Annotated in this window: 39 protein-coding genes and 1 rRNA gene (1 of these 40 running past the window's edge); 24 read left to right on the top strand and 16 right to left on the bottom strand. The window is 71.0% G+C overall.

Translation table 11 applies throughout. The features are described 5' to 3' along the window. From ACZ7L6_RS38635 to ACZ7L6_RS38600, 8 genes are all read left to right on the top strand, one after another. A protein-coding gene (locus tag ACZ7L6_RS38635) for an FHA domain-containing protein (RefSeq protein ID WP_471932474.1) crosses the window boundary here: on the top strand, positions 1-2,631 show its 3' portion. The gene continues 1,410 nt to the left of window position 1, outside the view; only the last 2,631 of its 4,041 coding nucleotides appear in the window; the start codon falls outside the window, past its left edge; the stop codon is at positions 2,629-2,631. Positions 2,632-2,907: 276 nt separating this feature from the next. Next, positions 2,908-4,287 (top strand): ABC transporter substrate-binding protein, encoded by a 1,380-nt coding sequence (locus tag ACZ7L6_RS38630; RefSeq protein ID WP_471932362.1) that lies wholly within the window; start codon positions 2,908-2,910, stop codon positions 4,285-4,287. A gap of 4 nt (positions 4,288-4,291) precedes the next feature. Beyond that, positions 4,292-5,638 carry a carbohydrate ABC transporter permease gene (locus tag ACZ7L6_RS38625; RefSeq protein ID WP_471932360.1) on the top strand — a complete coding sequence of 449 codons (1,347 nt, stop codon included), beginning with the start codon at positions 4,292-4,294 and terminating at the stop codon, positions 5,636-5,638. Between the two features lie 115 nt (positions 5,639-5,753). Further along, positions 5,754-6,668 carry a carbohydrate ABC transporter permease gene (locus tag ACZ7L6_RS38620; RefSeq protein ID WP_471932358.1) on the top strand — a complete coding sequence of 305 codons (915 nt, stop codon included), beginning with the start codon at positions 5,754-5,756 and terminating at the stop codon, positions 6,666-6,668. A 164-nt stretch (positions 6,669-6,832) separates the two neighbouring features. Beyond that, positions 6,833-9,094, top strand: coding sequence for a bifunctional glycosyltransferase/CDP-glycerol:glycerophosphate glycerophosphotransferase (locus ACZ7L6_RS38615; protein WP_471932356.1), 2,262 nt, complete (start codon positions 6,833-6,835; stop codon positions 9,092-9,094). Positions 9,095-9,275: 181 nt separating this feature from the next. Then, entirely contained in the window at positions 9,276-11,477 is a 2,202-nt protein-coding gene (locus tag ACZ7L6_RS38610) for a bifunctional glycosyltransferase/CDP-glycerol:glycerophosphate glycerophosphotransferase (protein ID WP_471932354.1), read from the top strand. Position 11,478: 1 nt separating this feature from the next. Continuing rightward, positions 11,479-13,713, top strand: coding sequence for a bifunctional glycosyltransferase/CDP-glycerol:glycerophosphate glycerophosphotransferase (locus tag ACZ7L6_RS38605; RefSeq protein WP_471932352.1), 2,235 nt, complete (start codon positions 11,479-11,481; stop codon positions 13,711-13,713). A gap of 50 nt (positions 13,714-13,763) precedes the next feature. Next, positions 13,764-15,431, top strand: a complete 1,668-nt coding sequence (locus ACZ7L6_RS38600; protein WP_471932350.1) for a hypothetical protein — start codon at positions 13,764-13,766, stop codon at positions 15,429-15,431. Between the two features lie 55 nt (positions 15,432-15,486). Here ACZ7L6_RS38600 and ACZ7L6_RS38595 read toward each other — a convergent pair whose 3' ends face one another. Further along, positions 15,487-15,900, bottom strand: coding sequence for an organic hydroperoxide resistance protein (locus ACZ7L6_RS38595; protein WP_471932348.1), 414 nt, complete (start codon positions 15,898-15,900; stop codon positions 15,487-15,489). A gap of 126 nt (positions 15,901-16,026) precedes the next feature. Here ACZ7L6_RS38595 and ACZ7L6_RS38590 point away from each other — a divergent pair, with 126 nt between their 5' ends. The 3 genes from ACZ7L6_RS38590 to galE all read left to right on the top strand — a co-directional run bounded on the left by ACZ7L6_RS38590 (position 16,027) and on the right by galE (position 19,484). Continuing rightward, positions 16,027-16,509 carry a MarR family winged helix-turn-helix transcriptional regulator gene (locus tag ACZ7L6_RS38590; protein ID WP_471932346.1) on the top strand — a complete coding sequence of 161 codons (483 nt, stop codon included), beginning with the start codon at positions 16,027-16,029 and terminating at the stop codon, positions 16,507-16,509. Between the two features lie 249 nt (positions 16,510-16,758). Beyond that, complete coding sequence (locus ACZ7L6_RS38585) at positions 16,759-18,414, top strand: glycosyltransferase family 2 protein (protein ID WP_471932344.1); 1,656 nt, start codon at positions 16,759-16,761, stop codon at positions 18,412-18,414. A gap of 86 nt (positions 18,415-18,500) precedes the next feature. Continuing rightward, positions 18,501-19,484, top strand: coding sequence for a UDP-glucose 4-epimerase GalE (gene galE, locus ACZ7L6_RS38580; RefSeq protein WP_471932342.1), 984 nt, complete (start codon positions 18,501-18,503; stop codon positions 19,482-19,484). A gap of 166 nt (positions 19,485-19,650) precedes the next feature. On the opposite strand, the gene ACZ7L6_RS38575 is transcribed toward galE, so the two are convergent. Next, positions 19,651-20,289: a TetR/AcrR family transcriptional regulator gene (locus tag ACZ7L6_RS38575; RefSeq protein WP_471932340.1), complete on the bottom strand. Its 639-nt coding sequence runs from the start codon at positions 20,287-20,289 to the stop codon at positions 19,651-19,653. A 181-nt stretch (positions 20,290-20,470) separates the two neighbouring features. Between ACZ7L6_RS38575 and ACZ7L6_RS38570 the strand changes: the two genes are divergently transcribed. From ACZ7L6_RS38570 to ACZ7L6_RS38555, 4 genes are all read left to right on the top strand, one after another. Then, positions 20,471-21,391 (top strand): ABC transporter permease, encoded by a 921-nt coding sequence (locus ACZ7L6_RS38570; protein WP_471932338.1) that lies wholly within the window; start codon positions 20,471-20,473, stop codon positions 21,389-21,391. Beyond that, positions 21,384-22,238 carry an ABC transporter ATP-binding protein gene (locus ACZ7L6_RS38565; RefSeq protein WP_471932336.1) on the top strand — a complete coding sequence of 285 codons (855 nt, stop codon included), beginning with the start codon at positions 21,384-21,386 and terminating at the stop codon, positions 22,236-22,238. The genes ACZ7L6_RS38570 and ACZ7L6_RS38565 overlap by 8 nt, the downstream gene beginning before the upstream one ends. Positions 22,239-22,359: 121 nt before the next feature. Further along, positions 22,360-24,579: a CDP-glycerol glycerophosphotransferase family protein gene (locus ACZ7L6_RS38560; protein ID WP_471932334.1), complete on the top strand. Its 2,220-nt coding sequence runs from the start codon at positions 22,360-22,362 to the stop codon at positions 24,577-24,579. Beyond that, a complete protein-coding gene (locus ACZ7L6_RS38555) occupies positions 24,576-26,282 on the top strand; it encodes a glycosyltransferase family 2 protein (RefSeq protein WP_471932332.1) in 1,707 nt (568 codons plus the stop codon). The genes ACZ7L6_RS38560 and ACZ7L6_RS38555 overlap by 4 nt, the downstream gene beginning before the upstream one ends. Before the next feature lie 190 nt (positions 26,283-26,472). On the opposite strand, the gene ACZ7L6_RS38550 is transcribed toward ACZ7L6_RS38555, so the two are convergent. The 3 genes from ACZ7L6_RS38550 to ACZ7L6_RS38540 all read right to left on the bottom strand — a co-directional run bounded on the left by ACZ7L6_RS38550 (position 26,473) and on the right by ACZ7L6_RS38540 (position 33,740). Further along, complete coding sequence (locus tag ACZ7L6_RS38550; RefSeq protein ID WP_471932472.1) at positions 26,473-27,999, bottom strand: hypothetical protein; 1,527 nt, start codon at positions 27,997-27,999, stop codon at positions 26,473-26,475. 111 nt (positions 28,000-28,110) lie between these two features. Continuing rightward, positions 28,111-33,042 (bottom strand): NAD-glutamate dehydrogenase, encoded by a 4,932-nt coding sequence (locus tag ACZ7L6_RS38545; RefSeq protein ID WP_471932330.1) that lies wholly within the window; start codon positions 33,040-33,042, stop codon positions 28,111-28,113. A gap of 569 nt (positions 33,043-33,611) precedes the next feature. Then, positions 33,612-33,740, bottom strand: a complete 129-nt coding sequence (locus ACZ7L6_RS38540) for a hypothetical protein (RefSeq protein ID WP_471932328.1) — start codon at positions 33,738-33,740, stop codon at positions 33,612-33,614. 250 nt (positions 33,741-33,990) lie between these two features. On the opposite strand from ACZ7L6_RS38540, the gene ACZ7L6_RS38535 reads away from it, so the two are divergent. Further along, positions 33,991-34,557, top strand: coding sequence for a DJ-1/PfpI family protein (locus ACZ7L6_RS38535; RefSeq protein ID WP_471932326.1), 567 nt, complete (start codon positions 33,991-33,993; stop codon positions 34,555-34,557). A gap of 192 nt (positions 34,558-34,749) precedes the next feature. Here the strand turns inward: ACZ7L6_RS38535 and ACZ7L6_RS38530 are convergent, their stop codons facing one another. Both ACZ7L6_RS38530 and ACZ7L6_RS38525 read right to left on the bottom strand, forming a co-directional pair. Beyond that, the gene (locus tag ACZ7L6_RS38530; RefSeq protein WP_471932324.1) at positions 34,750-35,415 is read right to left on the bottom strand and encodes an HAD family hydrolase; all 666 of its coding nucleotides are present in this window, start codon (positions 35,413-35,415) and stop codon (positions 34,750-34,752) included. Between the two features lie 87 nt (positions 35,416-35,502). Then, positions 35,503-36,018: a DUF6912 family protein gene (locus tag ACZ7L6_RS38525; RefSeq protein ID WP_471932322.1), complete on the bottom strand. Its 516-nt coding sequence runs from the start codon at positions 36,016-36,018 to the stop codon at positions 35,503-35,505. Positions 36,019-36,345: 327 nt separating this feature from the next. Between ACZ7L6_RS38525 and ACZ7L6_RS38520 the strand changes: the two genes are divergently transcribed. Continuing rightward, positions 36,346-37,098, top strand: coding sequence for an Rv3235 family protein (locus ACZ7L6_RS38520; RefSeq protein WP_471932320.1), 753 nt, complete (start codon positions 36,346-36,348; stop codon positions 37,096-37,098). A gap of 252 nt (positions 37,099-37,350) precedes the next feature. On the opposite strand, the gene secA is transcribed toward ACZ7L6_RS38520, so the two are convergent. Next, positions 37,351-40,170, bottom strand: a complete 2,820-nt coding sequence (gene secA / locus ACZ7L6_RS38515; RefSeq protein WP_471932318.1) for a preprotein translocase subunit SecA — start codon at positions 40,168-40,170, stop codon at positions 37,351-37,353. A gap of 285 nt (positions 40,171-40,455) precedes the next feature. Here secA and ACZ7L6_RS38510 point away from each other — a divergent pair, with 285 nt between their 5' ends. Next, on the top strand, positions 40,456-41,037 hold the full coding sequence (locus ACZ7L6_RS38510; RefSeq protein ID WP_471932316.1) for a GNAT family N-acetyltransferase: 582 nt from the start codon (positions 40,456-40,458) through the stop codon (positions 41,035-41,037). Between the two features lie 210 nt (positions 41,038-41,247). Beyond that, the gene (locus ACZ7L6_RS38505) at positions 41,248-42,420 is read left to right on the top strand and encodes a winged helix-turn-helix domain-containing protein (protein ID WP_471932314.1); all 1,173 of its coding nucleotides are present in this window, start codon (positions 41,248-41,250) and stop codon (positions 42,418-42,420) included. A 62-nt stretch (positions 42,421-42,482) separates the two neighbouring features. Here the strand turns inward: ACZ7L6_RS38505 and ACZ7L6_RS38500 are convergent, their stop codons facing one another. The 7 genes from ACZ7L6_RS38500 to mtnA form a co-directional block, all read right to left on the bottom strand. Beyond that, a complete protein-coding gene (locus ACZ7L6_RS38500) occupies positions 42,483-43,229 on the bottom strand; it encodes a response regulator (protein WP_471932312.1) in 747 nt (248 codons plus the stop codon). A 203-nt stretch (positions 43,230-43,432) separates the two neighbouring features. Next, positions 43,433-44,125: a ribosome hibernation-promoting factor, HPF/YfiA family gene (hpf, locus tag ACZ7L6_RS38495; protein WP_433054503.1), complete on the bottom strand. Its 693-nt coding sequence runs from the start codon at positions 44,123-44,125 to the stop codon at positions 43,433-43,435. Between the two features lie 315 nt (positions 44,126-44,440). Beyond that, positions 44,441-45,514 carry a ComF family protein gene (locus ACZ7L6_RS38490; RefSeq protein WP_471932310.1) on the bottom strand — a complete coding sequence of 358 codons (1,074 nt, stop codon included), beginning with the start codon at positions 45,512-45,514 and terminating at the stop codon, positions 44,441-44,443. Positions 45,515-45,763: 249 nt separating this feature from the next. Then, on the bottom strand, positions 45,764-47,605 hold the full coding sequence (locus tag ACZ7L6_RS38485; protein WP_471932308.1) for an LpqB family beta-propeller domain-containing protein: 1,842 nt from the start codon (positions 47,603-47,605) through the stop codon (positions 45,764-45,766). Further along, positions 47,595-49,670 carry an MtrAB system histidine kinase MtrB gene (gene mtrB, locus ACZ7L6_RS38480; RefSeq protein WP_471932306.1) on the bottom strand — a complete coding sequence of 692 codons (2,076 nt, stop codon included), beginning with the start codon at positions 49,668-49,670 and terminating at the stop codon, positions 47,595-47,597. The genes ACZ7L6_RS38485 and mtrB overlap by 11 nt, the downstream gene beginning before the upstream one ends. Before the next feature lies 1 nt (position 49,671). After that, the gene (mtrA, locus tag ACZ7L6_RS38475; RefSeq protein WP_272124745.1) at positions 49,672-50,361 is read right to left on the bottom strand and encodes a two-component system response regulator MtrA; all 690 of its coding nucleotides are present in this window, start codon (positions 50,359-50,361) and stop codon (positions 49,672-49,674) included. Positions 50,362-50,520: 159 nt separating this feature from the next. Beyond that, positions 50,521-51,675 carry an S-methyl-5-thioribose-1-phosphate isomerase gene (gene mtnA / locus ACZ7L6_RS38470; RefSeq protein WP_471932303.1) on the bottom strand — a complete coding sequence of 385 codons (1,155 nt, stop codon included), beginning with the start codon at positions 51,673-51,675 and terminating at the stop codon, positions 50,521-50,523. A gap of 140 nt (positions 51,676-51,815) precedes the next feature. Here mtnA and ACZ7L6_RS38465 point away from each other — a divergent pair, with 140 nt between their 5' ends. From ACZ7L6_RS38465 to ACZ7L6_RS38445, 5 genes are read left to right on the top strand one after another with little or no spacing between them, the layout of a single operon-like run. Next, positions 51,816-53,153: a DUF7847 domain-containing protein gene (locus ACZ7L6_RS38465; RefSeq protein WP_471932301.1), complete on the top strand. Its 1,338-nt coding sequence runs from the start codon at positions 51,816-51,818 to the stop codon at positions 53,151-53,153. 4 nt (positions 53,154-53,157) lie between these two features. Next, positions 53,158-53,967 carry a DUF4129 domain-containing protein gene (locus ACZ7L6_RS38460; protein WP_471932299.1) on the top strand — a complete coding sequence of 270 codons (810 nt, stop codon included), beginning with the start codon at positions 53,158-53,160 and terminating at the stop codon, positions 53,965-53,967. Next, positions 53,964-55,166, top strand: a complete 1,203-nt coding sequence (locus ACZ7L6_RS38455) for a DUF4350 domain-containing protein (RefSeq protein WP_471932297.1) — start codon at positions 53,964-53,966, stop codon at positions 55,164-55,166. Before ACZ7L6_RS38460 ends, ACZ7L6_RS38455 begins: the two co-directional genes overlap by 4 nt. Then, positions 55,166-56,155, top strand: coding sequence for an AAA family ATPase (locus ACZ7L6_RS38450; RefSeq protein ID WP_471932470.1), 990 nt, complete (start codon positions 55,166-55,168; stop codon positions 56,153-56,155). Before ACZ7L6_RS38455 ends, ACZ7L6_RS38450 begins: the two co-directional genes overlap by 1 nt. After that, positions 56,155-57,465, top strand: coding sequence for a DUF58 domain-containing protein (locus tag ACZ7L6_RS38445; protein WP_471932295.1), 1,311 nt, complete (start codon positions 56,155-56,157; stop codon positions 57,463-57,465). Before ACZ7L6_RS38450 ends, ACZ7L6_RS38445 begins: the two co-directional genes overlap by 1 nt. A 115-nt stretch (positions 57,466-57,580) precedes the next feature. Here ACZ7L6_RS38445 and rrf read toward each other — a convergent pair. Continuing rightward, positions 57,581-57,671, bottom strand: a 5S ribosomal RNA gene (gene rrf / locus ACZ7L6_RS38440); the annotation flags it as partial.

The following is a 57,671-nucleotide window of genomic DNA, read 5'->3' as shown; positions in this document are numbered from 1 at the left end:
CTGGCCGGTCCGCGCGAGCGGCTGGCCGGGCTGGCCCGCGCGGTGATCGCCCAGCTCGCCGCACTGCACTCGCCCGACGCGCTGGAAATCGTTCTGATCAGTACGGACCGCTCCCGTCCCCTGGAGGAGCGCACCGCCGAGTGGGCCTGGCTGGGCTGGCTTCCGCACATCCGCCCGGGGCACGGCCAGGACTGCCGCCTCCTGCTGGCCTACGACCGCGAACAGGCCACGGCCCGCGTGGACGAGCTGCTGCGGCGCCTGGAGGACGTGGCGAACGACGCGCGGGGCGGGGCTACCGGGGGCAGGTCTGTCGGTATGGGCCCCGCCGGGCCCGGGTCTGCGGCCGCGGCGAGCGATTCGGGGCATGGCTCGGCCGGCGCGGCGTCGGCTCTGGCCGCCCAGGGCTCGGCACCGTCGTCCGGCGGCCGGGGTGCGGCCCACCTCGAGCCTGTCGGCCCTGCCCAGACGCGGGGTGCCGTTCGGCGGCCCTCGTGGGCGCGGGACGACGATCCGGCCGACGGGACGGACGGTTTCACGGGGCCGTACAGCGTGGTCGTCGTGGACGGTGATCCCGGGGGCGCCGACGTGCGCGAGGCGATGGCGCGGCTGGCCCTGGAGGGGCCACGGGCCGGGATCCACGTCCTGTGCCTGGCCGAGACGGCCGCGGCGTCGCCCGCCTCGCCGGTGACGGAGACCTACGAGGCGGCGTGCATGGTGTCGCCGGTGTTCCGGGAGTGCGGCGCGGTCGCCCTGCTGAGCGGCGATGTGGCGACGGCGCTGCGGCTGATGCGGGTGGCGCGGGCCGGGGTGGTCACGAGAAACGGTGCCGGTACGGCAGCGGGGGCGGCCGCAGCGGCGAGTGCGGGGTCGGTCGGCGACGCGCGGGCCGGTCTTGGAGCGGCCGGACGATCGAGGGCGGCGGACTCAGCGCGAGCCGGGGGCGGAGCCGGAGCCGACGGGAGCGGAGCGGAGTCCCGCGCGCGCGTGGCGGACGGATCCCGGCGGGAGGAAGGCCTCTCCCCGCGCGCGACCAGCGGGTCCCGGCGGGAGCCGGAAGCATCCCGCACGGACGTCGGCGGCCGTGGCTCGGCGGCTCACGACACCGTTGGCCACAGCTCAGTAGCGGACGGCTCAGCCGGACACTCCCCGGTCGGCCACGGCTCAGCCGGACACTCCGCGGTCGACCAGGGCACAGCCGCGCACAGCCCCGCCGGCCACCGGCCCATCGCGCGCCCCCCGGCCGACCCCGACCCCAGCCCGGCCGGGCACAGCGCCGCCGGAAACGGCCCCTCCGCCGCCCCCGCGCACGGCCCCGTCGGCCACGGCACCGTGGCCACGGTGGACGCCGTCTCCCTGGCTTGGGCGGAGCGGTTCGCGCGGGCTCTGGCGCCGTTGCGGACCGAGGGGACGGGCGGGGAGCGGCACGCGCGGGTGTCGGCGCCGTTGCCTCAGGCGGCCCGGCTGCTCGACGAGTTGGGGCTGGCCCGGGCCACACCGGCGTCGCTGATGGCGCGGTGGGCCGACGCCGGAGACGACAAGGAGGCCCTCGGCGGGCGGGCGTGTGCCGTCCTCGGGGCCGGGCCGCGCGGGCCGGTCGGCGTGGACCTCGGCGCCGACGGACCGCATCTGCTGATCGAGGGGCCGCCCGGCAGTGGACGTACGGAGCTGCTGCGGGCCGTCGTCGCCTCGCTCGCCGCGGCCGAGCGACCGGACCGGCTGGGCGTGGTGCTGATCGACGGCCGGGACGGCACGGGCTCGGGCGGCGGTCACGGCGACGGGCTGCGGGTCTGTACGGACGTGCCGCATGTCACGACCCACCTCGCCGCCAACGACCCCGTGCGCATGCGGGAGTTCGCCCAGTCGCTGAGCGCCGAGCTGAAGCGGCGCGCGGAGCTGCTCGGGCGGTCCGACTTCACCGAGTGGCACACGGGCCGTGAGCTGTCGGGCCGGTTGGTCGCGCAGCGTGCGGCGGGGGCAGGGACGGGGGTCGGCGTCGGGACGGGGGCCGGGGGTGCCGGTACCGGTGCCGGTGATCTCACGGGCGATCTCGACACACCCCCCAGCTCCACGATCCGGCTGCGGCCGGGGGCGGCCCGTCGGCAGGCCGAGGCCGTGCCGCCGTTGCCGCGGCTCGTCGTGGTCGTGGACGACCTGGACGCGCTGGTCTCGCCCGCGCTGGGGTCACCGGGCCGGCCCGCGGCGGGCTCGGTGATACGCGCCCTGGAGGCGGTGGCGCGGGAGGGCGAGCGGCTCGGGGTGCATCTGGTGGCCGCCGCGGGGATCGGCGGCCGTACGGCGGAGTCGGAGCCGGCCCGCAGGGCGACCCTCCGGGTGACGCTGGACGCGGTGACGGTCGGGCCGGACGAGCCGGCGCCGGGGCGCGGGCGGCTGGCCTGGGCCGACGGGAGAACGGTGCCGTTCCAGGGCGGACGCGTCACGGGGCGTATTCCGCGGACGGCGACGCTGCGGCCCACGGTGGTGCCGTTGGAGTGGCACCGCATGGGCGATCCGCCCGCCCGGCGTCCGGTCCGCGAGCTGGGCAACGGGCCCACGGACCTGGCACTGCTGGCCAGCGCCCTGGAGAGGGCGGCGCGCGAGGTCGCGGCGACCAAGGTGCCCTCGCTCCTGTAGCGCCGGTCGGCGCATTCAGCCCGTCGTGGGGGTACCCCCGCTCGAGTGAATTCGAGAGTGGGGGAGATTGAGGACGAGGCCGTTCAGGCCGATAGCGGGGTCTGGGGGCGCCGCCCCCAGGGACGTTCGCACCCGCGCACCGCACCTGGTCACGAGGCGGTCACGATCCCCCGCTTGACAGCGGACGCGGTCTTGCCGCCCCCCATACCAGGGCGTAGACCAGATCGCACGGGACAGCGCTCGAACGTTCGACGAGGCACGAAGAACGGGGCAGTGATGCGCAGCACGAGCAGGAACCGGACAAGCAGGGCCGCCAGGACCGCAGCAGCCGTGTGCGCGGGAGCCCTCGCGCTCTCGCTCACCGCGTGCGGAGGCGGCGACGACAACGACAGCGGCAACGAACCGGGCGGAAACGACCAGGAGACCGCGAGCACCGTCACCCTTCCCAAGCTGAACGGCGAGACCCTGGAGGTCGCCGCCGTGTGGACCGGTGCCGAACAGGACAACTTCAAGAAAGTCCTCGCGGAGTTCGAGAAGCGCACGGGCGCCAAGGTGACCTTCGTCCCCGCTCAGGACCCCATCATCAACTTCCTCGGCTCGAAGGTCGCGGGCGGCCAGCCGCCGGACATCGCGATGCTCCCGCAGCCGGGCGCCATCAAGCAGGCCGTCGAGAAGAAGTGGGCCAAGCCCCTCGGCGCCGACGCGATCAAGGAGCTGCAGGAGAACTACTCCCAGGGCTGGCAGGACATCGGCAAGGTCGACGACAAGCAGTACGGCGTCTACTACAAGGCCGCCAACAAGTCCCTGATCTGGTACAACAACGCGGTCTTCGAGAACGCGGGGGCCACCGAGCCCAAGACGTGGGACGAGCTGCTCACCACCGCGCAGACGGTGTACGACTCGGGCGTCACCCCGTTCTCCGTGGGCGGTGCCGAGGGGTGGACCCTCACCGACTGGTTCGAGAACGTCTACCTCTCGCAGGCCGGTCCCGAGAAGTACGACCAGCTGGCGAAGCACGAGATCAAGTGGACGGACCCGTCCGTGAAGGACGCGCTCACCACGCTCGCCCAGGTCTGGGGCAAGAAGGACTATGTGGCGGGCGGTGCGAAGGGCGCGCTGCAGACGGACTTCCCGGCGTCCGTCACCCAGGTCTTCACGGGTGGTGACCAGCCGAAGGCCGCCATGGTCTACGAGGGTGACTTCGCGCAGGTCAACATCACCCAGGCCAAGGCGGAGGTCGGCACGGACGCGAAGGTGTTCCCGTTCCCGGCCGTCGGTGACACCGCGCCCGTCGTCTCCGGCGGCGACGCGGCCGTCATCCTGCAGGACTCCAAGGCGGCGCAGGCGCTGGCCACCTGGCTGGCCTCCCCGGACGCGGCGACGATCCAGGCGAAGCTGGGCGGTTACCTCTCGCCGAACAAGAACGTCGACAACTCGGCGTACCCGAACGACGTCCAGCGGAAGATCGCCAAGGCTCTCATCGACTCCGGCGACGACTTCCGCTTCGACATGTCCGACCAGGCCCCGCAGGCCTTCGGCGGCACGCCCGGCAAGGGCGAGTGGAAGGCTCTGCAGGACTTCCTGAAGAACCCGTCGGACATCGCGGGAACGCAGCGCAAGCTCGAAGCCGACGCGGCCGCGGCGTACGGAAACTGACGTCATGGCGTCGGCGGAAGCGGCAGGGGTCCCCGGGACCCCTGCCGCACCCAAGTCGCGCAAGAGTGTGACCGGCACGCGCTGGACGATGGCGGTGCTCTTCCTGCTGCCCGCTCTCGTGCTGCTCGGCGCGCTCGTGGTCTACCCGATCGGGTACTCGGTCGTCCGCAGTTTCTACGACCAGTCCGGCGACGGCTTCGCCGGATTCGACAACTACGAGGCCCTCTTCACCGACGAGGGCATCCGCACCGCCCTGAAGAACAACGTCATCTGGGTGGTGTTCGCTCCGACGATCGCCACCGTGCTCGGTCTGATCTTCGCGGTGCTGACCGAACGGGTGAGCTGGGGTACGGCGTTCAAGCTGGTCGTCTTCATGCCGATGGCGATCTCGATGCTGGCGGCGGGCATCATCTTCCGGCTCGTGTACGACCAGGACCCGGACAAGGGCGTCGCGAACGCGGTGTGGGTCGGCGTCCACGACACCTTCGCGCAGGCGTCCGCGTTCCCGAAGGCCCACCCGGGGCGCGAGTCGCCGCTGGAAGCGGCACCGGGCGGCGGTTTCATCACCAAGGCCACCGTCAGCGCCGGCACCCCGGTCACCCTGCCCCTCGTCGGCGTCGCCCCCGACCAGATGCCGGACGACGCCAAGAAGGCCGCGGCGGCGAAGGCCGAGCCGGGCAAGGTCACCGGCACCACCTGGCAGGACTTCACGCGCGGCAAGGGCGTCGGCACGCTCGGCGGCGTCGACCCGGCCGAGCTGGGATACGCCGGGATGAAGATCGAGGCGGTCAAGGACGGCAAGGTCGTGGCCTCCACGAAGGCGGCCGACGACGGCACGTTCACGCTGCCGGCCGCCGCGGACGGGGCGCAGCTCCGGCTCCCGCCCAGCAACTTCAAGGAGGCGTACAACGGGCTGGACTGGCTCGGCCCGTCCCTCGTCACGCCGTCCATCATCGGGTCGTACATCTGGATGTGGGCCGGTTTCGCGATGGTGCTCATCGCGGCCGGGCTCGCGGGCATCCCCCGCGATCTGCTGGAGGCGGCGCGGGTCGACGGCGCCAACGAGTGGCAGGTGTTCCGCAGGGTCACGGTGCCACTGCTGGCGCCCGTCCTCGCGGTCGTCGCCGTCACCCTGATGATCAACGTCCTGAAGATCTTCGACCTGGTCTTCATCATCGCCCCGGGCTCCTCCCAGGACGACGCGAACGTCCTCGCGCTGGAGCTGTACCGCAAGGGCTTCTCCGAGGACCAGCCGGGCATCGCGAGCGCGATCGCGGTGTTCCTGCTGCTCCTGGTGATTCCCGTGATGTGGTTCAACGTCCGTCGGCTCAGGCGAGAGGTCAGGCGATGAACGGGCACTTGATCGTCTGCTGGGGGGCCGGGGGCCGCGCGGCGGTAGCCGCAAATCCAGTAGAGCCCCCGGAAATGAGCAGTAACGTCCGTAGGCTGCGGCGGGAGGTGCGGCGATGACTACCGACGCCGGCAGGATCGGCAAGGCGGCGCCTCCGCCGCTCACCGTGGTCAAGGCCGAGCAGACCCTCGGCGGCCGGCTCGCCTCGTTCGTCAGCGGCGGGCTGGTGCGGGTGTTCCTCATCCTCGTCGGCCTGTTCTGGCTGGTGCCGACGATCGGCCTGCTGCTGTCGTCCCTCCGGCCGGCGGAGGAGATGGCCGCGAGCGGCTGGTGGGAGGTCTTCAGCAAGCCGTCCCAACTCACCTTCGAGAACTACGACAAGCTCCTGAGCAACAGCGACATCACCGACTCGATCCTCAACACCGTGCTGATCACGGTCCCGGCGACGGTCCTCGTCGTGGTGATCGGCTCGCTCGCGGGATACGCGTTCGCGTGGATGGAGTTCCCGGGCCGCGACTGGTGGTTCCTGGCCGTGGTCGGCCTGTTGGTCGTGCCCGTGCAGGTGGCGCTGATCCCGATCGCCGAACTCTTCGGAAACATCGGCATCTTCGGCTCCCTGACCGGCGTGATCCTCTTCCACGTCGGCTTCGGGCTGCCGTTCGCGGTGTTCCTGCTGCGGAACTTCTTCGCGGAGATCCCGAGGGAGCTGCTGGAGGCGGCCCGCCTGGACGGTGCCGGTGAACTGCGCCTGTTCTTCCGGGTCGTGATGCCGCTCGGCGGGCCGGCGATCGCCGCGCTCGGCATCTTCCAGTTCCTGTGGGTGTGGAACGACATGCTGGTCGCGCTGATCTTCACGGACGCCGACAGCCAGCCGATCACGGTCGCCCTGCAGACGCAGGTGCGGCAGTTCGGCAACAACATCGACGTCCTGGCGCCCGGCGCGTTCATCTCCATGGTGATCCCGCTGATCGTGTTCTTCGCGTTCCAGCGGCAGTTCGTGTCCGGCGTGATGGCGGGCGCGGTCAAGTAGGCGCGAGCGCACCACCCTTGAGGGGGCGGGCCGTCATCGGCCCGCCCCGTCGCGTTCATTCACCGTCCCCCGTATGCCGTACCGCGCCGTAACCAAGTCACTCCATTGGCCGTTCCCGGCAGGGCGACAGCCCCCATCGCCCAGGTCGACCCAGTGGATGTCCCTTGCCCAGGTTCAGTGTCATTGTCCCCGCGTACAAGGTTCAGGCGTACCTGCACGAGTGCCTGGAATCGGTGCTCTCACAGTCGTACCCCGATCTCGAACTGATCGCCGTCGACGACTGCTCGCCGGACGCGTGCGGCGCGATCATCGACGAGTTCGCGGCCCGCGACCCGCGGGTACGCCCGGTGCACCTCGCCGAGAACCAGGGGCTGGGGCCCGCGCGCAACGCGGGTATGGCCGAGGCGACCGGCGACTACCTGGTCTTCCTCGACAGCGACGACACCCTCACCCCGGACGCCCTGCACGCGATCGCCGGCCGGCTGAAGGAGACCGGCGAGCCGGACGTCCTGGTCTACGACTACGCGCGCACCTACTGGACCGGCGAGACGATCCGCAACCAGGCCGCCGCGCAGCTCAGCGAGCAGGGCCCGGCGCCGTTCCGGCTGGCGGACCGGCCGGGGCTGCTGCGGCTGCTGATGGTCGCCTGGAACAAGGCGTACCGGCGGGAGTTCGTCGAGGAGGCGGGCTTCGCCTTCCCGTCCGGCTACTACGAGGACACGCCCTGGACGTACCCGGTCCTGATGACGGCGGAGTCGATCGCGACCCTGGACCGGGTGTGCGTGCACTACCGGCAGCGGCGCCGGGGCGGCATCCTCGGCACGGTCAGCCCGCGGCACTTCGACATCTTCGAGCAGTACGACCGTGTCTTCGCGTACGTCGACCGCAACCCCGAACTCGCCCGCTGGCGGCCGTTGTTGTTCCGCCGGATGGTCGACCATCTGATCGTGGTCTTCGCCCGCCGCGACCGCCTCCCACGCCGTTGCCGCGCCGACTTCCTGCGCAAGGCGCGTACGTACTACCGCCGTTACCACTCCCCCGGCGCCCCCGTCCCGGGGCGCACGCGCCTCCACTACACGCTGGTCCGCTTCGGTCTGCACCGCACCTACCACGCCCTGCAGCGGACGGCGGCCCTGGTCCGCCGTACCGCCAAGCTCACCCACCGCCTGCTGAAGGGCGTGCGTTCCACCGCCCTGCGCCTGCACTACCGCCTCCAGCGCTGCCTCCCGGTGCGCTCGGACCGCGCCGTGTTCGCGGCCGACGGCGTCCGCGGCCACGGGTGCGGTCCGGGCGCCCTGGAGCAGGCCTTCCGCACGCACGCGCCCGGCATCCGTACGGCCTGGATCGCCGACGCCGATCAGCACGGCGCCGTCCCCACCGGCACCCGCCGCCTGCGCCCCGACACGGCCGCCTACTGGACGGCCCTCGCCCGTTCCAAGTACCTCGTCCACAACGCCGACTTCGACCGCCGCCTGGTCAAGCGCCCCGGCCAGGTCCTCGTCCAGACCCGGCAGGGCACCCCCCTCAAGCGCATGGGCCTGGATCTGCGGGAACGCCCGGCGGCCTCGGGGGACACGGACTTCGACGAGCTTCTCGACCACGTCGACCAGTGGGACTACGTCCTGTCGGCCAACCGCCACTCCACCCTGACCTGGGAGCGCGTCTTTCCGGGCGGCTACACGACCCTGGAGTACGGCAGCCCGCGCAACGACCGCTTCCAGCAGGCGACGTCGGCGGACGTGGCCCGGATCCGCGAGTCGCTCGGCATCCCCGAGGGCGCGGTCGCGATCCTATACGCCCCCACCCACCGCGACTACCGCCGCACCCAGCGCACCCCCCTCGACCTGCACCGCGTCCTGCGCCGCCTGGGCCCGGGCTACGTCGTCCTGGCCCGCGCCCACCCCCGGCACGGCGGCCCGCTCGCACCCACGGCGGGCCAGGTCGTAGACGTCAGCGACCACCCGAGCGTCGAGTCGCTGTGCCTGGCCTCGGACGCGCTGGTGACGGACTACTCGTCGATCATGTTCGACTACGCCAACCTGGACCGGCCGATCGTGATCCACGCCGACGACCGGGAGGCCTACGAGGCGGCCCGCGGCACCTACTTCGACCTGCGGTCCTTCCCGCCGGGCGCGGTGTCGCGCAGCGAGGACGAGCTGATCGACATCTTCACCACCGGCCACTGGCGCGGCTCGCGCTCCACCCAGCTGCGGTCGGCGTTCCGTGAGCGCTTCTGCCCGTACGACGACGGACGCGCCGCCGAGCGGGTCGTACGCCATGTCGTGCTGGGCGAGCGGGGCGTCCCGCCCGTCGTACCGCTCGACCAGCGCCACCCCGTCCCGTCACCGGCCGCGTCCCCCGCGCACACCCCGCGCACCACCGTGCCCCAACCCACGGGCCGCCTGACCGTCACCGAGAGCCGCTGAACGCCGTTCTCACGACAAGAGGAGTTCGCATGCCCTCCAGCCCGTCCCGGCCCACGCCGAGCCGACCGCACACCTGGCGCCCGGCCGGGCGGCCCGGCCGCAGAAGCGCCGGCTGAGGCCGCCCGGGCCTCCTGAAAGGGCCGCCGGAGCATCGACCGAAAGAACCGACAGAAAGGGCAGTATGCCCCGCTTCAGCATCATCGTTCCGTCCCATGGGGTCGCGGGCCGGCTGTCCCAGGCGCTGGACTCGGTCCTCGCCCAGTCGTTCGGCGACTTCGAGCTGATCCCGGTCTGCGACGCGCCCGACTCCCCGGCGGCGGACGTCGTCGCCGGGTACGCCGAGCGGGACTGCCGGGTGGCGCCCGTGCACTCGCCGCCGTCGGCGGGACTGGCCGGGGCGCGCAATGCGGGGATGCGGGCGGCGCTCGGAGCGTGGCTGCTGTTCCTGGACGGTGACGACGTGCTGGTGCCGGGCGCGCTGGCGGCGCTGGACGCCCGGCTGGGCGAGACCGGCGACGTGGACGTGCTGCACTTCGAGCACGAGCGGACCCCGTGGTGGGTGGGCGAGCCGACCAACCCGGCCGCACCGCTGCTGAAGCGGACTGCGGACGGGGTCTTCTCCCCCGACCGCGCGCCGGAGCTGACGGGGGTCCAGCTCCCGGCCTGGAGCGCGGCCTACCGCCGGGCCTTCCTCGCCGAACGGCATCTCGCCTTCCCCGACGGCCACTTCACCGATGTCGGCTTCGGCGGCCTGGTCATGGCACGTGTCGAGCGCCTGGCGGTGCTGCGCCAGGTCGTCGTACGGCACCTGCTGCGGCGGCAGGGCAGCCGGCTGGGCCTGCCGGGGGAGCATCACGTCGAGCTGCTGGACCAGGCCGAGCTGGTGCTGACGCGGGCGGCCGAGGAGGGGCTGTCCGGGGAGCGGTTCGCGGCGCTGTTCGAGCAGCTCTTCGCCGTCGTACTGAAGACGGCCGCCCATCCGCGCCGGCTGCCGCGCGGGCGGCGTGCCTTCTTCCGCCGGGCGAGCAGGCTCTACCGGCGGCACTGCCCCGCCGGGTTCCGGGTGCCGGGCGGCAGTCTGGGCGTGCAGCACCGGCTGCTGGCGAAGGGGGCGTACGCGGCGTTCCGGGCGCTGCGCTGGGCCAACCAGGCGGCGGCGCGGGTGGCGGCGGGCGTGCCGCGCCCGCAGGGGCTGCGCACCCGGCTGCGCTACCGGCGTCAGCTGCGGCGCCCGCTGGACCGGAACCTCGCCGTGTACTGCGCGTACTGGGGCCGCGGCTACGTCTGCAACCCGGCCGCGATCCACGCCAAGGCACGCGAACTCGCCCCGCACCTGCGCTCGGTGTTCCTCGTCGAGGCGGACCAGGCGCACACCGTGCCGAAGGACGTCGAGTACGCGGTCATCGGCAGCCGTAAGTACTGGGACGTGCTCGCCCGGGCCAAGTACCTGATCAACAACGCCAACTTCGCGGACGCCGTCGTCAAGCGCGAGGGCAGCGTGCATCTGTCGACCCAGCACGGCACCCCGCTGAAGAAGATGGGCGCCGACCAGTCGACGTACCCCGTGGTGGCCGCGGCGACCGGCAGCTTCGCCAAGCTGCTGGCCCGCGTCGACCGCTGGGACTACAACCTCACCTCCAACCGGCACTCCACGGAGATGTGGGAGAGCGCCTACCCGTCGGCGCACGAGCCCCTGGAGTACGGCTATCCGCGCAACGACGTGTACTACACGGCGACCGCCGACGACGTCGCCCGCGTCCGCCGCGAACTCGGCGTCCCAGAAGGCAAGAAGGCCCTCCTGTACGCGCCCACGCACCGCGACTACGCCACCGGCTTCGAGACGAGCCTCGACCTCGAGGCGCTGTGCGAGGAGATCGGCGACGAGTACGTCGTGCTGCTGCGCGCCCACTACTTCTACGACCAGGGCGGCGCGCGCCGCACCGGCCGGATCATCGACGTCACCGGGCACCTGTCCTCCGAGGACGTGTGCCTGGCCGCCGACGTGCTGATCACCGACTACTCGTCGATCATGTTCGACTACGCCAACCTGGACCGGCCGATCGTCGTGTACGCCGACGACTGGGACGTCTACCGGGAGCTGCGGGGCGTCTACTTCGACCTGATGGAGGCGCCGCCGGGCCGGGTGGCGCAGACGCCGGGGGAGCTGGCGGCCGTGTTCCGCGACGGCTCGTACGCGGACGAGGAGGCCGGAGCCCTGCGCGCCGCGTTCCGGGAGCGCTTCTGCCAGTTCGACGACGGGCGCGCCGCCGAGCGCGTCGTACGCCGGGTGCTGCTGGGCGAGCCGCCCGAGGCGATCCCGCCGGTGATCCCGCTGGCCGAGCGCATCCCCGCCCCCGCCGCGACGACCCTCGTGAGGAACTGACGTGCCCCGCTTCAGCATCATCGTCCCCGTCTTCAAGGTGCAGGGCTTCCTGCGGGAGTGCCTGGACTCGGTGCTCGGGCAGTCGTACCGGGACTTCGAGGTGATCGCCGTCGACGACCGCTCCCCCGACGGGTGCCCCGAGATCCTGGACGCCTACGCCGGCCGCGACGCCCGCGTGCGCGTGCTGCACCTTCCCGAGAACGTCGGCCTCGGCCGGGCCCGCAACGCCGGTCTGGAGGAGGCCACCGGCGACTACGTCCTCTTCCTCGACAGCGACGACTCCTACACGCCGGGTCTGCTGGCCGCGGTGGCGGCCCGCCTGGAGGCGGCCGAGGACCCGGACATCCTGGTCTTCGACCACGTCCGCACCCACTGGTGGGGCCGCGGCGGCCGCAGTTCGGCGGCGGACCTGCTGGCCGCGGCCGGCAGCGACACCTTCACCGTCCGCGAGAGCCCGGAGTACCTGCATCTGTTCCTGGTCGCCTGGAACAAGGCGTACCGGCGTGACTTCTTCCTCAAGCACGAACTGCGCTACGCCCCCGGCCTGTACGAGGACGCGCCCGTCACCTACCGCTCGATGGTGCTGGCCGACCGCATCGCCTGTCTGGAGCGGATCGGCGTCGAGTACCGGCAGCGCCGGCAGGGCGCGATCACCAAGACGCCGGGGCGTCGGCACTTCGACATCTTTCCGCAGTACGAGGGCCTGTTCGCGTTCCTGGAGGGGCGCCCGGACCTGGCGTGGGCGCGTCCGCTGCTGTTCGAACGGGCCCTGGATCACATGCTGTTCGTGCTCGCGCGCGAGGACCGGGTGACGCCGAAGGACCGCGGGGACTTCTACCGCGAGATCCGCTCCTTCCACGTCCGGCACGTCCCCGAGGGCTTCACCCCGCCCGACGGCCGGCGCGGCCAGGAGATGCGGCTGCTGGCGACGGCGCCGTATGCGTCGTACGCCGTGGCACGCGGTCTGCACGAGGTGCGCAGGATGGCGGGGAACGGCAAGCGGCGGGTGACGCGGGCGGCGTCGGAGCGGGCCGGACGGGTCTGGTACGGCGCCCGGTGCAAGCTGCCGCTCGATCCGCACCTGGCCGTCTACTCGGCGTTCTCGCACCGGGGCGTGCTGGGCGATCCGGCGGCGATCCACGCCAAGGCGCGCGAGATCGCCCCGCACCTCAAGGGCGTGTGGGTCGTCCAGGAGGACGCGGTGGACGCGCTGCCGCCCGGCATCGACTTCGTGCTGCCGGGCTCGCGGCGCTACCACGAGGTCATGGCGCGGGCCACGTACTGGGTGAACAACGTCAACTGGCCGGGCACCCTGGCCAAGCGCCCCGGCAGCGTCCACATCCACACCCACCAGGGCACCCCGCTCAAGTACATGGCGGCCGACCTGCTGACCAAGCCCGGCGCCCGGCACGGCTTCGACGTGCCGAAGATGCTGTGGCGGGCCGACCGCTGGGACTACAGCCTGGTGGCCAACCGGCACTCGGAGCTGGCGTGGGAGCGGGCCTATCCGTGCCACTTCACCTCGCTCAGGACGGGGAGCCCGCGCAATGACGTGCTGGTCGGCGCGGGTCCGGAGGCCGGTGAGGCCGCCCGGGCGCGGCTCGGCGTTCCCGCCGGGAACACCGTCGTGCTGTACGCGCCGACCCGCCGCGACTACCGGCGGGGCGGCCATGTCGACCGGATCGACCTCGCCCGGTTCGCCGAGGACCTGGGAACGGGCCACACGCTCGTCGTACGGCTGCACCCGTCGCTGGCGAAGGGCACGGCACGCGGGATGGGCCTGGCCGATCTGCACCGGCGGGGCGTGCTGATCGACGCGACGGACGAGCCGCACGTCGAGGACGTGATGCTCGCCGCCGATGTCCTGGTCACCGACTACTCCGCCCTGATGTTCGACTACGCCAACCTGGACCGGCCGATCGTGATCCACGCCGACGACTGGGGGGCGTACGCGGCGAGCCGGGGCGCCTACTTCGACATCACGGCCGACGCGCCCGGTCATGTGTCGCGCTCCTACCGGGAGTTGGCGTGGCTGTTCACGTCCGGGACGTGGCGGGACGAGGAGTCGGCGCGGTTGCGGGCGGGATTCCGGGAGCGGTTCTGCGAGTTCGACGACGGAATGGCCGCCGAGCGGGTCGTACGGACGCTGATGCTGGGCGAGCCGTTGTCGCAGCGTCCGGTCGGAGCGGAGCGGGTGCCGGCTCCGGCGGCACCGCGGGCTCACTCGATGAGGTGATGTGAGGCGAAGCCGTTGACCCGACCGGCCCGGCCGGGAACATACGGCAAATGCCTCAAACCCACACAACCTCCACGACCAGAACTGCGGGCGCCGCTGCCGGTGCCCTCATCCGGAGGACCGTGCGCGGCGCGAGTGCCCTGCGCGGCGGCCGCAGTTGGCGTCCGACGCCGTACCAGGTCTTCGGCTTCCTGTTCTACCTCGTCATGGTGCTGGCGTACTGGGCCGTGCCGCTGTGCTGCGACGCGGGCCAGCACGCGGCCGTCGTGGAACGCCTCAGAGCCGACCTGTTCCATCCACGCCATCCGATGGCGGACCTGCCGGGCGCGGGCAGCCCGTACTACTCGCCGTACGCGGTCGCGCAGGGCGCGTTCGCCCGGCTGACCGGGCTGGGCGGCTGGGAGGTGGTGCGGCTGGCCGGTCCACTGAACCTGCTCGTGCTGCTCACCGGCATCGGCCGCCTGGTGCGGGTGCTGACACCGCGGCCGTGGGCGCCGGTGCTCGCACTGGGTGCGATGACGCTGCTGTGGGGGACCGAGCGGGCCTGGTGGAGCGGGTATCTGAGCCTGATGTCGATGACGGGGAACCTCGGCTACCCGTCGGCGTTCGCGATCGGGCTCACCTTCTGGGCCTGGGCGCTGACCGGTGCGCGCGCACGGGGCGAGGGGCTCGTCCGGTACGTGGGACCGAGTGGGCTGCCCGGGTGGGTTGGGTACGCGGGGACCGGGGTGCTGTACGGGCTGATCCTGCTGATCCATCCGATCACCGCGGCGGGCGCGGTGCTGGGGGCGGTGGCGTTCGTGGCCGGGTGGCAGCGGGGGTGGCTGGAGCGGCGGGGTGCGGGGGGCGTGCGGTGGCGTGCCAGGGGCGTGCGATGGGGTGGCGTGGGCGTGCGGTGGGGAGTGGTCGCGCGGTGGGGAGCGGCGGCGGGTACGGCGGTGCTGGTCGCCGGGGCCTGGCCGTACTTCGATGTGTTCGCGCTGGCCGGGGACCGCAGCGTGGACGGGATCCACCGGCAGCTGTACGAGCACCTCGGCGGGCAGTTCTGGCTCGCGCTGCTCGGGCTGCCGGCGCTGTGGCTGCGGTGGCGGCGAGGTTCCTGGCGGGATCCGCTGGTGCTGCTGTTCACGCTCGACTGCCTGCTCGTGGCGTACGGCTGGATCAGCGGCCACTACACGTACGGCCGCATCCTCGGGCTCACCCTTGTGCCGCTGCAGTTCGCGCTCGCGGTGGAGCTGGCGGCGCCCCGGCCGTGGGGCAGGGCGCGCCGGGCGCTGGGTGGGGCCGCGGCCGCCGGGGCCTGCGTCGGGTTCCTCACCGTGCAGGGCGGGGCGGTGGTGCCGGGCGCACTGGATCCGGTCGGGCTGGAGCAGCCGTCGACCTGGCCGTCGTACGCGTGGGTGGCACGGCACGTCAAGAAGGGCGAAGTGATCATCTCCGACGGGCACTTCGCCCCGCGCTCCGTCCCCGGGTACGGGCCGAACCTCGCCGCGCCGATCTGGCCCGACCCCGCCCTGGACGAACGGGAACGGAAGCGCCGGCTCGCCGACGTCCGCGCCTACCTCTCCCCCACGTCGACCCGCGCCGAGCGCACGGCCGTCGCCCGGCGCTATCACGCGCGCTGGCTGCTGCTGACGCGGTGGAAGCGGGTTCCGGAGGAGGCGGTGGTGGTGGCGTGGAGCCGGCGGACGGGGGAGGTGCTGGCGCGGATCGGGTGACGGGCCGGCGGGTCCGGTGACGGCCGGTTCGGGTGACGGCCGATCCGGGGTGGGGTTACTCGATGACGAGGTCGACGTCGATGTTGCCGCGGGTGGCGTTGGAGTAGGGGCAGACCTGGTGGGCCTGCTCGACCAGCTTGCGGCCGGTCGCCTCGTCCAGGGCGTCGGGGAGCTCCACGCGCAGCGTCACCTTCAGGCCGAAGCCCTCGCCCTGCTTGCCTATGCCGACCTCGGCGGTGACGGCGGCTTCGGAGACGTCGACCTTGGCCGCACGGCCGACGAGGCCGAGCGCGCTGCCGAAGCAGGCGGCGTACCCGGCGGCGAACAGCTGCTCCGGGTTCGTGCCCTGGCCGTTGCCGCCCAGCGCCACCGGCATGGCCAGCGCGAGGTCGATCTGGCCGTCGTTGCTGACGGCGCGACCCTCGCGGCCGTGGGTGGCGGTGGCGACAGCGGTGTAGAGCGCGTCCATGGAAAACCATCCCTCTCGAGTCGAGTCACGTTCGGCGGCTCTGTTGGCGGCCGCCGGACGACCACAAGTAGAGCACACAATTCAATTGCACACAACTAAATGGTGGCCACGAGCTACCCTGGAGCCATGACGACCACGCCCACGGCCGACTGGCTCCGCCTCGACCAGCAGATCTGCTTCTCCCTGAACGCCGCCTCGCGCGCCTTCGGCGGTGTGTACCGGGTGGTCCTGAAGGACCTGGGGCTCACCTATCCGCAGTACCTGGTGATGCTGGTGCTGTGGGAGCAGGGCGACCTGCCCGTGAAGAAGCTGGGCGAGCACCTGCGCCTCGACTCCGGCACCCTGTCACCGCTGCTCAAGCGGCTGGAGGCGGCGGGCCTGGTACGCCGGGAGCGCAGCGCGCGCGACGAGCGCTCGGTGGAGGTGCGACTGACGGAGGAGGGCGCCGCGCTGCGCGAGCGGGCCCTGCAGGTGCCGCGCCGGATCGCCGCGGCGACGGGCTTCGAGGTGGAGGAGATCCGCGAGCTGCGGGCCCGGCTGGACCAGCTCACGGCGGCGCTGGATGCGGCGGCGGTGGAGGAAGCGGAGGCGGCTGGGCGCGGGGTGTAGGCGAGCCCGCGCCACCACAGGGCCGACTTTGTGCTATTAAACGACACATTCTATTTATTGATGCCTCATTACACCTGATGCGGCATTCCGGCAGCTTACGATCCGCGGTGAGGAACCACCCCGTCCGCCCCGAGAAGCAGCTGCCCGCGAGTGAACCGGACCTCGGCGCCCGCCATCTTCCGGAACGGGCCCCAAGTCCCGCTCAACGAGCGATCTCCGACCACTCCCAGGATTCCGGAACTCGGCCCCATGCACCCTCGCACCCCCCACACTGCGCGCGCCCCGCAGGCCGACGTCGGTGTCGGTGTCGTCGTCATCGGCTACAACGACGCCGCACACGTGACGTCCGCCGTCCGCTCGGCGCTGGCGCAGGGGCCCGTCGTCCGGGAGGTCATCGCCGTGGACGACTGCTCGACGGACGGCAGCATGGACCTCCTCAACCGCCTCGCCGCGACCGATCCGCGCGTGAAGACGGTCCGGCGCCGGGTCAACAGCGGCGGCTGCGGCAGCCCTCGCAACACCGGGCTCGACCGGGTGACGTCGCCGTACGTGATGTTCCTGGACAGCGACGACGTCCTGCCGCCGGGCGCGGTGGACACGCTGCTCGGGGCGGCGACGGGGGCGCGTGCGGAGGTGGCGGGCGGGCTGTGCGTGCGGCGGGAGTTGCCCGAGGGGCGCACAATGCCGTGGGAGGCACGCACGGTGCCGTGGGAGCCGTCGCTCTACACAGCGCACGCCGTGTTCGAGCGCCCCGCGCAGCGCCCGCGCCTGGTCCACGACACCCTCTGCGTCAACAAGCTCTACCGCACGGACTTCCTGCGCGACCACGGCATCCGTTTCCCCGAGGGCCGCTTCCCCTACGAGGACGTCGTCTTCACCGCGCGCGTGCTGGCCGCCGCCCCGCGCATCGCCCTCGTCCCGGACCGCGTGTACATCTGGCATGTGCGCCGCTCCGCCGACCGGCTGTCGATCTCCCTGGACCGTGCCGGCATCACCAACTGGCAGGCGCGCACGGAGGCGTGCCGGCTGGCGTACGAGATCCTGCTGGGCGCCGGGCAGAAGGAGCTGGCGCGGGCGGCGCGCGGCAAGTTCCTGGACCACGAACTGCGGATGTACACGCGCGAGTTGGGGTTGCGCGACGCGCCCTACCAGCGCGCATGGTGGGCGCACACCCGGGCGTACCTCGCCGAGTACGACGCCTCCGACTGGGCGCACAACCCCACCGCCCCCGGCCGCCTCATCGGCCGCGTCGTCCTGGCCTCCCCCGAGCCCCGGGACCTGTCCCGCCTGAGGGACCTCGCCTCCCGCCCCGCCCGCCTCCTCCCTCCCTACGCCCACACCCCTGACGGCACCCCCGTCTGGTCCCCCGACCTCCCCCAGGTCACCCTGGAGCCCCTGCTGACCCGCCCGGTCCGCCTCCTCCCTCTCGCCGTGGACGCGGAACTGCGCCCAAGCGCGCGTGCCGCCGTCCTCCGGCTGCGCCTGCATGAGCTGTACGGCAGGGTGGCGGAGGCTGGTCCGCAGGCGCTGGAGGTGGAGTGGCGGTGCCGGGAGACGGGGCGGGCGGCGGGTCCGCGTACGCCAGTGGCGCTCGTGCGCTCGGCCGACGGGGGCCCCTGGTCGGCCGAGACAACGGTCTGCTGGGCGAGGTTCCCGGCCGGCACATGGGATCTGCGCCTGCGCGTGTGCTTCCGGGGCGGCGCGTACCGCGAGGTCACGGCGCACGCCCTCACGGGCGCCGGCCTGCTGCGCCGTAGAGCCGTGGTCAGCGCCCGGCACGCCGTAGTACTCGTACACCCGTACATCACCCACTCCGGAGCGCTGGCACTACGCGTGGCCCCCGGGTTACGCGGGGTCATGTCAGTCGCCCGCGGCAGACTCCGCCGCCTGCTTCACTGGCACTGACACCGACCTCGGCCGCTGACGCGGCGACGCACCACCACAGGACCACTGACGAGGACTGACGAAGACTGACGAGGAGACGGCCGCACATGACCTGGCTGATCACCGGCGGCGCCGGTTACATCGGAGCGCACGTCGTACGGGCGATGACCGAGGCGGGCGAGCGCGCCGTGGTGTACGACGACCTGTCCACCGGCATCAAATCCCGCGTGCCGGACGGCGTCCCGCTGGTCGTCGGCTCGACCCTGGACGGCGAGCGCGTCGCCCGCGCCATCGCGGCCCACCGCATCACCGGTGTCGTCCATCTCGCGGCGAAGAAGCAGGTCGGCGAGTCGGTCGACCAGCCCCTGCACTACTACCGGGAGAACGTCGAGGGCCTGCGCGCCCTCCTGGAGGCCGTGACGACGGCGAGGAACGTGCGGTCCTTCGTCTTCTCGTCCTCGGCGGCGGTGTACGGCATGCCGGACGTCGACCTGGTCACGGAGGACACGCCGTGCGTACCGATGTCGCCGTACGGCGAGACGAAGCTGGCCGGCGAATGGCTGGTGCGGGCGACGGGCCACGCGACGGGCCTGTCCACGGCGTCGCTCCGCTACTTCAACGTGGCCGGCGCGGCCGCCCCGGAGCTCGCCGACACCGGTGTCTTCAACCTCATCCCCATGGTCTTCGAGAAGCTGACGGAGAACGCGGCCCCACGCATCTTCGGCGACGACTACCCGACTCCCGACGGCACCTGCATCCGCGACTACATCCACGTGGTCGACCTGGCCGAGGCCCACGTGACCGTGGCCCGCGCCCTGCACTCCTCCCCCGGCCTCGACCTCACGCTCAACATCGGCCGCGGCGAGGGCGTCTCCGTCCGCGAAATGATCGACATGATCAACGCCATCACCGGCTACGACCGCCCCCCGACCGTCACCCCCCGCCGCCCCGGCGACCCGCCCCGAGTCGTCGCCTCCGCCGACCGCATCGCCACCGAACTGGACTGGAAGGCCAAGCACGACGTCCAGGACATGATCGCGTCGGCTTGGGAGGGGTGGGTACGGGCGCATCCGGGAGCGGCGCGGGACTGAGCCTCGGCTTCGTCCGACTCGCCGGGCAGGCGCAACTGATGAGGGCGCTTCAGCACCGCTGCGAGTTGCTCGTCGGGGCGACGAGTCAGGACTCCGGTCACCGCACGCGCGCGGTGCCGCCGCCTCGATGAACTCGAAGATCAGGCGGTCGGTGCGCGCAGCCTGCTCACAGTGCCTTGAGCGCCTGAGCGGTGGCTCGGGCCAGGGCGTCCAGATAGCCCTTGGGCAGCTTGGGGCTGCGTGCCACCACCGAGCGCCAGTACAGCGGGCCCGAGATGATGTCCAGGGCCAGCGCGTCGTCGACGCCGGCGCGCAGTTCGCCGCGCTGTTCGGCCGCCTTCACGATCCCGCTGGCGACGCCCTCCTGCCCCTGCTCCAGCGCCTTCTGCAAAGCCTCGGCGATCTCGGGATTGCGAGCCGCCTCCGCCTGCAGGTCCGGGATGATCTGCGAGGCCACGGGGTGGCGCAGCGCGCGCGAGGTCACCTCGTACAGCAGCCGCAGGTCGCCCTCCAGAGAGCCCGTGTCCGGCGCGGGCAGGCCCATCACCGCGATCGCGGACACCACGTCGAGCACCAGATGCAGCTTGGAACGCCAGCGGCGGTACACCGCCGTCTTGCCGACACCCGCGCGGCGCGCGATCCCCTCGATGGACATCCGCGCATAGCCGACGGCCGCGAGCTCCTCGAAGACGGCCGCCCGGATGGCTTCCGTCACGTCCTCGCGGAGGACGGCCGCCCCCGCAGGACTCCGACGGCGCGGGCGCGTCTGCGGCTGGTCGGCATTGGTCGTCATGCGAACCAGCATAGGGCGTAGCGACGATACGGTCCCGTCGCCACGTTTCCCGTCGCGACGAAACGGTTGCGTTCCGACGTCCATTCGGCCTACGCTCACGTTGCGACGATACGGTCCCGTCCCGACGTAAGAGAACGTGAAGAGTCACGTAAGAGAACGTCGCGGCGCCCCTCCCCGAACGAAAGCAGCGGATGTGAGCCAGGTCCTCGACACACCGCCCTCCACCACCCAGGCCCTGCCCGAAGCCGACCTCGCGGCCCTCGCCGCCCGCCACGGACTCTCGGTCAGCGGCGCCCGCCCCTCCCTGCCCGAGTACGTCCGCCAGCTGTGGGCGCGCCGGCACTTCATCACCGCGTTCGCCACGGCCAAGCTCACCGCGCAGTACAGCCAGGCGAAGCTCGGCCAGGTGTGGCAGGTGCTGACGCCGTTGCTGAACGCGGCGGTGTACTACTTCATCTTCGGCAGGCTGATGGGTACCAGCCGCGGCGTGCCCGACTACGTCCCTTTCCTGGTGACGGGTGTGTTCGTCTGGACCTTCACGCAGAGCTCGATCATGGCGGGCACCCGCGCGATCTCCGGAAACCTGGGCCTCGTGCGGGCCCTGCACTTCCCGCGGGCCGCGCTGCCGATCTCCTTCGCACTGCAGCAGCTCCAGCAGCTGCTGTTCTCGATGGCGGCCCTGGTGGTGATCCTGCTCTGTTTCGGCATCCCGGTCACCGCCTCCTGGGCTCTGGCGGTCCCGGCGCTGGTCCTGCAGTCCGTCTTCAACGCCGGCGTCGCGATGGTCATGGCCCGGATGGGAGCGAAGACGCCGGACATCGCGCAGCTGATGCCGTTCGTGCTGCGTACCTGGATGTACACGTCGGGCGTGATGTTCAGCATCACCCACATCATGAGCAAGCACCACCACGGGCCGTCCTGGGTGACCCCGGTGCTGCAGGCCAACCCGGCCGCCGTCTACCTCGACCTGATGCGCTTCGCGCTGATCGACAGCTTCCACGCGAGCCAGCTCCCGCCGCACGTGTGGGCGATCGCTACGGGCTGGGCGCTGCTGGCGGGCGTCGGCGGCTTCATCTACTTCTGGAAGGCTGAGGAGACGTACGGCCGTGGCTGACAACGCAAAGCTCGCACAGGAGCCGATCCCCACCGTCATCGCCGACAGCGTCGACATCGTCTACCGCGTCAACGGCACCGGCGCCGGCCGCGGCTCCGCCACCGCCGCCCTCAACCGCATCCTGCGCCGCGGGCAGGCCGAGAAGGCGGCGGGCGTACGCAAGGTGCACGCGGTCAAGAACGTCTCCTTCGTGGCGTACCGGGGCGAGGCCATCGGCCTCATCGGCACCAACGGCTCCGGCAAGTCGACCCTGCTCAAGGCGGTCGCGGGCCTGCTCCCGGTCGAGAACGGCCGTATCCACACCGACGGCCAGCCCTCCCTCCTCGGCGTGAACGCGGCCCTGATGAACGACCTCACCGGCGAGCGCAACGTGCACCTCGGCGGCCTCGCCATGGGCATGTCCCGCGAGCAGATCAAGGACCGCTACCAGGAGATCGTCGACTTCTCCGGCATCAACGAGAAGGGCGACTTCATCACCCTCCCCATGCGCACGTACTCCTCCGGCATGGCGGCCCGCCTGCGCTTCTCCATCGCCGCGGCCAAGGACCACGACGTCCTGCTCATCGACGAGGCGCTGGCGACGGGCGACCGCTCCTTCCAGAAGCGTTCCGAGGCCCGGATCCGCGAGCTGCGCAAGCACGCGGGCACGGTGTTCCTGGTCAGCCACAACAACAAGTCGATCCGCGACACCTGCGACCGCGTCCTGTGGCTGGAGCGGGGCGAGCTGCGCATGGACGGGCCGACGGACGAGGTGCTGAAGGAGTACGAGGCCTTCACCGGCGACAAGAGCGACAAGTCGGCCAAGCCGGCCCCGAAGCCCAAGCCGAAAACCACTGTTACCGCCTGAGGCCTCCCACCTGGCGCCTCCCCCGTGAGGCGCAACTCCAGGCGCCCCTTTCATCCTATTGGTGCCACTATGGCGGACACAGGGTCCCCGGAGTGATGACAAAGGTGAAGGAGTCGCCGCGATGCCCGAGCTCAGCGTCATCGTCCACGGGCCGAACACCCAGGACCGCCTGACCGGGCTTCTCGCCTCCCTGGCCGCGCATCCCCACCCCGAGGCCGAGGTGATTGTGGCCGCGGTCGGCGCCTGGGCGCAGGAGACGGCCCGGGCGTACGCCTCCGAGATGCTGGTGCTGCCCCTGCCGGACGGGACGGACGACGCCGCGGCGCGGTCGGCGGGGGCGGCCCGGGCCTCGGGTCGCTGGCTGCAGTTCGTGCACGCCAAGGACGGTCTGCCCGCCGGCGCGCCCCGCACGGTAGCCGAGCGCGTCGCGGACCTCCCGGACGAGGTGGACGTACTCCTCTTCGACCACGTCCGCTCCACCTGGGAAACCTCCGGCCTCCCCTCCGAGGACGGCCCCCTCCTGGCCCGCGCGGGCCGCGCCGCCCACGCCCTCGACGACATCGCCCGCACCGCGCTCCGCATCACCCCCCTCCTGGGCAACCGCGCGCTGCGCACCCCCTTCTGGCAGGCGCACGAACAACAACTCACCACCCCCCACGAGCCGTTCGCGGCCTACGCCGCCCTCCTCCTCGCCGACGGGATCGCGGCCCTGAACCAGGTGGCGTACGAGCACTACGAGCTGCGCCCCGAGAGCCTCCCCCCGGTCACCCCCGAGGAGCGCTACGCCCTGATCGACCGCTACGAGACACTCCTCACCCTCGCCCGCAGCCGCCCCGACTCCCGCCCCAGCGCCGGCCCCGCCCCCGACGCCGTCCTGTACGACGTCATGGTCCAGGACTGTCTGCGCACCTTCGCCCGCACCGCCATGCCGGACGTGGTGGCCAGGGAGTTCTTCCGCCGCGCCGGTGAAGCGGCCGTCCGGCACCGCCCGCCCGGACACCGTCCCCCCAGCGGCCCCGAGGCCATCCGCCGCGCCCTCCTCGAAGAGAACGCCTACACCAGGTACCGGGCCTTCCAAACCACCAACCGAGCCCGCCGCGCCGCGAAGTCGGCCGTACGAACCCGTGGACGCCAGGTCGCCGCCGCCCTCGGCGACCACCACTACCGCAGGGCCCTGTCCCGCCCGGTCGACCCCAACCTGGCCGTCTTCGCGGCGTACTGGAACCGCGGAGTCGCCTGCAACCCGGCGGCGATCGCCGCCAAGCTCACCGAACTCGCCCCGCAGATCCACCCGGTGTGGGTGGTGACGCCGGAGAACGCCCCCCTCCTCCCGCCCCACACCGACCACGTGCTCCCCGGCACCCGCCGCTACCGTGAGGTGCTGGCGGCGGCGAAGTACCTGGTCAACAACGTCAACTACCCCAACGCGGTCGTGAAGCGCCCCGACGCGATCCACCTCCAGACCCACCACGGCACACCGCTCAAGCGCATGGGCGTGGACCAGCTGGAGTTCCCGGCGGCGGCCAAGGGCCTGGACTTCCAGGCCCTGCTGGCCCGCATCGACAAGTGGGACTACAGCGTCTCCGCGAACAGCCACTCCACCCGCATGTGGGAGCGCGCGTACCCCTCCCGGTTCGTCTCCCTCGACCACGGCTATCCGCGCAACGACGTCTACTACACGGCCACGGCAGCCGACATCAGGACGATCCGCGACCGCCTGGGCATCCCCCCGACCCACCGCGCGATCCTCTACGCCCCCACCCACCGCGACTACGAGGCCGGCTGGACCCCCCGCCTCGACCTCGCCGCTCTCGCCGACCAGCTCGGCGAGGAGACGGTTCTCCTGGTCCGCGGCCACTACTTCTACGAGGGCACGCCGTCCCCCCTGACCGCCCTGCGCCGCACAGGCCGGATCATCGACGTCTCCACCTACGACCCGGTCGAGGACCTGGCCCTGGCCGCGGACGCGCTGGTCACGGACTACTCGTCCATCATGTTCGACTACGCCAACCTGGACCGCCCGATCGTCATCTACGCCGACGACTGGGAGACGTACCGCTCCACCCGCGGCGTCTACTTCGACCTGATGGCCGAGCCGCCGGGCCAGGTGGCCCGCACCCAGCAGGAACTGACGGAGATCCTCACCACGGAGGCCTGGCGCGACGAGAGCGCGACGAAGGCGCGGTCGGCCTTCCGCCGCCGCTTCTGCGAGTACGACGACGGACGCGCCGCCGAACGGGTCGTACGCCGCGTGTTCCTGGGCGAGAGCGAGGACGCCCTGCCGCCGGTGATCCCGCTGGAGGACCGCACACCGGCACCGAGCCCTCGGGAGTCCGTATGAACCCCGACGTCCTGACCCCCGATGCCATGGCCCCAGATGCCGTGACCCCCGACGTCACCGTCACGGTGATCGTCTACAACGACGCGGAACGCCTCCCCCGGGCCGTGGAGTCGGTACGCCGCCAGACCCACGCCGACATCGAGATCATCATCAGCGACGACCACTCGACGGACGAAACCCCGCAGGTGGCAAGGCGGTTGGCGGCCGAGGACCCCCGCATTCGCCACCTCCGCCTCCCGCAGAACAGCGGCGGCTGCAGCGCCCCGCGCAACCGCGCCCTGGAGATCGCGCGGGCGCCGTACGTGATGTTCCTCGACAGCGACGACGAACTCACGGACGACGCGGTGGAACTGCTCCTGGCGGCGCACCGCGAGCGGGAGATCGACTTCGCGATGGGCGCGGTGGAGCGGGTCCGGGAGGACAGCGGCCGCCGTAGACGATGGATGCCGCACCTGGTCGCCGAACGCCGCACGGTCCTCGGCATCGACTCCGAACCCCGGCTGCTCTTCGAGCACTTGGCGACGAGCAAGATGTACGCCCGCGCGTTCCTGGACCGCCACGACCTGCGGTTCCCGGAGGGCGTCCACTACGAGGACCAGCTCTTCACCACGCAGGCGTACTGTCTGGCCAAGGAGTTCACGATCGTCCCGGAGCCGGTGTACCGCTGGCACATCGCACCGTACGCGGCCACGGACGCGGCCTCGATCTCCAATCAGCGCCACAAGCTGGACAACGTCCGCGACCGCGTCCACGTCCAGCGCCTCATCGACGACTTCCTCGCCGAGAGCGGGCACGGGGCGCTGCGCGAGGACAAGGACTACAAGTTCCTCAAGCACGACTTCCGGATGTACGCCGGGGACCTGCCGTACCGCGACGAGGCCTGGCTGACGTCCTTCGCGGACATCATGATCCCCTACCTGGAAACCCTCTCCCCCCAGGCCTACGCCCGTCTGCCCCGCACGGACCGGGTGGTCCTGCAACTGATCCGCGAACGCCGCTTCCCCGAGGCGCAGCTGGCGGCACGGGGGCTGGGCCGAGCCGTGGCACCGCGCCAGGTGACCCCTGACACGGAAGGCAACGTGTACTGGGGCGAAGGCATCCCCACAGCCGACTGGGCGCGCCGCGAACTGGACGTCACCGACCTCGACCTGGACACGCGCCCCTTCCGAAGCGCCCAGTTCCGCCACGAGATCACGGAACTCACCCGCGGCCCCGGCGCGTCGATCGACCTCACCATCCGGACCTACGACCCCGGCCTACGCCTCCCCGTGGGCCCCCACCGCGCAAGCCTCCTCCTGGCCCCCGGCCGACGCCGCCTCACCGTCCCCTTCCGCCTGTCCCCCGTCCACCCCGGCGTCTTCGAAGGCCAGGTCCACCTGGACCTGACCTCGGCCCCCGTCCCCCACCACGGCTTCGCGGGCGTCCGCCACCCCCTCCTCCGCATCGACCACCAGGGCCAGACCCACACGGCCGTACTCCTGGCCCCCCTGTCCTTCCCACCCCTGACGGCCCACATCAACTACCACACCGGCACGGCCCCCCACCGCCTCACCATCGAACCGGAGGGCCGCGGCCCCGGCCGCCTCCAAATCCGCTGGCAACCGGTGGGCGTGACGGAAAGGCTGGTACGCCCGGTGGTACGACACGTGGCACGCCCGAGGGTGAGAAGGGCAGCACGCTTGCTGAGAAGCGCGCTGAGGTAGGGCAGGTACTTCGATGCCGGGCTGCGTCTCGGCGCCGGCCCGCACCATCCAGCCCGTCCGGCGTTCGAGGACGAGGCCCGTTCAGGGCCGAAGCGGGGGTCTGGGGGCCGCAGGCCCCCAGGGGCCGGGGTCGAAGGGGCAGAGCCCCTGGAGGATGGGACGGGTAGGGGCGGCGGGGGCGAGATCCTCCTCACCGCACCACCTCATACAGCACCTGCCCACCCGGCCCCCCAGCCACCACCCGCAACCCCGCCTCCCTCCGCACAGCCCCCCGATCCACCACCCACCGCACCCGATAAGCCTCCACGATCCCCCGCCGCACACCCCCCGAAGTCCCCTCGGCGAAATACCGCCGCACAGCCGCCTCCCGCCGCCCTTCATCCGGCAGGAAGAAGTCGGGATACCCAGGCGCCACGGTGTACGCCCCATACGCCGGGATCTGCCGCGCAGGAAACGTCCGCGCCATCACCACGTCCCCGTACTTCACCCATGGCGTGACCCAGTGATACCCCGCCCAAGGCGCCCGGTACTTCTCCGCAACCGCCCCCGGCAGCACCCCCCGCGGAACCACATACCCCACCGTCCCGACCTGCGTCCAAGCCCCCACAGCCAGCGCCCCGGCCAGCACCCCCACCCCCACGCCACGCCAGGCCCGCCGCCTCGCCCCCACCCCACGCCGCCAACCCTGCCACCCCTCGACCACCCCCACCGCGGCAGCGACCTGCGCCGGAATCACCACGGCAGGCAGCGCCCGCCCCCACGAGAAGTGCCCACTGACCCAGCCCACCCCCACAACCACCACCCCCAGCGCAAAGAACAGCACCAGCGGATCCCACCGATCCCGCCACCACCGCACCCCCAGCGCAGCCACCCCCAGCAGGACCAGCCAGTACCTCCCCAGCAGATCCCGGTACAGCCCCCGATGCACCGACTCCAGATCACCCCCCGCCCCGAACAACGCGAAGAAGTCGTAGTACGGCCACCCCCACAGCACCACCACCCCCACCACCAGCCCACCCCCCAGCCGCAGCCACACCCCACGCCCCGCCCGCGCCCCGACCACCGTGGCCAACGCACCCAAAGAAGCCACGACTCCCGAGAACTGATGGCACAGCAGAATCACCGCCCACAGCACCCCGAGCCCGAGCCAGGTCCCCCAGCCGGCCCCCGCCCCGGAACTGGACCCCGACCCCGACCCCGCCCGCACCGCCCCCGCCAGCCACGCCCAGAAATGAAAGGCCAGCCCCAACGCGAACACACTCGGATACGACACCGTGAGCGCCAGCGAGTTCAGCCCGAGAAACCCGCTCCAGGCGAACAGCGACGTCCCCCACAGGAACACCAGACACAGCACGGCAAGCGCAGGCGCGGCCCGATGCGCGCTCAGCGTCCGCACATACCGCCACACCCCGCTGACGAGCAGCCCCAGCCCGACCACCGCACCGATCCGCAGCACGACGAAGACGGAAACCCTCGTCACCCGCGCGACGCACCCGAGCACCAGCATCCACGGCGAGTAGTACGGACTCGGCGTATCCGCGTCGACCAGCGGATTGCCGGGGTCGACGAGGTCGTGCCGCAGACGTTCGACGGTCGCTGCATGCATCCCGAGGTCACCGGCCCACGGCAGCCGGACGATGACGAGGAGGAGCAGCAGGACGACCAGTACGGCGGCCACCTGCGGAACGACCGTCGTCCTGCGCAGCGCGGCCCGCATCGTGCTCACCCGAGCACTGTAATTCCCGCTTTGCCCGGAATGCGCGAGCGCCCCGGACTGTCACGGCCCGGGGCGCCCTGATGCACGTACGACTCAACGAGCCGTCACGGCCTACGAATGCTGCCGCAACAACGTCCGCATCGTCCGCATGGCCACCGACAGATTGGCCAGATCGAAGGCCTCCGACCCCTGGATCTCCTCCAGCGTCGTCCGCGCCCGGCCCAGAATCGCCGCGTTCCTCTGCTCCCACGCCTTGAAGCGCTGCTCGGGCGTCGCACTGCCGTTGCCGGCCGCCAGGACGTCCGAGGTCAGGGCCGCGTGGGCGGCGTAGAGGTCCTCGCGGATGGAGGCGCGGGCCATGGACTGCCAGCGGTCGGCGCGCGGCAGCTCGATGATGCGGTCCATGAGCTGGGTGATGTGCAGCCGGTCGGCCAGGTCGTAGTAGACCTCGGCGACGTCCATCGGGTCCTTGCCCATGCGGTCGGCCACCGACACGATGTCCAGCGTCGGGAAGGCGGAGGAGAACCCGGCCACCCGGGTGGCCAGTTCGTCCGGGACGCCGGCGCCGGTCAGCTCGTCGTAGATCTGCTGGTACCACTCGAGATCCGCGCCGCGCAGCAGCTTCGGCAGCTGCGACCACACCTGCTCGACCCGCTCGGCGAAGAAGTCGACGGTCTCGGCGAGTTCCAGCGGCTGCGGGCGGTTGTTGAGCAGCCAGCGCGTGCCGCGCTCGACGAGACGGCGCGAGTGCAGCCGGATCCGGGTCTGGACGTCGGCGTCGACCTTGTTGTCGAGCGCCTCCACCGCGTCCCAGACCGCCGCCGAGCGGAAGATCGCGCGGGCCACGGTCTGCGCCCGGACGATCTCCTCCAGCGAGGCGCCGGTCTCCTCGCGCAGCCGGTGCAGATACGTCGTACCGCCCGTGTTGACCGTGTCGTTGACCAGAACGGTCGTGGTGATCTCACGGCGCAGCGGGTGACTGACGAGGTGCTCCGGGAACCGCTCGCGCAGCGCGCTCGGGAAGTACGCGTGCAGCAGGGTGCTCAGGTACGGGTCGTCCGGCAGCGTGGTGTGCAGCAGTTCCTCGGCGACCGTGATCTTCGTGTACGCCATCAGGACGGCCGTCTCCGGGCCGGTCAGGCCGTGGCCGGCGCCGAGGCGTTCGCGGATCTGGCGGTCGGTGGGCAGGAACTCCAGCGCACGGTCCAGGTGCCCCTCCCTGACCAGGTGCTTCATGAAGCGCTGCTGGGCGTGGAGCATGTCCTTGGACTGGGCGAGGGCGTTGGCGATCGCCGTGTTCTGCGCGTAGTTGTTGCGCAGGACCAGACGGCCGACCTCGTCGGTCATCTCGGCGAGCAGCTTGTTGCGCTGCTTGACGGTCATGTCGCCGTCCGCGACCAGGCCGTTGAGCAGGATCTTGATGTTCACCTCGTGGTCGGAGGTGTCGACGCCCGCGCTGTTGTCGATGGCATCGGTGTTGATCTTGCCGCCGTGCCGGGCGAACTCGATCCGGCCGAGCTGGGTCAGGCCCAGGTTGCCGCCCTCGCCGACGACCTTGACGCGCAGGTCGGCGCCGTCGACGCGGATCGGGTCGTTGGCCTTGTCGCCGACGTCCGCGTGGGACTCGGTCGACGCCTTCACGTACGTACCGATGCCGCCGTTCCACAGCAGGTCCACCGGCGCCTTGAGGATGGCCTTCATCAGCTCGGCCGGCGTCATCTTGGAGACCTTGCCCTCGATGCCGAGGGCCTCCCGGATGTGCGCGTTGACCGGGATCGCCTTGGCGCTGCGCGGGAAGATCCCGCCACCGGCCGACAGCAGCTCGGTGTTGTAGTCCTCCCAGCTGGAGCGGGGCAGCTCGAAGATACGGCGGCGCTCGGCGTAGGACGTGGCCGCGTCCGGGTTCGGGTCGATGAAGATGTGCCGGTGGTCGAAGGCGGCGACCAGGCGGATGTGCTCGCTGAGCAGCATGCCGTTGCCGAACACGTCACCGGACATGTCGCCGATGCCGACGACCGTGAAGTCCTCGGCCTGCGTGTTGACGCCCAGCTCGCGGAAGTGCCGCTTGACGGACTCCCAGGCGCCACGGGCGGTGATGCCCATGCCCTTGTGGTCGTAGCCGGCCGAGCCGCCGGAGGCGAAGGCGTCCCCGAGCCAGAAGTTGTACTGCTCGGCGACCCCGTTGGCGATGTCGGAGAAGGTCGCGGTGCCCTTGTCGGCGGCGACGACGAGGTAGGTGTCGTCCTCGTCGTGCCGGACGACGTCCGGCGGCGGCACGACCTCGCCCGCGACCATGTTGTCGGTGATGTCGAGCAGCGCCGAGATGAACGTCTTGTACGACGCCACGCCCTCCGCGAGCCAAGCGTCCCGGTCCACGCTCGGGTCCGGCAGCTGCTTGGCGACGAAGCCGCCCTTGGCGCCGACCGGCACGATGACGGTGTTCTTCACCATCTGCGCCTTGACCAGGCCGAGGATCTCGGTCCGGAAGTCCTCACGCCGGTCGGACCAGCGCAGGCCTCCGCGCGCGACCTTGCCGAAGCGCAGGTGCACGCCCTCGACACGCGGCGAGTACACCCAGATCTCGTACGCCGGGCGCGGCGCGGGCAGGTCGGGGATGGCCTGCGGGTCGAACTTCATGGAGACGTAGTCGTGCGGGTGTCCGCCGGCCGCCTCCTGGAAGAAGTTCGTCCGCAGCGTCGCCTTGATGACGGTGAGGAAGGACCGCAGGATCCGGTCCTCGTCGAGGCTCGCCACCTGGTCGAGCGCCGCGTCGACCTCTTCGAGCAGCGCGTCGACGATCTCGCGGCCCGCACGCTGGCGGTCCGGCGACATCCGCGCCTCGAACAGGGAGACGAGCAGGCGGGTGGTGTGGACGTTGTTGCGGAGGGTGTCCTCCATGTAGTCCTGCGAGAAGGTGGAGCCCGCCTGGCGCAGGTACTTCGCGTACGCCCGCAGCACCATGGCCTGCCGCCAGGTCAGCCCGGCGCTCAGCACGAGGGCGTTGAAGCCGTCGTTCTCCGCCTTGCCGGTCCAGGTCGCGGCGAACGCCTCCGAGAACCGCTCGCGTGCGTCGTCGCCGAGGTAGTCGCCACCCGGGAACTTGGGCATGCGCAGGCCGAAGTCGTAGATCCAGGCGACGCTGCGGTCGGAGCAGCGCAGTTCGTACGGCCGCTCGTCCACGACCTCGACGCCGAGCCGGTTGAGGACCGGCAGGACGGCGGACAGGGAGACGGCCGCGCCCTTGCGGTAGATCTTGAACCGGCGCTCCTCGGGGGCGGCGCCGACCGGCTCGTACAGGCTCAACGAGAAGTTGTTGTCCTCGGTGAGCTGTTCCAGGTGGACGAGGTCGGAGACCGCCGAGCGCGGGGAGTGGTCGGCCTTGTAGCCCTCGGGGAAGGCGTGGGAGTAGCGGCGCAGCAGCTCTGCGGCGCGCTCCTCGCCGAGCTCGGCGTTCAGCGCGTCGGCGAAGCCGTCGGCCCAGGAACGCGCGGCCTCGACGAGGCGGGCCTCGATGCGCTCCTTGTCGGCGTCGGACAGCTGCGGCAGCTCGGTGCCCTGCGGGACGCGGACGACGAAGTGCAGCCGGGAGAGGATCGACTCGGTGTTCCAGGCGGTGAAGTCGACGCTGGTACCGCCGAGTTCCTCCTTCAGGATGTCGATGATCCGCAGGCGCACGCCGGTGGTGTAGCGGTCGCGCGGGAGGTAGACGAGGGCGGAGTAGTAGCGGCCGTACTCGTCCTGGCGGAGGTAGAGGCGCAGCCTCCTGCGCTCCTGGAGGTAGAGGACGGACGTGGCGATGCGCTGGAGCTCGGGGACGGGGGTCTGGAAGAGCTCGTCGCGCGGGTACGTCTCGAGGATCTGCAGCAGGTCGCGCCCGTCATGGCTGTTGGGCGAGAACCCGGACACGCGCAGCACATCGTCGACCTTGCGCCGGACGACGGGCACGCGGCGGACGGACTCGGTGTAGGCGGCGGAGGAGAACAGGCCCAGGAAGCGCCGTTCGCCGACGACCTCTCCGTTCCCGTCGAACTTCTTCACTCCGACGTAGTCGAGGTACGACGGCCGGTGCACGGTCGCCCGGCTGTTGGCCTTGGTCAGGACGAGGAGCTTGTGCTCACGGGCCTTGGCGCGGGCGTCGGCGGGCAGTCGCTCGAAGGACGGGCTGACGGGGTGGTTCTCGTCCTCGGCGTGGTGCGGGTCGGAACGCAGGATGCCCAGGCCGGTGCCGGGCACGGCGGCCAGCGAGTCGTCCTCGCGCAGCTGGTACTCGCGGTAGCCGAGGAAGGTGAAGTGGTCGTCGGCCAGCCAGCGCAGCAGCTCACGGGCCTCCTCGATCTCCTGCTCGCGCAGGTCGGAGGTGGGCTCCCGGGGCAGCTCGTCGGCCATGCGCAGGGCCGCGTCCCGCATCTTGCTCCAGTCCTCGACGGCCTCACGGACGTCGGACAGGACGCGCAGCAGGTCGGCGGTGATCTGCTTCAGGTCGCCGCGGTCGGTCTCGCGGTCGAACTCGACGTGGATCCAGGACTCGGCGTGCGTGTCGTGCGGCAGCTCGCCGGCGGGCGGTGCGGGAAGCACCTCGATGAGCTTGCCGGTGAGATCGCGGCGGACGTGGACCAGCGGGTGGATGACCACATGGATCCCCCGCCCCTGCCGGGTCAGCTCATTGGTCACCGAGTCCACGAGGAACGGCATGTCGTCAGTGACGACTTCGACGACGGAGTGGCTGCAGGTCCACCCGTTCTCTTCGACGGTGGGCGTGTGCACCCGCACGTTGGCCGTGCCCTGAGGGCGGTTCTCGGCCAGACGGTAGTGCGAGAAGGCGGCTCCGAAGATGTCGACCGGGTCGCGGTCGGTGAGGTCCTCCGGGGCGGTGTGCAGGTAGTAGCGCTGGAGGAACGTGAGCACGGTGTCGTGGTCCGGGGTGCCGGGAGTGCTCTCGTCCGTCGTCCCGGTCGGTAGATACCCCCCGACCGGGCTGTTCTCAGCTACCCGGGCGGCCCTCTCGAGCAGCTCGGCCTTGGCTTCGTCCAGCTTGGTCTGCATTGTCCTCTGGCTCCTGTCGCGCGCCGTTGCGTGACGTTGAAGGAAGTACGGTCTCTTCCCCTCCGGCGTAACGCCGCGACGCGGGGTGTCCGGTCTGCTTCGACGCTATGCCGCGAGGTGAGATGAGCGGGGATATATGAGCCAATTTTGAGCTGCCCACGGGGTGTGACGCTGCTCTCTGCGACGTCCGGGCCCAGGGTGTACATGACGTCCCGGGAACCCTTACGCCCCCCTCCCGCCCGCGAAGACCAGCGACCGCCGCCCGGTCACGGATGTCGTCCGTGCTCGCCGGGCGCAGGGCAGGGGCTCCAGTGCCCCCGCGAGCTATCGCGCTGATCACGCCACTAAGGCTATCGCTCCTTACAGGGGGCCCGTCATGAGCCGTATGTGTACAAAACCAGGGGTGGAACTTTGACGTTCTGCACAGGGGCAAAGGGGGCGGGCAGGGCGTAACTGGCGAGGCGGGGCGGCGAGCGGGAGGCTGGTGTCTGCGGCCGAGGCGAAGCTCGGACGGGGCACCGAGCCGAAAGCACGCCAGGCGAAGGCATCCCGTGTCCGAAAACAGACGGTTACCCGAAACCACACGGCAACACCGAGGAAGGCGGCAGCGGCAGCGGCAGCGGCAGCGGCAGCGGCAGCGGCAGCGGCAGCGGCAGCGGCAGCGGCAGCGGCAGCGGCGAACGCCTCGTGGCGCGCACAGCTGCGGGCAGTCGTGCCGCTGGGGCGGCTCCCGACCCGAAGAAAGGCGGCACCCCGCAGCGCCGGGCTGCGCAACGCCCCGACCTCAGCTGCAACGCCGGGCACACAGCAAACAACGCCAGGCGAAACCCACCCTTCCGGCCCCCTCAAGACCGCACGGCCCCTTGGCAAGACCCCGCCCCCGAGGCACGTTGCCCATAAGGCCCGACGGAGACGCAGACCACGGCCAGAAAGAGGAGCGCACCCGACATGACAGCGAAGATCCTCATCGTCACCGGCGACGCCGCAGAGTCCCTGGAGGTCCTCTACCCCTACCAGCGCCTCCGCGAAGAGGGCTACGACGTCCACATCGCCGCCCCCGCCCGCAAGAAGCTCCAGTTCGTCGTCCATGACTTCGAACCCGGCTTCGACACCTACACCGAGAAACCCGGCTACACCTGGCCCGCCGACCTCGCTTTCTCCGAGGTGGACCCCGGTGACTACGTCGCCCTCGTCATCCCCGGCGGCCGCGCCCCCGAGTACCTCCGCAACGACCCCGAACTCCGCAAGATCCTCAAGTCGTTCTTCGACGCCGACAAACCGGTCGCCCAGATCTGCCACGGCCCCCTGCTCACCGCCGCGATCGACAGCCTCCGCGGCCGCCGCGTCACGGCGTACCCCGCCCTGGAGCTGGATATGCAGGCCGCCGGCGCCACCTTCCAGGACGCCGAGGCCGTGGTCGACGGCACCCTGGTCTCCTCCCGCGCCTGGCCGGACCACTCCCGCTGGATGCGGGAGTTCCTGACGGTGCTGCGGGCGAAGGCACCGGTGACGTGATGCCCACGGCGCCGGTGACCTGACCGGCCGGCCGACGCGGCTGCGGGCAGTCGTAGCGCGGGGCACCGCACCACGGGACCCGGGACTGCACAACCGGTCCCGGGCTGCCCGAACCGGACCCGGGCCGCACCACCGGACCTGGGCCGCACCACCGGACCCGGGCTGCACTACCGGTCCCCGACTGCCCGCTCCCTACGCCGCCAGCCGCTCCGCCTCCGCGACGGCCTCCGCGAGCGTGTCCACCACCGGCACCCCGACCTCCTCGAGGCTGGCCCGGCCGTGCGACCCCCCGGTGTAGAGCACGGCCCGCGCCCCCACGTGCAACGCCGCCACCGCATCGTCGGCGGCGTCCCCGATCACCACCGTGCGAGTCGGATCCACGCTCGCGAGCGCCTGGATGTGCCGCACCATGTGCTCGGCCTTGCTGCCTCCGGACGGCCCGGTCCGCCCGTCGACGCGTATGAAGTGCTCCTCGATCCCGAACCCCCGTACCAACGGGACGAGTTCGTCATGCACGTACATGCTGAGAATCGACTGGCTGCGCCCGGCCGACCGCCACTCCACGAGCAGCTCCGCCACACCCTCGGTGAGCCCGCATCTCACCCGGTGCTCGGTGTAGTACCGGTGGAAGGTCTCGTCCATGACCTCCCACTCGGTCTCGGTCGGCAACCGCCCCATCAGCCGCTCGTAGAACTTCGGCACCGGCACGCAGTAGAGCGCCCGGTACTGCTCCATCGTGATCGGTTCCAGCCCCAGCTCGGCGAACGCCGCGTTCGTCGCCCCGATGATCGCGTCATTGTCGTGGAACAGCGTCCCGTTCCAGTCCCAGACAATGTGCGCCCCTACTCGCTTCCCCATGCCAAAAACCGTACCCGCCACCACTGACAATCAAGAGAACCGCAGGTCAACGAGGCAATCGGGCGGATGTTCCAGAACCGAGGGTGCTCAGTCCCCCAGTCCCACCAGATTCGGAATCTCCTGGGTCGCGTACCACAGCAGCTCGTGATCCTCGGCCCCGTCCACCACGAACCGCGCGTCGTCGTCCCCGCCGTCCGCCGCCTCGAGCGCCTCGGCGGCCGCCGCCACATCCGCCTCCGCGTCGCCCGAGTCGACATGCACGGAGGCCGCCTTGGCCAGCGCCACGCCCCCGGCGATCCGCACCTCACCCAGCGCGGACGGGTCCAGCCCCCGGTCGGGGCCGGCGACCGCTGCCCCGTCGGGCACGTCGACGGCGACCACGACCCGACGCCGCGCCGCCCCGGCGTCCGCCGCCAGCAGCCGCAGTGAGGCGAGTGCAGCCCGGTTCAGCGCCGCGTACTCCAACTCCTCGATGTCGTCGGAGAGATACCACTCACGCAACGCGGGCGTGACGGCGTACGCGACGAGCGGCCCGGTCCCCAACTCGCCCGTCTTGTACGCCTCGGCGAGACCGGGGAGGGTCAGGGGGACGTAGACGCGCATGGCTGACCGCTTTCGTGTTCGTAAGGCTCCGCACGGACCCGAGAGGGCGGTCCCGCACCTCCCGGAGGGCCTTCAGGATACGTGCGGGCGTCCCCTTTCGAGTCCCCGCCGCCACCCCGCCCGGCGTCCACTCCGATCCGAGAACTCACCCGGCACCGGCCCGCCATCACGGCCTTCCGCGCCCTCCGATCACCCGGATAAGTGAAGTTTCCGGCCGCCCGATCCAGGTCTCCGCTCCCTTGCCGCCGACCCCCGGAACCCCGTACAAGATCACCGACCGCGAAGTTACTGCCCGGTACCACCCGGGCTCACCGAACGGGGACCCCCATGAACAAGGTCATGACCAGGACCCAGCTCCGCCCGGGCACCCGCCCTCAAAGCCGCCGAGACTCCCGCCGCCCCGGCGGCCTGCCGCCTCGTGCACCGGGCGGCGGCACCTCCCGTACGACCTCCCCCGGTGACCGCCCACCCGGCTCGCCGGCGGCAACGGGAAGCCACGCCCGCACCAGGCCCACCGACACCCGCCCACCATCCGCCCCCGCCCGGCCGCGGCCCAGCACGCCGCCGGCAGCCCCGCACCCTGCGAGCAGTCGTGCCGCTGTGGCGGCGCCCGTCCCGGAGAAGGACGGCACCCCGCAAGCGCCGTGCTGCGCGCCCCACCCCCGGTCCGCTCCGAGCCCGGGCGCGCTGCAAGCCCCGGTGAGCGTGCCGACGCAGGACCCGTTGAGGCCGATCCCCCAACCCCGCCCCACCGACGTCTTCGCCGACCGCCTGCTCCTGGTCCTGAGCGGCCAACGCCCCGTCCACTCGATGCTCCGCCACACCGCCGGGCGCGCCTACGACGAACTCGCCTGGCTGGCCGAACGCAGCCCCCTGCGCACCCGCGGCACCCGCCCCGTCGTCCGCGACATCGGCTACTTCGAACCCCGCCCGGGCGCCGTGGAAGCCTTCGCCCGCATCGGCGCCGGCGACCAACTGCGCGCGATGGCGTTCCGCCTGGAACAGGGCCAGGACCTCCGCTGGCGCTGCACGGCGGTCGAACTGGGCGGCCCGCGCAGGCCCCACACGGACGACGACTGACCACCCGCCCGCAGGCCGGCCACGCACGGACGAGGACTGACCATCCGCACGCAGGCCGACCGCCCACGGACGACGACAGGCCACCCGCACGCAGGCCGACCGCCCACGGACGACGACAGGCCACCGCCTGGGACCGCAAGCCGAAGGGCCGGGCCCCCACAGGAGACCCGGCCCTTCCAGCCGCTACGGCACCACAGGCACCGCCACTGTCTGCTCGACGCCGCTACCTGCTCACGGCGCCTTCACCCGGCGCTACTTCTTACGGCGCCGTCCACCACGCGACTGCTTGCGCCGCTCCGCGCGCGTGAGGCCGTCGGCCTCCGAACGCACCGGCTCGTCACCGTTGGCGAAGTCGCCCTCGACGATGTCACCTTCACCGTCCACCTTGGGCGCGGTGAAGTGCAGCCGGTCCGGACGGCGCGGGGCCTCGAGCCCCTTGGCGCGGATCTCGGGACGCGCGCCCGCCTGCGCCGGCACGGCGTCCTGCTTCTCCAGGTCGGCCACCGGCTTGGCGTCCTCGACGGGGACCTCCTCGACCTGCTGCTCGACCTGGACCTCCAGGTTGAACAGGTAGCCGACGGACTCCTCCTTGATGCCCTCCATCATCGCGGTGAACATGTCGAAGCCCTCGCGCTGGTACTCGACCAGCGGGTCCTTCTGCGCCATCGCGCGCAGGCCGATGCCCTCCTGGAGGTAGTCCATCTCGTAGAGGTGCTCGCGCCACTTGCGGTCCAGGACCGACAGCACGACCCGGCGCTCCAGCTCACGCATGATCTCGGAGCCGAGCTGCGCCTCCCGCTGCTCGTACTGCTCGTGGATGTCGTCCTTGATGGACTCGGCGATGAACTCGGCGGTGAGACCGGCCCGGTCGCCGGCCGCCTCCTCCAGCTCCTCGATGGTGACCTTCACCGGGTAGAGCTGCTTGAAGGCGCCCCACAGCCGGTCCAGGTCCCACTCCTCGGCGAAGCCTTCGGCGGTCTCCGCGGAGACATACGCGTCGATCGTGTCGTCCATGAAGTGCTGCACCTGCTCGTGCAGGTCCTCGCCCTCCAGGACACGGCGGCGCTCGCCGTAGATGACCTCACGCTGCCGGTTGAGGACCTCGTCGTACTTCAGAACGTTCTTACGGGTCTCGAAGTTCTGCTGCTCGACCTGCGACTGGGCGGACGCGATCGCGCGCGTGACCATCTTGTTCTCGATCGGCACGTCGTCGGGGACGTTCGCCATCGACATCACGCGCTCGACCATCTGGGCCTTGAACAGGCGCATCAGGTCGTCGCCGAGGGACAGGTAGAAGCGGGACTCGCCCGGGTCGCCCTGACGGCCGGAACGGCCGCGCAGCTGGTTGTCGATACGCCGCGACTCGTGCCGCTCCGTGCCGAGCACGTACAGGCCGCCGAGGGACTCGACCTCTTCCTTCTCGGCCTTGACGGCCGCCTCGGCCCGCTCCAGGGCGGCGGGCAGGGCGTGCGCCCACTCCTCGATGTGCTCCTCGGGGTCGAGGCCGCGCTGGCGCAGCTCGGCCTCGGCGAGGTCCTCGGGGTTGCCGCCGAGCTTGATGTCCGTACCACGGCCGGCCATGTTGGTGGCCACGGTGACGGCGCCCTTGCGGCCGGCCTGGGCGACGATCGTCGCCTCACGGTCGTGCTGCTTCGCGTTCAGCACCTCGTGCTGGATGCCCCGCTTGCTGAGCTGCTGCGACAGGTACTCGGACTTCTCGACCGACGTCGTACCGACGAGGATCGGCTGGCCCTTCTCGTGCTTCTCGGCGATGTCGTCGACGACGGCCTCGAACTTGGCGACCTCGGTGCGGTAGATCAGGTCCGACTGGTCCTTGCGGATCATCGGCTTGTTGGTCGGGATCGGGACCACGCCGAGCTTGTAGATCTGGTGGAACTCGGCGGCCTCGGTCATCGCCGTACCGGTCATGCCGGAGAGCTTGCTGTAGAGGCGGAAGAAGTTCTGCAGGGTGATCGTGGCGAGGGTCTGGTTCTCGTCCTTGATGTCCACCCCTTCCTTCGCCTCGATCGCCTGGTGCATGCCCTCGTTGTAGCGGCGGCCGGCGAGGATACGGCCGGTGTGCTCGTCGACGATCATGACTTCGCCGTCGATGACGACGTAGTCCTTGTCCTTCTTGAACAGTTCCTTGGCCTTGATGGCGTTGTTCAGGTAGCCGACGAGCGGCGTGTTCACCGACTCGTAGAGGTTGTCGATGCCGAGCCAGTCCTCGACCTTGCTGACGCCGGACTCGTGGATGGCGACAGTGCGCTTCTTCTCGTCGACGTCGTAGTCGCCGGTCTCCTCGAGGCCCTTGAGGGGGTTGCCGGCCTCGCCGCGCTTGAGGCGGAGGACCAGCTTGGCGAAGTCGCCGTACCACTTGGTGGCCTGGTCGGCCGGGCCGGAGATGATCAGCGGCGTACGGGCCTCGTCGACCAGGATGGAGTCGACCTCGTCGACGATGGCGTAGTTGTGACCGCGCTGGACCAACTCGTCCTTCGACCACGCCATGTTGTCGCGCAGGTAGTCGAAGCCGAACTCGTTGTTCGTGCCGTAGGTGATGTCGCAGTTGTACTGCTCGCGGCGCTGCGCCGGGGTCATGTTGGCGAGGATGCAGCCGACGGAAAGACCCAGGAACTTGTGGACGCGGCCCATCATCTCCGAGTCGCGCTCGGCCAGGTAGTCGTTGACCGTGATGAGGTGAACGCCGTCTCCGGAAAGAGCGTTCAGATACGCGGGCAACGTGCCGACCAGGGTCTTGCCCTCACCGGTCTTCATCTCGGCGACATAGCCGAGGTGGAGGGCGGCGCCACCCATCAGCTGGACGTCGTAGTGCCGCTGTCCGAGGACGCGCTTGGCGGCCTCGCGGACGGTGGCGAAGGCCTCCGGGAGCAGATCATCCAGGCTCTCACCATCGGCGTACCGCTGCTTGTACTCATCGGTGAGGGCCCGCAGCTCGGCGTCGGAGAGGTCGACGAAGTCCTCTTCGATGGAGTTGACCTGGTCCGCGATGCGGTGCAGCTTGCGCAGGATCTTGCCTTCGCCTGCACGCATGATCTTCGAGAGGACGGACACGGGGGTTGGTCTCCTTGCCGGTCGGGCCTGGGACGGTCGGTTTCCATTTGACTTGTCTGAGCAACGGCCATCGTATGCGAGGACCCCGCCGCGCCGGGAGCCTGCCGGTGACGCCGACGATCCGCTGCTTCAAATCTCCGTCAAAGGGACAACGGCCGGGGGTCGCGGATGGTGCCGCGTTCCGCCAACGAATTGTGCGAAACGCGATCACACGCTCACGCACCGCATGGTTCACGCACCGCATAAAAAATGGCGTTCGCCCCGCCCTCCGAGCAGAATCGGCCGATGGAACCCGTCACGCTCACCACCGACCGCCTCCTCATGCGCACGGTCGGCCCGCAGGACACCGATGCCGTGTACGAGGCCGTCCAGGACCCCGACATCCTGCGCTGGACCACGATCCCCTCGCCCTATCTGTACGAGCACGCCCACAGCTTCACGCACCAAATGGTCCCCGAGGGCTGGCGCCACGGTTCGATGTTCACCTGGGGGCTCTTCCTCCCCGAAGGGGAGGACCTGGTGGGCATGCTCGGTCTCACGATGCGTTCCATGAGCGATGCCGAGATCGGTTTCTGGGGCACCAAGGAGCACCGCGGCAACGGCTACATCACCGAGGCCGTCCTCGCCGCGTCCCGCTGGGCCTTCGTCCACGTCTCGATCGACCGCGTGGAATGGCGCGCGGAGGTCGGCAACCTCCCCTCCCGCGCAGTGGCGACCCGCACCGGCTTCACCTTGGAGGGCACCCTCCGCTCGGCCATCGTCCACCAGGGCGTCCGCCGTGACTGCTGGATCGGTTCCCTGCTCCCGTCAGACCTGGGCCTGCCATCGACAGCGCCTTACCTGCCGGCCCAGGCCCCCGAAGCCTGACCACGGCCACCGCTGCATTCAGCCCGTCCGGCGTTTGAGGACGAGGCCCCTTCGGGGCCGACGGGGGTCCAGGGGCGGAGCCCCTTCAGGATGGGACGGGTAGGGGCGGCGGGGGCGAATCGACCGACGCCGACCCGAACACCGGCCACCCCTCCCACAAACCCCCAGCTCACTCCCCATTGTCAGTGCCACCCCCTATCGTCCGAACCCATGACGACCCCGCGCCCCACCACCACCCTCTCGGTAGACGAGGCCCGCCGCATCGCCCTGAGAGCCCAAGGCTTCCTCGGCTCCCCCGACCGCCGCTCCGGCGTCCGCGGCATACTCCGTCACCTCGGCGCGGTCCAACTCGACACCATCTCGGTCCTGGCCCGCTCCCACGAACTCATCCCGTACGCCCGCCTGGGCGCGGTAGGCCGCAAGACGGTCGAGAAGGCGTACTGGACCGACACGCACGCCTTCGAGTACTGGTCTCACGCCGCCTGCATCCTCCCCGTGGAGGAGTGGCCCCACTTCGCGTTCCGCCGCCGCGCCTACCGCAACCGCCCCCACTGGAACCACGAACTCCCCGACGGCGCCTACGACCAGGTGATCAAACAGCTCCGCACCGAAGGCCCCCTCACCGCAACGGAGCTGGGCGGCGCGAAGAGGACCAGCGAGTGGTGGGACTGGTCGGGCTCGAAGGTCGCCGTCGAACGCGCCCTCATGTACGGCGAGGTGGTCTGCGTGGAGCGCCGCGGCTGGAAGCGCGTCTACGACCTCGCCGAACGCGCCATCCCGCAGTCACTGCTGCACGACGAACTGGACGACGCCGAGTGCCTGCGCCGCCTGGTCCGCCTGGCGGGCCAGTCCCTCGGCGTCGGCACACGCGCGGACATCGCCGACTACCACCGCCTCAAGGGCGAGCAGGTGGACGCGGTGATCGCCGACTCGGGCCTGGTCCCGGTGACGGTGGAGGGCTGGGGCAAGCCTGCCTGGGCCGACCCCGCGGCCCTGGAGACACCCCCGCGCGGCCGCCACCGCACGACGCTCTTGTCCCCGTTCGACTCCCTGATCTGGGAACGGGCCCGCACGGAGCGGATCTTCGGCTTCACCCACCGCCTGGAGGCCTACGTCCCCAAACAGAAGCGGGTCTACGGCTACTTCGCGATGCCGGTCCTGGCCGGCGGCCGTCTCGTCGGCCGCGTGGACCCGGCCCGCGAGGGCCACACGCTGGTGGCCAAGCAGGTCACCCTGGACGGCCCGAAGGCTGTCCCTGCAGTGGCCCAGGCCCTGGCCGAGGCGGCAAGCTGGGTCGACTGCACGGACGTACGCGTGGAACGGGTCGACGCCCCCGACCTGCGCGAGCCACTCGCCAGGGAGCTCACGCGCATACTGGCGTGACCGTTCAGCCCCGTCGCACCAGCCACCAGCCAGACCGGTCAGCCTCTCAGCGGATTCAGCCCTCAGCGGATCTCGAGGATCTTCTCCCGCATCGCATACACCACGGCCTCCATCCTGGAGTGCAGCTGCAGCTTCTCCAGGATGTTGCGCACATGGTTCTTCACGGTGTTCTCGGAGATGAACAACTCCTTGGCGATGTCGCGGTTGTTCATCCCCGTGGCGACGAGCTTGAGGACTTCCAGTTCACGGTCCGTCAGCCGCGGCGCGGGCACGAGCCGGCGCTCGTCCGTCCGCTGGATCATCGACTTGAACTCGGTGAGCAGTTTCGACGCCATGGACGGACTGATCTGCGACTGCCCGTCGGCCACCGCGCGAATGGCGGTGGCCACCTCGTCCGTGGAGATCTCCTTGAGGAGATAACCGGTCGCGCCCGCCTTGATCGCGTCGTAGAGGTCGGCCTCCTCGTCGCTGATCGTCAGCATGATGATCTTCGCGCTGGGGGCCACCTCCTTGATGGAGGTGCAGGCCTCGATCCCGCCCCGCTTGGGCATGCGGACGTCCATCAGGACGATGTCCGGCAGCAGGTCCGCGGCCTTGTCCACGGCCTCCGCGCCGTCACCCGCCTCCCCCACGACCTGGATGTCCTCCTCGGCCGCGAGCACGATCTCCAGTCCACGACGGAAGAGGGCATGGTCGTCCACGACGAGGACTCTGATCGGCTCCTTGCGTGGAGAGCCCGCTTCCGGGCCCGTGCCGACGACGTCGCCGTCGGCATCCTCGTCCCGCATCGGTCCGAAGCTGTCCGCCATCGTTCCTCCCCCTGAAGGCGCTGTGGCTGGTCCTGTGCCATCGCCAACCCAAGGCAGCGGCCCACCGGTTGGGCCGGTGCGGCCATGATTTCATGCCCGGCCGACACTACGGTGACGAGCGGGGCGCGAAGTGGTCGCACACCGGTGCCCCTGGGGGCGCACACGCGCTCCAGGGGCACCGGCGCAGCTGTCAGTGGGATGGGTCAGCCGCCCAGCGTGCCACCAGCCGCGGGAGACTGCGCCTGGGTGACCATCGGGTCCGTGCTGAGGTGGATGACGCCGTAGTCGTAGGCGTGCCGCCGGTAGACGACACTCGGTTCCTTGGTCTCGGAGTCGATGAACAGGTAGAAGTCGTGCCCGACCAGTTCCATCTCGTAGAGGGCCTGGTCGAGGGTCATCGGGGAGGCGACGTGCGTCTTCTCGCGCACGACGAGGGGTCCTTCGCCCTTCACTTCCAGCGAGCCGATCTTCTTGGTGGGAATTCCCTCCGGCTCTTCTTCCTGGAAGGTGTGGCCGTTGCCGTTGAGCGTCGCCGCGCCCGGAACGTGGTCGGGGACCTCGGCGGCCGAGATCCGGCGTGCGCCTCGGCGCGAGAAACGCTTGTCGTGCTGCTTGCGCAGCCGGGCATCCAGCTTCTCCGCCGCCAGGTCGAGTGCCGCGTACGGGTCGCTGGCCGCTGCCTCCGCCCGGATCACCGGACCGCGGGAGCGGAGCGTGATCTCCACTCGATCGCTGCGGTCGGCCTGTCGGGGGTTGGGCTCCTTGGACACCTCGACGTCGAGGCTGATCACCTTGGCATCGAGCCTCTGGATCTTCTCCAGCTTCAGCTTCTCGGCCACGTGCTTGCGGAACCGCTCGGGCACCTCGGTCTTGCGGCCTTTGACGACGATGTCCACGCAGAACTCCGTTCCCGGATCGCTCCGCTCCATCGGCGGAGCATCTCCCTTTTGCACCCGGCTCCGGTGAACCCCGGAACCTCGGACTCGGTGACTTCCACCTCCTCCTCCCCCATGGGCAAGATCTCCACCCCATGGCCGCGGGTGATTGCGCAAAACCCGCAGCACAGCATTCGGATATGAGAGGGATGGCCTGCGCCTTTCCCTCACAACCGAACATATCTCGCCCGGACGGATGTCGTCACCCTCTACTGCGCCGTACCTCCGTTCCGGTGAATTGACCCTCTCGTTACCTGCAACGATGCAAGTTCGCAGTCAGTTCCGGTCTATTTCGAAAGAATCCGGCGACGCAGCGACCACGGCCGCGCAGATCACGTCACCGGCCCGTCCGGCATCCATGATTCCCGGCATCTCACGCGTCCGCCGCACCACGCCCTCCGTCGAGCCCACTCTCCGTTCCCCAGTGCTTTCCCGACTTCCCGCCACGTACACAGCGGACCTGCCGTCACCACACGCCCCGAGCGCGGTCACCCATCCATACGCGTCCATCCCCTCCACCGTTCTGCCGTATCCGCTCGCATCTCCCTTCGTACGGCTGCGGAGGCCCCCTCCCTCGGGCCGCGAGGGGTCCGCCCGCTCCGGTCTGCGGGAGTCCACCCCGTCCGCCGAGGCAGCCCGCACGGCACGCGCCGCCTCCGCCAGGGAAGCGCCCGTCGTCATCAGATCGTCGACTAGCACGACCGGACCACCGGCGAGCAGCCGACCTGCGCCGGGAGCCACGGTCAGCGCGCCCGCGAGATTGCCCCACCGCTGTCGGGAGTTGAGCCCCGACTGATCGGCCACCGCGCGCCGCTGCCGCAGCACGGCGAGCACCCGCGCCGGCGTCCCGGCCCGCCGCAGCTCACCCGCGGCCGCGAGCGCGATCCGCCGCGCCGGATCATGCCCTCGTGCCCGCACCGCCCCGCCCCCGGAAGGAACGGGTACGAGCAGCACCGGCACACCGTCGCTCCCGAACCGCACCGCGCCGTCGGCCCGTACCTGAGCACCCCGGGACCGCACGTCCGGCACCGGCGTCCCACCGCCACCCGCACAGGCCTCCCGAAGCCCCGCCCGCACAGCCCCCGCCAGAGCCGTCCCGAGCGGCGCCGCGAGTGCCAGCGCGCCGCGCTCCTTGTGCGCCAGCAGCACGGCACGCACCTCGTCCGCGTACCGGGCCGCCGCGTGCACGACCGGCAGCCCGGGCGGCTCCGACACCGGCCGCACCCGGCTCGGTGCGGCCCCGCTCAGGACGGCACGGCACTCCGGACAGAGCACCGTACGAGGCCTGCCACAGCCCCCGCACTCGGCCGGCAGCACCAGGTCGGTGAGGTCCTGCCACCACCCCCGCATGCCCACCACTGTGCCAACGTCCGCGCCGACCGACCACCCCTGTGGATAACCGCCTGTGGAAAACTCCGGCCCCCACCCAGACGTCCTCTCCTGCCCCGCGATTACGCAGGATTCCCACCCCCGCAGGGAAGAGCCGGACGCCCACCCCGCAACGAGAAAGCGGCCGCCCCCGGCCGGAGTCCTCCCCCGGCCAGAGGCGGCCGCAACGCTCACCGGCCCCAGCCCCCAACGGCCCAGCCGGACACGATCTCACCCGGGATAAACCGGCGCGGTCCCGTCCGTCACCACCTTCTGCCACTGCATCCCGGACGGCAGCCGTACGATCCCGTCCTCCGAGTAGCCGACCAGCGGCAGCCGTGCGTCCTCGGACGCGGTGATCTCCTTCACGCCGCTGAGGGCCGCGGGCACCGGCCCCTCCGGTGTCGAGCCGTCGACCTGGACGTACCGCATCGTCTGGACACCGCCCTGCTCACGCCCGGCCACCACGAGCCGGCTGTCACCCGCCCACGACATGGCGGTGACCTCCTCCAACTCCGGTGTCGCGGAGCGCAGTTCGTGCACCGATACGGCCGCGGGCTCCCCGGCCTTCACGTTCTCGCTGTGCTCGATCCGCCCGATGAGCAGCGACGACCTGTCGCCCTGCTTCACCACCAGCGCGATCCGCACGCCGTCCGCGGCCACCCGGACGGACTCGATACGCCCCTCCAGTCCCGGCGGCGTCTTCACCACCAGCGGATCGCCCACGCCCTCCTTCAGCAGCAACAGCCGGGGACGGGCGGGGTCGCGATCGGCCACCCACAGGTCGCCCTGGGCGTCCCAGCTGGGCGCCGACAACCTCTCCTCGGCCGTCCTGCCCTCGCTGGTGAGCTCGGGCTCCCCCAGCGGGCCGCCCGAGACCAGCGCCCCGACATACAGGTTCTTGCCGTCGAGGCCAACGCCTGCCGCCATGTCCTCGTCGCGGGAAACAGCCACCGACTCCAGCTCGGTATCGCCCTCGCCCAGGGCACCCGGCACGGGATCGGGATGCGTGTCGTCGGTAGCGGCGGCCAGCCGTACGAGCCGGTGCTTGGCATCGAGGAAGTACAGGTAGTCGGCACGCTCGACCGACCCGCGCGTGGCGACGGCCTCCGCGTCGTCCTCGATGAGCGTGCACAGCTGCCGGCCACCCGCCCGCAGCTCGACCTCGTCCACCGTGGGGGTGAGGTTCTGCAGGGTGAACAGGAGCTGCGCCGCCATCTCTTTGCACTTGGTCAGCCCGACCCGGGCCGCCTTGTCGTTCAACGGCACGGTCAGCCGGTTCTGGTCATCGGTCGTCAGCGAGTCGCCGCCCGTCTTCAGCGCCGTACCGGTGGGGAAACTCGACCTGACGACCGGGTTGAGCCAGCTGGTGGGCCCCTTGAGCAGGGAGCGCACCATCTCCGTCACCGGATCGACGTTCCTGCGCACATAGACGGGATCGGCGACGGCCGCCGTGTGCGGGGCGGTCCCGAGCGTGGTGTTCGTGGCGAAGTAGTACTTGTCGACGGACATGTAGTTGCGCTGGAAGTCCGACTTGCCCATGACGACGCCGCGCGGCGGCACGTCGATGCGCCACTGCCTGGTCTTCTTGTCCCGGGTGAGATGCATCGTCTCGCTGTAGTCCCCGCCGGCAGGCGTGTACGACTGCTGCGCGTCGACCGTGGCGACCTTGGTGCCGGTCAGCGTGTACGAGAGGCCGTCGCTCTCCTCCCGCCCCGCCACGCGGTCGGCTTCAGCGCCCGGTCCGTTGGCGAGCACCGTCGTGGACAGCAACGGCCGCCACTTGTCCGACGCCTCCTTGGTCAGGTACTTGCGCGCTATCTCATAGTCCGGATCGTCGCTGGTCAGCGCTTCGAGGAAGCCCGTCACGATCTCCGCCGACGAAGCGTCCTCGTGCGGCGGCATGGCGAAGACCCGCACCTGGGTGTCCTGGCGCGGCGTGGACTCGACGCCACGCAGATCGCCGCTGTCGGGCATCGAGGCACACCCCGCGAGCAGTACGACACCACAGGCGGCGAACACCACCGCGCGCCCCGGCCCGCGCCGGGCGCCCCCTTCGCGGTCAGCGCCCACGAAATGCCTCCCCATGCTTGTCCGGTTCCTCGGCCCGCCCGGCTTCCTCGCTCGACGGCCCTTCCGCACCGGCTGTGTCCTCCTGCGCCCGCGCGCCCGAGGCGGGCCGGGGCACCACGCGCGCGCCGTTGCCGGGCAGCGCCGTCGGATCGGCCTTGGGGGCCGCCGAGCCCAACCGTGCGGTGAACGGGTCCCTCGACGGCATCGAAGGCGCCTGATCGCCCGTGGGCTGGGACGGCACCGTCGCGGCCTTCTCACCGCCGCCACGCGGCAGACCGGCGTCATTGAGTCCGCGATTGCGGCGCGAGTCCTTGGGCTCCAGCGGTATCGGCGAACCCCGCAAGGGCTCGTCCGCGGTCCGCGGCAGCGTCAGCCGGAACTGCGACCCGCCACCCGGCTCACCCCACGCCTGCAGCCAGCCACCGTGCAGCCGGGCGTCCTCCAGTGCGATGGACAGCCCGAGCCCCGTACCGCCCGTGGTACGCGCGCGTGCCGGGTCGGCCCGCCAGAAGCGGCTGAAGACCCGGGTCGCCTCGCCGGGCTTGAGCCCGACGCCGTAGTCGCGCACCGCGACCGCGACCGCCCCGCCCGCCGCCGCGAGCTTCACGACGACATCCCTGCCCTCGCCGTGCTCGACGGCGTTGACGACAAGGTTGCGCAGCACACGCTCGACGCGCCGGGCATCGGCCTCGGCGACGATGGGCTGCTGGTCGCCGAGGATCCGTATCTGTGTGCCCTTGCGCTCTGCGAGGGGTTCGGCACCGGTGACGACGCGGCGTACGACCTCCCTGAGGTCGATCGGCTCGGCCTCCAGCGCCGCCGCACCCGCGTCGAAGCGGCTGATCTCCAGCAGGTCGGCGAGCAGCGACTCGAACCGGTCCAGCTGGTCGGCGAGCAACTCCGCCGACCGGGCGGTCACCGGATCGAAGTCCTCCCGCGCCTCATGGATGACGTCGGCAGCCATGCGTACGGTCGTCAGCGGCGTCCGCAGCTCGTGCGACACGTCGGACACGAACCGCCGCTGCATCCGCGACAGGTCCTCCAGCTGCTGGATCTTCAGCTGCAGGTTCTGCGCCATCTTGTTGAAGGCCTCACCGAGCCGCGCGATGTCGTCCTCGCCGGTGACCTTCATCCGCTCCTGCAGCCGCCCCGCCGACAGCCGCTCGGCGATCCCGGCCGCCATCCGCACCGGCGTGACGACCTGGCGCACCACGAGCCAGGCGATGGCCCCGAGCAGTACGACGACGAAGAGCCCGGCGGTGGCGAGCGTCCCCTTGACCAGACTCAGCGACTTCTCCTCCTGCGCGAGCGGGAAGAGGTAGTAGAGCTGGTACGGGTCGCCGTTGGGGTCGTTGACCTGCTTGCCGATGACCAGGGCCGGCTGGGACTCCTTGTGAGCGCTGGGCTGGTAGACGATCCGGGTGTAGCTCTGGAACGCCCCCGTGGCGCTGTCGATCCGATCCCGCAGGGCCTCCGGCACGCTCGCGGTCGGGTCCACACCGCCGGAGGCACGCCGTCCGCGTCCGCCGGTGTCGCTACCCGCGGAAGTCGGGAGCGTCACCACCTCGAAGGCGCCCTGCCCGCCGCTGGACAGCGAGGAGACGAGATCGCTCATCCACTGGATGACGTTCTGGTCGGAACGCTCGTCCACCGTCGCACCGTCGTCGGCGGTACCGGCCGCCGCCTCGTCGGCCCTCTGCTTGGCCGCCGCGAAGCCGCCCGTGGCCTGGCTCTGCGAGGCCTTCACCTTGGCGTCCAGCAGCCCGTTGCGCACCTGCCCGATGACCACGAAACCGAGCAGCAGGACAACGCCCAGCGACATCAGCAGGGTCGTGACGACGACCTTGAGCTGGATGTTGCGCCGCCACAGCCGCATGACGGGCAGCAGCGGCCGACGCACCCAACGCAGTACGAGACGCAGGACCGGACTGCCCTGGACTCCTCCCTGCAGCAGCCCACCCCCGAGGAACCGTCCCCAACGGGAGCCCGCACCCTTCCGGCCGACAGGCCGCTCCGGACGGGCCCCGGTCCGACCGGGGGCCGCAGCGGCACTGTCCCCGGACATGTCAGCTCGGCCCTGCCTTGTAGCCGACGCCACGAACGGTCACCACGATCTCCGGACGCTCCGGGTCCTTCTCGACCTTGGAACGCAGTCGCTGCACATGCACGTTCACCAGACGGGTGTCGGCCGCGTGCCGGTAGCCCCATACCTGCTCGAGGAGCACCTCACGCGTGAACACCTGCCACGGCTTGCGCGCCAGCGCGACCAGCAGGTCGAACTCCAGCGGCGTCAGCGCGATGGACTGTCCGTCGCGCTTCACGGAGTGCCCGGCCACATCGATGACGAGGTCGCCGATGGCCAGCTGCTCGGGTGCCGGCTCCTCCGACCTCCTCAGCCGCGCCCGGATCCGGGCGACGAGCTCCTTCGGCTTGAACGGCTTCACGATGTAGTCGTCGGCGCCGGACTCGAGGCCGACCACCACGTCCACGGTGTCGCTCTTGGCCGTGAGCATCACGATCGGCACCCCCGACTCCGCCCGGATCAGACGGCACACCTCGATACCGTCCCGCCCGGGCAGCATCAGGTCGAGCAGCACCAGATCGGGCTTGGTCTCCCGGAATGCGGCCAGCGCCTTGTCGCCGTCGGCTACGAAAGACGGCTCAAAACCTTCACCACGCAGCACGATGCCGAGCATCTCGGCCAGTGCGGTGTCGTCGTCGACGACAAGGACTCGTCCCTTCATGGATGCCATCATCCCATTCTCATAACAGTGGCGAAGGCAGTGGTGAGATAGGTCACCGGCCAGTGACCTTAGTCGTACGCGAGGGCTACTGTCTGCCCTCGTCGGCACGACGGAGCGTTACCTTTTGGGCGGATTCACCCGACCTTGCCCCGGCTGGTCCCGACCTCTATCTCACAACGTCTGTGTCATCTGCCGGGACCTGGCACACAGCTCCGCCAGCGCCTCAGCAGTCACGGGCGACACGGCACCCTCCTCAGTGACGATCGCCGTCACCAGCTCGGGCGGCGTCACATCGAACGCCGGGTTGTACGCCTGCGTCCCCAGAGGCGCCACCGGAATCCCGCCCCCCGGTTCCGCTCCCGCCACCGGCACCTGAGGCGCCATGACCTCGGTGACCTCGAATCCGGGACGCTGCTCGACCTCGATGGACGCCCCGTCCGGCGTCTGCGGATCCACCGTCGTCAGCGGTGCCACCACGATGAACGGCACATGGTGGTACCGGGCGAGCACCGCGAGCGGATAGCTCCCCACCTTGTTCGCCACCGAACCATCGGCCGCGATGCGGTCCGCCCCGATCAGCACCGCGTCCACCTCACCGGCAGCGAACAGCGAGCCCGCCGCATTGTCCGTGAGCAAGGTGTACGCCATCCCGTTGCGTGCGGCCTCGTACGCCGTCAGGCGAGCCCCTTGCAGCAACGGCCGCGTCTCGTCCACCCACAGCCGCCTCAGCCGCCCGGCCCGCTGCGCAGCAAGCGCCACCGCGAACGCCGTGCCCTCACCTCCCGACACCAGCGCCCCGGTGTTGCAGTGCGTGAGAATGCGGTGCCCGCCTCCGGGCAACAGCTCGTCCAGCAGCGCCAGCCCCTGCTCGGCCATCCGGGCGCTGGCCTCGGCGTCCTCCTTGTGCAACGCCCGCGCCGCACCCAGCGCCGCAGCGGCGGCCTGCTCGACATCGCCACTCCTGACGAGCTCGGCCCGGTACGCGGACTGGGCCCTGCGCACGCCGACGGCGAGGTTCACCGCGGTGGGCCGGGCACCCGCCAGCGACTCCGCGGCGGCATCCACGTCGAAGCCGCGCGCGGCGGCGAGCGCGACACCGTACGCCCCGGCGATCCCGAGCAGCGGCGCCCCGCGCACGGCGAGCGAACGGATCGCCTCCACCAGCGCGGACGCGTCCGTACACACCAGCTCGACCTCCTCGGCCGGCAGTCTCGTCTGGTCGAGAAGGACCAGAACGGGACCCTCGGGTGGTTCGTCCCACCGGATCGCCGGTATCCCCGTCGTCGCTTTGCTGTCCTCGCCGGATTGCGCGTGCTGATCAGCCATGCGGCCAGTCTGCCCTTTGTCCGGCGGACAATTGAAGGTGTGCAGCCGATACCGCGGCCGGTACCTCGCCGACCGCCCCATGGCACGATGGCTGCCAACCTGCCGCCGCGACCGCGGACGGGCACCGTGAAGGAGCGACGATGAAAGACACTCCGGGCTGGGCCTCGCCCGGATCCGCCCCGTCCGACGGGCAGGAACCGGAGGCATCCGGACCTGCCGAGCCCGCAGACCGTCCCGACCCCGCGCAGCAGCCGGGACCGGACCCACAGGGCCCCGGCACGAAGTGGTCCAACGAGCAGCCGCCACCCGGCCAGTGGTCCGCCCCGACGGGGCCGCCGGCGCCCGGCCAGACCCCGCCACCCCCACCGCCCGGCCCGGGCTGGGGCACCCACCCGCCCGCAGGCCCCGGTGGATACGGCGGATACGGCGGCGGTCACCCCGGCTACGGCGCCCCGGGCGGTTACGGCGCCTGGGGAAGCGGCTGGGGCGGCCCACCGCCCGCCGCCAAGCCCGGCGTGATCCCGCTGCGCCCACTCGGCGTCGGCGAGATCCTCGACGGAGCGGTCTCCACCATGCGCACCTACTGGCGCACGGTCCTCGGCATCTCGCTGACCGTCGCGATCGTGACGGAGATCGTCGCCATTCTCGTCCAGGGCTTCGTCCTGAACGACCGCACCAGCACCGAGGCCCTCGACGACCCGAGCGCCACCCTCAGCGAGCTGGCCCGCGCCACGCGCGACGCCATGCTCAACTCCAGCGTGATCCTCCTGATCTCGGTGATCGGCGCGATCGCCGCGACCGCGCTGCTGACGACAGTCACCAGCCGCGCGGTACTCGGCAAGTCGGTGACCACCCGCGAGGCCTGGCACGATGCCCGCCCTCAGGTACTGCGGCTCTTCGGCCTGCTCTTCCTGCTGCTGCTCATGGTCTTCGGCCTGGTGGTCGCAGGTGCCGTGCCCGGAATCCTCGTGGCCGCTTCGGGCTCGGGCGACGGAGGCGCGGCGCTCGCCGTCCTGGGCATGTTCGGCACCGGCATCATCGCGCTGTGGCTGTGGTTCCGCTTCTCCCTGGCCTCGCCGGCGCTGATGCTGGAGAAGCAGGGCATCATGAAGGCCCTGAGCCGCTCCGCGAAGCTCGTCCGCGGCTCCTGGTGGCGCGTCTTCGGCATCCAGTTGCTGGCCACGATCATCGCGAACATCGTCGCGGCGATCGTCGTCATCCCCTTCACCTTCCTCGGCAGCGCCCTCAGCGGCGACGGCGCCGCAAGCTTCCTCAACGGCACCGCCGACTTCGGCTGGACGTTCCTCATCGTCAGCGGCATCGGCTCGGTGATCGGTTCCATGATCACCTTCCCGATCACGGCCGGCGTCACCGTCCTGCTCTACATCGACCAGCGCATCCGCCGCGAGGCCCTCGACCTCGAACTGGCCCGAGCAGCCGGCGTCCAGGGCTACGGCACCGACACCCCGGGGAGCTGAACCGGTGAGCCTGGCGGGGGGAGTTCTCACAACGGCGTCAGCACTGCCCGACGCGGCCATACGCGCGTTGCTGCGCGCAGGCGACACATCCGTACAGGCGTCGTCGCGCGTCGGCGACACGTCCGTACTGTCGCTGCTGACGCGCTCGGACGACGAGCCCCCACTGACGATCCCGCGTGATCCCGCGCGGGAAGCCGCCCGGCGCGAGCTGTCCAAGCGCATGTACCACGAGAACGAACCGAGCTGGTTCCAGCGCGCCCTGGACGCCTTCTGGGACTGGGTCGATGACCTGTTCAACAGCGCCTCGACCGTGACGCCCGGAGGACCACTCGGCCTGGTCGTCGTCATCCTGGTGGTCCTCGCGGTCCTCGGTGCCCTGTGGTGGCGCCTGGGCACCCCGCGCCGCCAACCCACCTCCTCCCCCGCCCTGTTCGACGACCGCCCCCGCAGCGCCGCCGAACACCGAGCCGCCGCCGAAGCCCACGCCGCCCAGGGCCACTGGAACCAGGCCGTCCAGGAACGCATGCGCGCCATCGTCCGCTCCCTCGAGGAACGCGCACTCCTCGACGTCCGCCCAGGCCGCACCGCGGACGAGGCCGCCGCCGAAGCAGGCCGCTCGATGCCCTCGCACACGGACCGACTGCGCTCCGCCGCCCGGGACTTCGACGACGTGACATACGGCGGACGAACCGCGACCCAGCAGGCGTACCAGCGCATCGCCACACTCGACCGCGACCTGGAGAACAGCAAGCCACAGCTCGCGAGCAGCACATCCAGCACGGCGCACAACGCCCGCCAGGGAGCAGCCGAATGACCACCGAGGCCCAGCTCCCGTCCACCTCGGCCTCGCCCACGGCACGCCAGGTGTGGACCCGCGCGCGAGGCGTCGCCCTCGCCGTCGTAGTCCTGCTGGCGGCAGCCGTCGCGATCGCCACGATCCGCTCCGACGCCCGGCACGGCAGCCTCGACCCACGCTCCGCCGACCCCAAGGGCAGCCGGGCTATCGCCGAACTCCTCGCCGACCGAGGCGTGGACACGCGCGTGGTCACCACCCTGGACGAGGCCCGCGCCGCGGCAGCCGCGGACACCACCCTCCTGGTCGCCCTCCCCGACCTGCTGACGCACCGTCAACAGACTTGGCTGCGCTCGTCGATCGCCGGCTCCGACGGCCGTACCGTCCTCGTCGCCCCGGGCAGCTGGTCCGTCGAAAGGCTCGTCCCCGGGGTCACCGCGGACCCCGCCACCAGCCTCGACTCGGAACTCTCCCCCGACTGCGCCCTGCCCGCCGCCCAGCGCGCGGGCACCGCCGACCTGGGAGGCATCCGCTACACCACGACCCACCTCGGCGCCGACGAGTGCTACCCCAGCGAACGCCTGGCCACCCTGCTGCGAGTCCCGGAGACCACCGGGAACGGCGACACCGTCGTCCTCGGCGCGCCCGACATCCTCCACAACGAACGCCTCGACGAGCAGGGCAACGCCTCGCTCGCCCTCCAACTCCTCGGCTCCCGCCCCCATCTCGTCTGGTACCTCCCCTCGCTCTCCGACACGTCGGCCGCCGACGCGGACGACGAACGCAGCTTCTTCGACCTGCTCCCCTCGGGCTGGCTCTGGGGCACCCTGCAACTCTTCATCGCCGCAGCCCTGGCCGCCCTCTGGAGGGCACGCCGACTCGGCCCCCTGGTGCCCGAAAAACTCCCCGTGGCGATCCGAGCCTCCGAAACCATCGAAGGCCGCGCCCGCCTCTACCGCAAGGCCAACGCCCGCGACCGCGCGGCCGCCGCTCTTCGCTCCACCACCCGCACGCGCCTCGCCCCCCTCGTAGGCATCCCCGTCTCCCAGGCGCACGCGCCCGAGGCCCTGCTCCCCGCTCTGTCCGCCCACCTCCACAACCACGGAGACGGACAGACCCTGCACACTCTCCTCTTCGGCCCGCCGCCCAGCGACGACACGGCCCTCATCGCCCTCGCCGACCAACTCGACGCCCTCGAAAGAGAGGTACGCCGTCCATGATGGACCCGACCACTGACAACGCCGGGAACACCGGGGACCCGGGCACCGCCCGCGCCTCCCTGGAAGCCCTGCGCGCCGAGATCGCCAAAGCCGTGGTCGGCCAGGACCCCGCCGTGACCGGCCTCGTCGTCGCCCTCCTCTGCCGCGGACACGTTCTCCTTGAAGGAGTCCCTGGGGTGGCCAAAACGTTGCTCGTCCGCACACTCGCATCCGCACTGGAACTCGACACCAAGCGCGTCCAGTTCACCCCCGACCTCATGCCGAGTGACGTGACGGGCTCCCTCGTCTACGACACCCGCACCGCCGAGTTCTCCTTCCAGCCCGGCCCGGTCTTCACCAACCTCCTCCTCGCCGACGAGATCAACCGCACCCCGCCGAAGACCCAGTCGTCCCTGCTGGAGGCCATGGAGGAACGCCAGGTCACCGTCGACGGCACACCCCGCCCGCTGCCCGAGCCGTTCCTGGTCGCCGCGACGCAGAACCCGGTGGAATACGAGGGCACGTATCCGCTCCCAGAAGCCCAGCTGGACCGTTTCCTCCTCAAGCTCACGATCCCGCTGCCCTCCCGCCAGGACGAGATCGACGTACTCACCCGCCACGCCGAGGGCTTCAACCCGCGCGACCTGCGCGCCGCCGGCGTACGCCCCGTCGCAGGCCCAGCAGACCTGGAGGCGGCACGCGCTGCGGTGGCCAAGACGACGGTCTCGCCGGAGATCATGGCCTACGTGGTCGACATCTGCCGAGCCACCCGAGAATCGCCGTCCCTGACCCTGGGCGTCTCCCCACGCGGCGCCACGGCCCTCCTGGCCACCGCCCGCGCATGGGCCTGGCTGACGGGCCGCGACTACGTCACCCCCGACGACGTCAAGGCACTGGCCCTGCCCACCCTCCGCCACCGAGTGCAGCTCCGCCCGGAGGCCGAGATGGAAGGCGTCACGGCCGACTCCGTCATCAACGCGATCCTCGCCCACGTCCCCGTCCCCCGCTGATGGCACTCACCGGACGCGCCGCACTCCTCGCGGCCCTAGGCTCCCTCCCCGTAGGCATCTGGGACCCCAGCTGGACGGGCATCCTCGCGGTCAACGCACCCCTCGCCGCGGCCTGCGCCTGCGACTTCGCCCTGGCGGCGCCCGTACGCCGACTGGGCCTGACCCGCTCCGGCGACACCTCTGTCCGGCTGGGCGAGACAGCCGACGTCACCCTCACGGTCACCAACCCGTCCCGCCGCCCCCTCCGCGCCCACCTCCGGGACGCCTGGCCGCCCAGCAGCTGGCAGCCAGGCACAGAGGTGACGGCCTCCCGCCACCGCGTGACGGTCCCCGCCGGCGAACGCCGCCGTCTCACGACCCGCCTACGGCCCACCCGCCGCGGCGACCGCCAGGCCGACCGCGTGACGATTCGCTCGTACGGCCCTCTGGGCCTCTTCTCCCGCCAGGGCACCCACAAAGTCCCCTGGACGGTACGGGTCCTGCCCCCCTTCACAAGCCGCAAGCACCTGCCCTCCAAACTGGCCCGCCTGCGCGAACTGGACGGCCGCACCAGCGTGCTCACTCGCGGCGAGGGCACAGAGTTCGACAGCCTGCGCGAGTACGTCCCCGGCGACGACACCCGCTCCATCGACTGGCGCGCTACGGCCCGACAGTCCGCGGTCGCCGTACGCACCTGGCGCCCCGAACGCGACCGCCACATCCTCCTGGTCCTGGACACAGGCCGTACCTCGGCAGGACGTGTCGGCGACGCTCCACGCCTCGATGCCTCCATGGACGCGGCACTACTCCTGACCGCCCTGGCCTCCCGCGCCGGCGACCGCGTGGACCTTCTCGCCTACGACCGCCGAGTACGCGCCCTCGTCCAGGGCCGCGCAGCAGGTGACGTTCTCCCGTCCCTGGTCAACGCGATGGCCACGGTCGAGCCCGAGCTGATCGAAACGGATGCCCGGGGCCTTACGGCCATGGCACTGCGAACGGCACCCCGCCACTCCTTGATCGTGCTGCTGACCGCCCTGGACGCTGCCCCGATCGAGGAGGGCCTGCTGCCCATCCTGTCCCAGCTCACCCAGCGCCACACAGTTCTGCTGGCATCAGTAGCGGATCCTCACATCGCGCGCATGGCAACCGCACGCGGAAACACGGACTCGGTTTACGAGGCCGCAGCCGCCGCCCAGGCCCAGAGCGAACGACACCGCACGGCGGAACAACTCCGCCGTCACGGCGTTACGGTCGTCGACGCGACGCCGGAAGAACTCGCGCCGGCACTGGCGGACGCCTATCTGGCCCTCAAGACGGCGGGTCGTTTGTGATCCGGAGGGGAGCGTCTGATGGGCTCCCCCCGGAGCTGAACCCACCAGAACCCGAAACCGGAAACGCAGAAAACCCCCGAACCGGTATCCCCGGCCGGGGGTTTTCTCAAAATTTGTTCGGCGGCGTCCTACTCTCCCACAGGGTCCCCCCTGCAGTACCATCGGCGCTGTAAGGCTTAGCTTCCGGGTTCGGAATGTAACCGGGC

Source organism: Streptomyces sp. NPDC107522, from assembly GCF_055657525.1.
Note: the sequence above shows the minus strand (reverse complement) of the source record. Positions and strands in the feature narration are given on the sequence as shown.

Coding starts and splice junctions, on each gene's coding strand:
- ACZ7L6_RS38585 (WP_471932344.1), top strand. CDS start 16,759: ATGCACCCTCGCACCCCCCACACTGCGCGCGCCCCGCAGGCCGACGTC.
- ACZ7L6_RS38450 (WP_471932470.1), top strand. CDS start 55,166: ATGGACCCGACCACTGACAACGCCGGGAACACCGGGGACCCGGGCACC.
- ACZ7L6_RS38575 (WP_471932340.1), bottom strand. CDS start 20,289: ATGCTGGTTCGCATGACGACCAATGCCGACCAGCCGCAGACGCGCCCG.
- ACZ7L6_RS38610 (WP_471932354.1), top strand. CDS start 9,276: ATGCCCCGCTTCAGCATCATCGTTCCGTCCCATGGGGTCGCGGGCCGG.
- ACZ7L6_RS38630 (WP_471932362.1), top strand. CDS start 2,908: ATGCGCAGCACGAGCAGGAACCGGACAAGCAGGGCCGCCAGGACCGCA.
- ACZ7L6_RS38595 (WP_471932348.1), bottom strand. CDS start 15,900: ATGGACGCGCTCTACACCGCTGTCGCCACCGCCACCCACGGCCGCGAG.
- ACZ7L6_RS38555 (WP_471932332.1), top strand. CDS start 24,576: ATGAACCCCGACGTCCTGACCCCCGATGCCATGGCCCCAGATGCCGTG.
- ACZ7L6_RS38530 (WP_471932324.1), bottom strand. CDS start 35,415: ATGGGGAAGCGAGTAGGGGCGCACATTGTCTGGGACTGGAACGGGACG.
- ACZ7L6_RS38520 (WP_471932320.1), top strand. CDS start 36,346: ATGAACAAGGTCATGACCAGGACCCAGCTCCGCCCGGGCACCCGCCCT.
- mtnA (WP_471932303.1), bottom strand. CDS start 51,675: ATGGCTGATCAGCACGCGCAATCCGGCGAGGACAGCAAAGCGACGACG.
- ACZ7L6_RS38445 (WP_471932295.1), top strand. CDS start 56,155: ATGGCACTCACCGGACGCGCCGCACTCCTCGCGGCCCTAGGCTCCCTC.
- mtrB (WP_471932306.1), bottom strand. CDS start 49,670: ATGTCCGGGGACAGTGCCGCTGCGGCCCCCGGTCGGACCGGGGCCCGT.
- mtrA (WP_272124745.1), bottom strand. CDS start 50,361: ATGATGGCATCCATGAAGGGACGAGTCCTTGTCGTCGACGACGACACC.
- ACZ7L6_RS38490 (WP_471932310.1), bottom strand. CDS start 45,514: ATGCGGGGGTGGTGGCAGGACCTCACCGACCTGGTGCTGCCGGCCGAG.
- ACZ7L6_RS38545 (WP_471932330.1), bottom strand. CDS start 33,042: ATGCAGACCAAGCTGGACGAAGCCAAGGCCGAGCTGCTCGAGAGGGCC.
- ACZ7L6_RS38550 (WP_471932472.1), bottom strand. CDS start 27,999: ATGCGGGCCGCGCTGCGCAGGACGACGGTCGTTCCGCAGGTGGCCGCC.
- ACZ7L6_RS38505 (WP_471932314.1), top strand. CDS start 41,248: ATGACGACCCCGCGCCCCACCACCACCCTCTCGGTAGACGAGGCCCGC.
- ACZ7L6_RS38625 (WP_471932360.1), top strand. CDS start 4,292: ATGGCGTCGGCGGAAGCGGCAGGGGTCCCCGGGACCCCTGCCGCACCC.
- ACZ7L6_RS38510 (WP_471932316.1), top strand. CDS start 40,456: ATGGAACCCGTCACGCTCACCACCGACCGCCTCCTCATGCGCACGGTC.
- galE (WP_471932342.1), top strand. CDS start 18,501: ATGACCTGGCTGATCACCGGCGGCGCCGGTTACATCGGAGCGCACGTC.
- ACZ7L6_RS38600 (WP_471932350.1), top strand. CDS start 13,764: ATGCCTCAAACCCACACAACCTCCACGACCAGAACTGCGGGCGCCGCT.
- ACZ7L6_RS38465 (WP_471932301.1), top strand. CDS start 51,816: ATGAAAGACACTCCGGGCTGGGCCTCGCCCGGATCCGCCCCGTCCGAC.
- ACZ7L6_RS38590 (WP_471932346.1), top strand. CDS start 16,027: ATGACGACCACGCCCACGGCCGACTGGCTCCGCCTCGACCAGCAGATC.
- ACZ7L6_RS38455 (WP_471932297.1), top strand. CDS start 53,964: ATGACCACCGAGGCCCAGCTCCCGTCCACCTCGGCCTCGCCCACGGCA.
- ACZ7L6_RS38535 (WP_471932326.1), top strand. CDS start 33,991: ATGACAGCGAAGATCCTCATCGTCACCGGCGACGCCGCAGAGTCCCTG.
- ACZ7L6_RS38560 (WP_471932334.1), top strand. CDS start 22,360: ATGCCCGAGCTCAGCGTCATCGTCCACGGGCCGAACACCCAGGACCGC.
- ACZ7L6_RS38620 (WP_471932358.1), top strand. CDS start 5,754: ATGACTACCGACGCCGGCAGGATCGGCAAGGCGGCGCCTCCGCCGCTC.
- ACZ7L6_RS38525 (WP_471932322.1), bottom strand. CDS start 36,018: ATGCGCGTCTACGTCCCCCTGACCCTCCCCGGTCTCGCCGAGGCGTAC.
- ACZ7L6_RS38500 (WP_471932312.1), bottom strand. CDS start 43,229: ATGGCGGACAGCTTCGGACCGATGCGGGACGAGGATGCCGACGGCGAC.